Origin of the sequence: Streptosporangium canum, from assembly GCF_900113865.1 — a bacterium.
In the GTDB taxonomy this organism is placed as follows: Bacteria; Actinomycetota; Actinomycetes; order Streptosporangiales; family Streptosporangiaceae; genus Streptosporangium; species Streptosporangium canum.
Genome location: NZ_FOQY01000020.1, coordinates 57,672 through 115,342 on the forward strand (window position 1 = coordinate 57,672; position 57,671 = coordinate 115,342).

Consider the following 57,671-nt stretch of genomic DNA (forward strand, 5'->3'; position numbering starts at 1 on the left):
AGCGCTCCGGCCACCTCCTCCAGCGCCTGATCCAGGGTCGATCCGGGCGGGGGGCCGGCGGGGACGCCGTCGTGGCGGGTGGCGACCAGGGCCCGCAGCGGCGACGAGCCCGGATAGAACGCCAGGTCGGCGTCTATGGCGGTGCCGGTGACGAGCGAGGCGTCGAGCGCCTGGCCGGGCGGGGCGAAGGAGAGCACCAGCGCCGCCCGGCCCGTTTCCCTGCCGCGCAGCCAGACCCGGCGCGCGGTCAGCCGGTCCTGCTCCTCGTCGCGGCACCCGAGCACGTCCCATACGTCCCTGACCGTCTCCCCGGCGAGCACCTCCTCCCTGGTGACCGGGAACCCGACCCGCTCACGGACCCGTCGCAGGAGCCCGGCGGCCGGGGGGCGCGGCTGCGCGGCCTCCGGCCGGGCGTCCGCGCCGGCCTCGGCCGCCCGCACGACCTCGGGGAGGCGGCGGTGGGCCACCGCCAGCAGGTGCAGCAGGGCGTATTCGCCCAGAAGGCGGGCGGGCCAGTCGTCGGTCGCCAGGACGGCGTTCAGCCGGGAGACGCTGCCGGCGACGCCCGGTGCCTGCGCGTCGATCAGGCGCCTGGCGAGGTCGTCCCAGTGGTCGTGGCGCCGGGATCCGGCGACGCCCTGCCTGATCTGGTCGGCGAGCCAGCGCTCCAGCTCCGACAGGCCGGCGGCCACGCGCTGCTCACGCTGCTCGGCCCGGCGGGGGTCGCCGGGCGGGCCGGTCTCCGCCGCACCCGCCGGGCCGGCTGCGGCAGCCGTACGGGTGACCGCCCTGGCGGCGCGGTCGCGCCGCTGGTCGAGCCATTCGGCCACCCAGTCGGCGGGCTCGGCGGCGGCGGGGACGCCGTCGGCCGACCACAGCAGCAACAGGCCGAGCGCGTGTTTGCAGGGAAACTTCCGGCTGGGGCAACTGCACCGGTAGGCGGGCTCGGACAGGTCCACACACGCCCGATAGGGCGTGGAACCACTGCCCTTGCACTCACCCCACAGCGCATCCGCCGTGACTGCGGTCCCCGACCACTTGCCGGGTGAGGAGACCCCTTGGGCCGCTTTCCGGGACGAGGCGTCGGGCGCGAGCGCGAGCACCTGATCCCGGTTCCACCGTTCGATCACGGTCCGAACCGTAGCCAACCCCGCCGACAAAACCCGCCCCGCTGTCCGGCGACCGCCGCGCCACAGCCCGTACGGCGACCGCAGCCCGTACGGCGACCGTCACCCCACGGCCGCCGCAGCCCGTACGGCGACCGCCGCGAGGCCGCCGGCCGGGAGGCGGTCGCGCGGCGGGTGTGTCCGGTGGGCGACTCCGGCGGGCGACTCCCTAAGATCGGTTGGATGACGACTCCTTCCCGCCCCCCGCTCGCCGAGACCCTCGACCTGCTGCCGCACCCCGAGGGCGGGTGGTTCCGGGAGACCTGGAAGAGCGCCGTCACCCTCACCCCTCCGGGGTACGAGGGGCCCCGGGCCACCGCCACTGGGATCTACTTCCTGCTGGAGCCGGGAGAGGAGTCGCGCCCGCACGTGGTCCGCTCCGACGAGGTGTGGCTCTGGCACCGGGGCGGCCCGCTGACCCTGATCCTCGGCGGGCACGACGGCCAGCCGGTGAGCACCGTGACCCTCGGCCCGCTGGTCGAGGAGGGGCAGGTCCCGCAGGCCCTGGTGCCCGGCGGGATCTGGCAGGCCGCCCGGCCGGCCGGGGACGAGGGCGTGCTGGTGAGCTGCGTCGTCTCCCCGGGGTTCGACTTCGCCGACTTCCGCATGCTCTGACCGCTTGGCGTGACGACCTCCCCGTATGTGGAGAGAATGCGATTACAGGACATACGAGGAGGTCAACGGTGACCCACGAGATCGTCTCCGTCATCGGCGGAAAGCAAGCCCCCAACGGCACGGCCTACGACTCGATCAATCCGGCCCGCGTGGACGAGGTGGTCGCACAGGTCCGGCTGGCCGACGCGGAGACGTTCGCCTCCGCGTGCCGTACGGCGGCCGAGGCGCAGAGGGAGTGGGCCCGGGTGCCCGCGCCCGTCCGGGGCCGGGTGATCGCCTCGATCGGGCGGCTGGTCGAGGCCAACGCCGAGTCGCTGGCCCGCCTGGTCACCCGTGAGATCGGCAAGCCCTACGCCGAGGCCCTGGGGGAGGTCCGGGAGATCGTCGACACCTGCGACTTCTTCCTCGGCGAGGGCCGGCGGCTCTACGGGCAGACGGTGCCCTCGGAGATGCCGGACAAGAACCTGTTCACCTTCCGGGTCCCGGTCGGGGTGGCCGCGGTGATCACGGCGGGCAACTTCCCGGTCGCGGTGCCGTCCTGGTATCTCGTTCCGGCGCTGCTGTCGGGCAACGCGGTCGTCTGGAAGCCCGCGGAGTACGCCGCGGCCTCGGCGCACGCGCTCTACCGGCTGTTCGCGGCGGCGGGGCTGCCCGAGGGCGTGCTGAACCTCGTGCTCGCCGACGGCCCCGCGACGTCCGAAGGCCTGGAGACGGCGCTGGCCGAGGGAACGGTGCACAAGGTCGGGTTCACCGGTTCGACCGAGGTCGGCCGGCGGATCGGCGAGCTGTGCGGACGGCACCTGCAGTCGCCCTGCCTGGAGCTGGGCGGCAAGAACCCGATGGTGGTCATGCCGGACGCCGACCTGGACCTGGCGGTGGAGGGCGCGCTGTTCGCGGGCTTCGGCACGGCGGGGCAGCGCTGCACCTCGCTCGGTACGGTGATCGTGCACGAGAGCGTCCACGCCGAGTTCCTCAGCCGCTACACGCGCGCCGTGGCGGCCGCGACGATCGGCGACCCGGCGGGGGACGTGCTGTGCGGGCCGCTGCTCGACCACAGGTTCGCCTCCCGCTACGAGGAGTATCTGGGCTGGATCCAGCCGCACCACACCGTCGTCTCCGGCCCGGCCGGCCGGATCACCGGCGACAACCCCCGCGGGGACTTCTCCGGCGACGGGGGGCTCTACTACCACCCGGTGGTCGTCGACGGCGTGCGCCCCGGCGACCGGCTGTTCCTGGAGGAGACCTTCGGCCCGATCGTGGGCGTGACCACCTTCTCGACGCTGGAGGAGGCCGTCGAGCTGGCCAACCAGCCCGGTTACGGGCTCTCCTCCTCCATCTACACCACCGATCCCAAGTCGGCCTTCCGGTTCCGCGCGGGCATCGGCGCGGGCATGGTCAGCGTCAACAACTCCACCTCCGGCGCGGAGGCCCACCTGCCCTTCGGCGGGAACGGCAAGTCCGGCAACGGCAGCCGCCAGTCGGGGGTGTGGGTGCTCGACCAGTTCACCCGGTGGCAGGCGATGAACTGGGACTACTCCGGCAGGCTGCAGAAGGCCCAGATGGATGTCGCCGAGATCGTCCCGGATCTGGACTTCCGGCTCTGACTTTGCCATAGGGGGAGGTTCTCCCCATCACGATCGCGGCATGCCTCTCCGTGGAGAAGATCCCGTGACGGCCGAGGTGATCCTCGCGGACGGAGCGGCCGTCGCGGACGGGGCCGATCTTCTCGCGGCCGGGGCTTCCGGCCGTACGGGACCCCGGCCCCGTCACCCGTCCGCCGGCCCGCGCGCCGTACCCGGGCAGGACCCGTGGAGCCGCGCGAGGCCGCCACCCGCCCTGGAGGCCGCAAGGCCTGCCAGGAGACGTGAGGGGCCGCGTGCTGCGGCGCGGCCCCTCACGGACGAGGACCGCCCCCAGCGGGACAGCTGTACCGGCCCCGGTGCGAGCGCGGATCCGTGTGACGGCAGGCAGCCGTGGACTTTCTGTACCAAATATTGAGACGATTTCTCTTGATATGTGAGACTCCTGGTACGGTCGCCCCACCTGGACGAAGGAGCGATGCGCCATGGCGGCGAAGGATGCGGTATACACCCACGGACACCACGAGTCCGTGCTGCGGTCCCACCGGTGGCGCACCGCGGCGAACTCGGCCGCCTACCTCCTGCCGCACCTGCGGCCGGGCATGTCGCTGCTGGACGTCGGCTGCGGCCCCGGCACCATCACCGTCGAGCTGGCGGAGCGGATCGCCCCCGGGGTGGCCACCGCGGTCGAGGTCACCGCGGAGGCGCTCGCCCTGGCACGCGCGGAGGCGGAGCGGCGCGGCCGGTCCACCATCGAGTTCGCCGTCGCCGACGCGCACGCCCTGGACTTCCCCGACGACACCTTCGACGTCGTCCACGCCCACCAGGTGCTGCAGCACGTCGGCGACCCGGTCCAGGCGCTGCGGGAGATGCGGCGGGTCTGCAGGCCCGGTGGGATCGTCGCGGTCCGCGACAGCGACTACGCCGCGTTCGCCTGGTTCCCCGAGCTGCCTGAGCTGGACGAGTGGATGGACCTCTACCAGCGGGTGGCCAGGGCCAACGGCGGCGAGCCGGACGCCGGGCGGCGACTGCTGTCGTGGGCCCGTGAGGCCGGTTTCTCCGACATCACGGCCACCTCCTCGACCTGGTGTTTCGCGACGCCGGAGGATCGCGCCTGGTGGGGCGGCATGTGGGCCGAGCGGATCCTGAGGTCCGACATGGCCCGCCAGGCGCTGGCCTCGGGCGCGGCCACCGGCGACGACCTGCGCCGCGTCTCCGACGGCTGGCGGGCCTGGACCGCGGAGCGGGACGGCTGGCTGTCCCTGCTCCACGGCGAGCTGATCTGCCGGGCCTGAGCCCCGCGGCGAGCCGGTCCACCGGGCCCGCCCCCGGCGCTCCTCGGGCGGGAGCCCGAAGAGGACGCCCCGGCGCTCCGCGGGCGGGAGCCCGGAAGAGGGCCCTCCGCGGACGGGAGCCCGGGGGCGCTCCGGGAATGGACGGAGCGCCCCCGGAGCCGTCAGGGCTGTTGGGTGATCTTGACGTTGTCGACGCCGGCCTCGACGAGCGAGGCGCCGGAGGCGTCGGCGGCCTCGATGAGGATCCGGACGCTCTGCCCGGCGTAGGAGGAGATGTCGACGCTTGAGGCGGCCCAGGCGCCGTTGCGGTTGGCGGCCGCGCCGAGCTGCTGGAAGACCTGGGTGGTGGTGGAGCCGACGACCTTGACGCGCAGGTAGTCGGCGCTGGAGGCGTTGGAGCCGTGCGCGAGGTACCAGGAGAAGTTCAGCCTGAGCGTCCCGCCCGACGGCAGGGTGACGGCCGGTGACTGGATGGTGGTGGTGCCGCCGTCGATGTCGTGGTCTCCGGCGGCGGCGCCGGCCAGCCGTCCGGTGACCAGGTCGTTGCTGCCGCTGACGGTGGTGCCGAGCTGCTTGGCGCCGCTGGAGGTGGTGGCCTCGGGGTCGCCGCGCTCCCACTGGCCGAGGGTGGCGGTGTCGGTGCCGCCCGGGTTGGCGGTCCAGCCGTTCGCCGTCTCGAACTCGTCGGAGTAGACCGTCACCGGCGGGGTCCCGGTGCCGCAGTACTGCGACTCCTTGCCGGTGATCCGGTAGACGCAGTCGGAGTACTCCAGGAAACGGAGCACGGCCTCCCGGTTGCGGGTCGTCTGCGGGACGATCTGCTCGTCGGGGGGGTAGAAACCCGGGGACCCGGTCGGATACATCTCGAAGGTGTAGCTGAAGATCTTGTGGACGCCCCACATCCAGTCGTCGATCGAGCCGTCGGTGATGTAGAGGTCACTGGCCTGCTCGGGGGTGTAGTTGTTGGTGGAGGCCATGTTCCGGCCCAGGGCCTCGAACGCGTCGTGGTCGTCCTGGGTCAGGCCGGGGGCGGTGTCGTTGTTGGTGTAGCCGTAGGGCCACAGGATCAGCTCGCCGTAGGTGTGCCAGTCGATGTGCGACTTGATCTGCTGCACGCCGCCGACCACCCGGCCGCGCACCCAGTCGGCGACCGCCCTGACCTCGGGCGCCGACTCGCCGGCCGCGCCCCGGTAGGTGTCGCTGGAGGTGGAGCCGGAGGAGCCGCCGCAGCAGCCCCACTGGTAGGCCCAGTTGCGGTTGAGGTCGGTGCCCACGGAGGACGAGCCGGAGTTGGGCTGCCGGTTCTTGCGCCAGGAGCGGTAGGAGCCGGAGGCGATGTCGTACTCGCCGCCGTCGGGGTTGAGGTCCGGCATGATCCAGATCTCGCGCGAGTTCACCAGGCCGGTGATCCTGCCGTCGGTGCCGTAGCCGTCGGTGAGCAGGTTGAGGATGTAGAGCGCCATCTCGACCGTCAGGTGCTCCCGGGCGTGCTGGTGGTGGGTGAACAGCACCTCGGGCTCGTTCTCGTCCGTGCCGACGTTGTCGCTGATCTTGATGGCGATCAGGTCGCGGCCCTCGTAGGAGGTGCCGTAGCTGGTCTTGCGGGCGATCGCGGGGTGGTCGGCGACGATCTGGTTGATCGCGGCGGTCATCTCGGCGTAGTTGTGGTAGCCGGAGTCGGCCGGCGGGAAGTCGAAGGTCCGCAGGTCCGAGGGTGAGGGACGGGGGATCTTCGTGACGGTGTAGCCCAGCTTCTTGATCGCGGCGACCTCGGTCTCGCTCGCGGTGACCACGACCGAGGCGGGGTCCACCTGGTCGATGGCCGCGCCGGTGGCCGCGACCGCGCTGCGCTGCCGGGAGTCACTGGGGCCCTGCACCCTGTACTGGCTGTTCGGCGGCGGTTCGGCCGACGCCCCCGCCCCGGTGATGTCGAGGCATAACAGCGCCAGGACCGCGAATACCACGATCAGACGGCGTCTCACCTGCGCCCTCCTCAGACGCGTGATCTAGGGGGTTGTCGCGCGTCTGCACTGAGAGTCAGGCAAATATGTCGATCGGCAAAGACCCAAAATTTCGGGCTTGTACGGCTTTCGCGCACAGCGCGCCGAAAGTCGCACGGGTCAGAAGCGGACCTCGAACCAGACGGTCCTGGGCCCGCCGTCGTCGTCCCGGATCCCCCACCGGTCGGCGAGCAGGTCCACCAGGAACATCCCGCGCCCGCTCTCCGCGTCCGGCTCGTTGCGCACGTGCGGCGCCGACAGCCCCGACCCGGCGTCGGAGACCTCCACCAGCACGACGCCGGAGCTCACCGCCACGGTCATCGCCACCCTCCCGCCGTCGCCCGAGCACGAGTGGACCACCGAGTTCGTCACCACCTCGCTCACCAGCAGGACGACGTCGTCGGAGGCGGGATGCCCCTCCCCGAGGAGCTCCCTGACCCGGTGGCGGGCCGTCGACACCGACTCCGGCACCCCTCGCAGGGTGACGGTCGACCGGGGCGGGACGGTCCGCTGCTCGAGCGTCATGGCTGGCCTCACTCTCCGACATGCACATTCACATGCACATCGCGCTCCGAGATGGCACACTCACTCACGGTGAACTGTTCTATCAGGGACTTCAATAGCTCATATTGAAATTCCACAGTTTCCTTCCCCCGGATGGAGGTACGTGCATGGCTTCCCGGCGCAGTCCCACGGCCCGCCATCGCCGTCTGATGACGGAACTGAACCGCCTTCGGGAGGCCAGCGGGCTGACGCGGGCGGAGGTGGCCGAGCGGATCGGCTCCACCGACACCACCGTCTGGAGATACGAGACGGGGCTGACCCGTCCCAAACCCTCCGACGTGGCGGCCCTCACCGATGTGTACGGCGTGACCGGAGAGGCCCGGGACTCCCTGATCCAGATGGCCAGGGACGCCCGCAAGCGGGGCTGGTGGCACCGGCACCGGCAGGCCCTCAAACCCGGTTTCGACTCCTACATCGGGCTGGAGGCGGAGGCGTCGGTGGTGCGCTCGTACGAGCCGCTGGTCGTCCCCGGCCTGATGCAGACCGAGCCGTACGCGCGTGCCGTCATCGAGGCGACCGCCCTCACCCACGCCCCTTCAGCGGTCGATGAGAAGGTCGCCGTGCGCGTCTCGCGCCAGCAGTTGCTGCACGGCCCCGGTGACCCGATCCAACTCGTCGCCGTGCTCGACGAGGCAGTGCTCCGGCGTCAGGTCGGCGGCCCGGGGGTGATGCGCGAGCAGCTGGAACACCTGCTCGATCTCGGCAGGCTGCCCAATGTGGAGATCCGGGTGATCCCGTTCTCCGCTGGGGCGCACGCCGCGATGGACGGCAAGTTCTGCCTGCTCAGCTTCCCCGAGGCCGGCGATCCCGACCTCGTCTACCTGGAACAGGCGGCGAGCGGGCTCGTACCGGAGGACCCGGAGGAGGTGCGCCGCTACACCCTCATGTTCGGGAGCCTGTCGGCACTGGCTCTCGGCGCGGAGGCGTCGGCCACCTTCATCGCCCAGATGGCGAAGAGTTGTTCCAACCAACCACAGGAATGAGAGGAAGAGAGAGTGCGGGGGTCCACGATGGATCTGTCCAGCGTCATGTGGCGCAAGAGCAGCCGCAGCACCAACGGAGGTGACTGCGTCGAAGTGGCGATCGTGCCCGGCGACCCGGCCCTGGCCGGACACAAGGCCGACGCCGATGAGCTCTACCTCGTCCGCGACTCCAAGGATCCGGACGGCCCGGCGCTGGCGTTCACCCAACGTGAGTGGGACGCCTTCGTCGGCGGCGTGAAGGACGGCGAGTTCGGCTGAGACGTCCCCGGGGGGACCGGAGCACCGGTCCCCCCGGAGATATCGGCGGCGCCGGCACTCCGGCGCGGCTCCCCCGCGGTCGCGGCGAGGCACACAGTCCGCGCATGCCGTTCAGGGAGGCCGCGTCCACAGGCGTCATGGCTAGGTCAGGCTGTCGCAGCTCCTGGCGTCGGCGTCCTTGGCCGCCTTCGGCACCCACCGGACGTTGGCGAACGACGTGGAGAACGCGCCGTCGGTGTAGACGAGGAACGGCGTGTTGACCGCCTCCAGGTCGAGGCCCGCGGCCGCGAAGCAGGCGATCGGGATCTTGACCGTCGACTTGGTCCCGACCGGGAGCCCCTGGAACAGCGACGTCGCCGCCACCTCCGACATGCACGGATAGCCGCAGTGGACGCCGATCACGGTCCTCGACGCCGGAGCCTGGTGGACGATGGTGTCGAAGACCAGGGCCGCGTCGGCGTTGAGGTAGCCCCGCAGATCGGTCCCCTTGGCCGGGTCCTGCATGTAGAACTGCGCCGGTCCGCCGCCGTTCCAGGTCACCTTCAGGCCGTCCTGCTGCACGTTGACGTCGGAGCGCACCACGCCGATCGCGGCGTGGGCCGCCTCACCGTCGACGCCGATCTCGGTGCCGCCCCAGTTGTCGGCGGAGCCGATCAGGCCCTTGTACGGCGGGACGTCCGCCCGGTTGTAGATCTCCAGGTCCTCGCTCGCCTCCCCGCCGCCGCCCGGCTGGCCGCAGCCGAAGGGAGGGGCGGTCTCGTCGAGCGTCCCGACCGAGCCGCTCTGCCCGTCGCGCAGGCCGTAGCCCAGCGGGAAGAGCGGGTCGTAGCCCTCGTCGCCCGGGTTGAGCGGCGACTGGCAGGCGCTCTTCGGCCAGGAGTACGACAGCCTGCCGGTGTATCCGCCGCCCCGGTGCGAGCCCCGGACGAGCAGGTCCGCGACACCGCCGCCCTCGGTGCCCGGCAGCCAGGCCGCGACGAAGGCGTCGGAGCGGTTGAGCTCCTTGTTGACCCAGAGCGGGCGGCCGGTGACGTAGACGGTCACCACGGGAGTGCCCTTGCCGCTGACCTTGTCCAGCACGGCGAGGTCGCCGGGGTGGAGCTTGGCCGCCTCCAACGTGCGCCGTCCGAGGTCGCCGACCCCCTCGGCGTACGGCGTCTCGCCGATCACCGCGACGACCGCGTCGTACGCCGCGGGATCGGCGCCGTCGGCCGTCTCGCTGAAGGTGACGTTCGCCTCGCCCAGCGCCTGCCGAAGGCCGCCGAGGATCGTCGTGCCGCCCGGGAAGTCGGCGTTGGTGTTGCCGGTGCCCTGCCAGGTGAGGGTCCAGCCACCGGTCTGGTTCTGCATGCTGTCGGCGCTCTTGCCGACCACGAGCACCTTGGAGTTCCTGGCCAGCGGCAGGACCTTGCCGTTGTTCTTGAGCAGGACCTGCGACCTGCGGACGGCCTCGCGGGCGAGCTTCCCGGCCTCCAGGGCGCCGGCCGAGCCGGCCAGGGCCCGTTCGGACGGTTTCGGCGCGCTGAGCACTCCGGCGCGCAGCTTCACCCGCAGGATCCGCGTGACCGCGTCGTCGATGCGCGCCATCGGGATCTCACCGGCTTCGACCTGCGCGATCGTGTTGGCGATGAACGCCTTCCAGTCGTTGGGCACCATCACGACGTCCAGGCCGGCGTTGATGGCGCGCGCGCAGCTCGCGTTGGTGCACCCGGCGACCTGGCCGATGCCGTTCCAGTCGGAGACGACGACGCCGTCGAAGCCCATCTTCCGCTTGAGGATGTCGTCGAGGGCGCGCCTGCTGCCGTGCAGCTTGCCCTCGTCGATGCCGAGGTCGGCGTTCGTCCAGCTGTTGAAGGAGGCCATCACGGTCTGGGCTCCGGCCGCGAGCGCGCCGTAGTAGCCCTGACCGTGAATGTTGATCATCTCGGCCTCGGAGGAGGGGTTCACCCCCTGGTCGACCCCCTTGAGGGTGCCGCCGTCGCCGATGAAGTGCTTGGCGGTGGCGATGACGCCCCGGTCGCCGATGCCGCGCGGGTGCCTGCCCTGCAGGCCGTTGACGGCCTCGTAGCCGTAGGCCCGGGTGATCCGGGGGTCTTCGGAGAAGCCCTCGTAGGTGCGGCCCCACCGGTCGTCCCGGACGACGGCGAGCGTGGGCGCGAAGGCCCAGTCCTGGCCGGTCGCGCGGATCTGCTCGGCGGTGGCCGATCCGATGTCGCGGACGAGGCACGGGTCGTGCGCGGCGCCCAGTCCGATGTTGTGGGGGAAGACCGTCGCGCCGTAGACGTTGTTGTTGCCGTGGACGGCGTCGATGCCCCAGATGACCGGGATCTTCGTCCTGCTGCCGACGGACGCCTCCCAGTAGGCGTCGGCGAGGTCGAGCCAGGCCCGGGGCGAGGCGTGCTTGTCACGGCCGGGCCATGAGCCGCCGCCGTTGAGCACCGAGCCGATGGCGTACTGCCCGACCTCCGCAGGGGTGATCGCGGCGATCTCCGGCTGCGTCATCTGCCCGACCTTCTCAGCGAGGGTCATGCCGGCGAGGATCTTCGCCACCCGCTTCTCGTCGGCCGGGTTCCGCTTGATCCGGCTCTTGACCTTGGGCCAGCCGGAGAGCGTTTGCAGGCTGCTTTCGATGCGGGCGCAGCCGTCGGGGCCGATGGGCGGCCGGCCGATCCCGGGCTGCCGGGTGACCTTCGCCGACCCGGCGGCCTCCGCGGCGGCGGCTCCCCCTGCGGTCTCGGCTCCCGCTCCGGGGGCGCCGACGGTGCCTCCGACCAGGAGATTCATGCTCACCAGCGCCGCAAGCGCGCTCCGGCGGGCGCGTGGTCGCGCGAGGGGTCCAGTCATCGGCAGTCCGTTCTCGAAAACACGGCAACGGTCACGGCGGCCTCACGGGACCGCGTTGCGCAGATCTTGACCCTGCGGGGACGGCCGGGTCAATAGTTTCGAGAGAGCGCTCTCTCGTAAATTGGGATTTCCACCACCCTCACCTCCCGGACCTCGTCCCGCCACCGCCGCCGGCCGGGCCGCCGCCGGATTTGGGTCTAGCCAGGGGCCGACGGCTGAACTAGCTTCCGAAAAAGGTGTCCAGCCGGAGGAGCGTCGATGCCCGGGACCGCGGAGGCACTCACGCCCTCCCGGCGGCCCGCACCACGGCGGCGCTCTCCGGCGAGCCGAACCCACGGTGGAGCCGCGTGCCCGGATCGGGCGGCGCGTGCGCGAGCGGACCGCCGGGGCCCGACCGGCCTCGCGGTGAGCGCGAGAACCCGTTGAGCCACCGCCCCTGGAGGTCTCCCCATGCCCACAGTCCTCTCCCATCCCGACCGGCGGCCGGTCCTGGTGACCGGGGCCTCCTCGGGCGTCGGCTCGGCCGTGGCCGTCGGGCTGGCGGCGGCCGGGTACCCGGTCGCGCTGGGGGCCCGCCGTACCGCGATCTGCGAGGAGCTGGCGGAGAGGATCCGCGCCGACGGCGGGGAGGCGGTGGCGCTGGCGCTTGATGTCACATCGGACGAGTCGGTCTCTTTTTTTGTCGCCGAGGCTGAACAAGCGTTAGGTGCGGTAGAGGTGGTCGTGACGTGCGCGGGCGAGGTGACGCCGGAGAACGCCTACGAGACCGCCACCCCCGACTTCGAGGCGCAGCTCCAGCTCAACCTGGTCGGCACCCAGCGGTTCGTGGCCAGGGTGGCCCCCGCGATGGCCGCGCGGCGGCGCGGCGACATCGTGTTCGTCAGCTCCGACGTCGTACGGCTGCCGCGCCCCCGGATGGGCGCCTACGTCGCCGCCAAGAACGGCGTGGAGGGCCTGGCCAGGGCGATGCAGATGGAGCTGGAGGGCACCGGGGTCCGCGCGTCGATCCTGCGGCCGGGGCCGACGCTCTCGGGGGTGGGGTCCACCTGGCCGGTGGAGGTGCTGCAGGCCGTGCTGGACGACTGGGTCAGGTTCGGGCTGGCCCGGCACGACCGCTTCCTCCAGCCTCGCGACGTGGCGGCGGCCGTACTGGCCGTGATCTCCATGCCGCGCGGCGCGCACGTCACCCTGCTGGAGGTCGAGCCGGAGGCGCCCCTGCGGGAGGCCGGTCCGGAGCGCGGGACGGCGGCGCCCCGCGAGACGGGACGGGAGGGCGACCGGTGAGCACGGACCCGCCCGTGGCGGCCGGGGGCGATCAGGCCGGTGAGCGCGGACCCGCCTGTGACGTCCGGGGGCGTTCGGGGGCGGTCAGGTCACCGAAGGCGGCCGGACCTGTAACATCCACCCCTCCTTGACACGACATATTGGTATATGTCAGGACTCTTGGCGAGAGGGAGCTATCACTGGCGCTGGAACTGGCCAAGGATGAAGAGGACGGACGCCCTCTCCGCACTCGCCCCGGATCGGCCGGCTGACGGACTCGGAGTGCCCCATGAACGACCACGCGGACAACGACACTCCCGACCGCCGGGCCCGCGGATTGGAGATCATGAAGCGGGTCCACGGATGGGACCACCTCGGTGACGGTCCCGGCGATTTCTTTGGAATGACCGTCGAGCACCTGTTCGCCGAGGTGTGGTCCAGGGACGGGCTGAGCGTGCGGGACCGGCGGTTGCTGCTGCTCGGCCTCCTCGTCGGCCAGAGCATGGACGACGCGCTCGGGCTCCAGCTCGACGCGGCGCTGCGCACCGGGGAGCTCACCCCGGACGAGCTCCGCGAGATCGTCGTCTTCCTCACCCACTACGCGGGCTGGCCACGTGGCGCCAGGCTCAACACCCAGGTCGAGGAGCTGATCGACCGGGTCATGAAGCCGTAGCTCCGCGTCCCCGCCCCGCGCGCCGGCCCCGCCTCGCCTGCGGTCGGCGGCGGACGGGTGTCTGCGGCCTATCCGCCCGGAGACACCCGGTGTCCTCGCCCGGTGCCGGGTGCCGGACGGCCGGGGACTCCGGGCGCCGGACAGCCGGCTCAGAGGCACTCGACGTTGGGGCCCCGGCAGCGGTTGCGCGTGTCGAAGACGAAGGCGCCCATCTGCTCGACCAGCTCGTAGTCGAAGCAGTCGTGGTCGGTGAGGATCACGACCGCGTCGGCCAGGGCCAGCTCCCGGCCCGTGGGCCTGACGATCTCGATCCCCGGCGGCAGCAGGGAGTCGTCCACGTGCGGATCGGCGGCCCGCACGTCCGCGCCCAGCTTCCACAGGGCCCTGGCCACCTCGATGGCGGGCGACTCCCGGCAGTCGCCCGCGTTCTTCTTGTAGGCGAGTCCCAGCAGGAGCACCCGGCTCCCCCTGATCGACTTGGACCGCTGGTTCAGCCCGAGGATCAGCCGGTGCACGACGTGGTCGGGCATGTGGTCGTTGATGTCGTTGGCCAGTTCCACGAACCGGAAGTTGTGCCCCAGGCTGCGCTTGACCTTCCACGACAGGTAGGACGGGTCGATTGGCAGGCAGTGACCTCCGACCCCGGGTCCCGGAGTGAAGCGCATGTAGCCGAACGGCTTGGTGGAGGCGGCGTCGATCGCCTCCCAGACGTCGATCCCGAGCTGCTGCGCGAAGATCGACAGCTCGTTCACCAGGGCGATGTTGACATGCCTGAAGGTGTTCTCAAGGAGCTTGCACAGCTCGGCCACCTGCAGCGAGGAGACGGGTACGACCTCCTGCACGATCCGCGTGTAGAACGCCCCGATCTTCTCCAGGGAGACCGCGTCGATCCCGGACACGACCTTCGGCGTGTTCTCCAGCCGCCACTGGGAGTTGCCCGGGTCGATCCGCTCCGGGCTGTAGCCGAGGGAGAAGTCCCCGGGCGCCTGCAGCCCGGAGCCCTCCTCCAGCAGGGGCCGGAGATATTCCTCGGTGGTCCCGGGATAGGTGGTGGACTCCAGGACCACCGTCGCGCCCCGCCGCAGCAGCGGGGCGATCGACTCGCCGGCCGAGCCGATGTGGCGCAGGTCGGGAACGCCTTCACGGAGGGGCGTCGGCACCGTTATCACGCAGACGTCGAACCCCTCGGCGTCGGCGTAGTCGGTGCTGGCCAGGTAGCGACCGGAACGGTGGGCGGCGGCCAGCAGGTCGTCGCCGACGTCTTCGACGTAGGACTCGGCGGCGTTGAGCCGCTTGACCCGCCACTCGTCCACGTCGATCCCCACGACGTCGAACCCCGCGTCCACTGCTCGCATCGCCAGAGGCAGACCGACGTAACCCTGGCCGACAACGACCAGCTTCTCTCTCATGTCAGGACCCCCGTCACTTCGAGATGAGATATGACCCGACTGTACGAGTCGGGCGTTTCATAACGCCGATTCGGCAGTGGCACGGGCGTGTCGCCCTCCGGCCGGCTCCGGCGATATTGAAAAGCGGATCGGGACGGCCACCGGCAATGTGGCCGGCCCGTCCGACCGCACAACCTTATTAATGATGTTTTCTCACTAACTTTCCCGTCGTCCCGCCATGTTCAAAACAGGTGAAAACGGGAGGTGGGCCGAAAATCGCCGTGACGGCCGGGCAGATCCGCAGGCGGTAGCCGCTGGAAACCTGGCAGATCCGCAGGCGGTAGTCACCGGAGAGGGCCGCCCGGACCGGTCGCCGCCCGGCGCCGGCCAGGTCCGCGAACGGGAAACCTCACAGGTCCGACCTAGTTCCCGAAGAGCCGGATTTTTCGCTTCCCGAATTTTCTCAGATATTCCGGTGGCATTACTGACGGACCACGCGGCCGGACGGACCGGCTACGTATCGTGTCGGCCATGAGCATCCGCGCTGTCGTTCGCAACGCCGCACGCCCGTCCTATCTTCCGGTCATGACGCACAAAATATGGTTACGAATGGTCGTGGGGCACGAGCGGGAAAGGGCCGCCGCCACCAGATGGGCGTCCGAACGGGCGGAGAACGTCAATGAATGGGGAAGGAACATTGACGCGGCCCTCTGGAGGGAGGGCGAGGAGTTCGCGATGTCCCTGGCCGAATCGGCGCGGCCACAGGTGCAGAGGCTTGTCGCCGCCGGTGTGGACCTGGGGGGACCGGGCGGCATCGAGCTCCTGTATTTCCTCACCCGCCTTCTGCGCCCCACCATGGCGGTGGAGACGGGAGTGGCCGCCGGTTGGTCCACATCGGCGATTCTCGCGGCGATGCGGGCGAACGGGGTCGGCCACCTCCATTCAAGCGACTTTCCTTTCTTCCGCCTCCCGGACCCCGAGCGGTATATCGGATACCTCGTCCCCGGGGATCTCAGGGACTTGTGGACCCTCCGCATCAAAGGAGACCGCAGGAATCTCGAGGAGATTCTCCTGCCTGGGACGGAGGTGAGCCTCCTGCACTACGACTCGGACAAGACGAGAAATGGGCGGGAGTTCTTTCTTCGACGGTCGAGGCCTCACCTGACCGAGAACCACGTCATCGTCATGGACGACATCCAGGACAATCTGGTCTTCCGGGAGTACGCGGAGGCACAACCCCTCTTCCGCGTCTTCGAATACATGGGGAAGTACATCGGCATGACAGGACCGGGACTGGCGGCCGTGGAGCGGGGGGCGTCCACGGGATAACAGCGCCTTCCACCCGCTTCCCCGCGGGTCCGGCGCCGCCGCTCCCGGAGGTACACGGAGTTCAATATACAAATATATCCATATATTTCTCTACTTACGACACGACCGCCACCCCCCTGAAGAGGCACTCACCTGCGAAAACAGGGAACCCTTCTGGAGCTCCAAGGTAAGCAGTAAACAACAGTCATCATGGATAAAATGCATTCCAATGGCGCATCAAAGGAGGTTCTCCTTGATCGCATATGAGCCCATATGAGCCCATATCCTCCACCACCCCATACCCCCACTGTCGATTTTTGATGATTACCGGCCGCCGACAGGCCGGATGTCCGATACAACATGAGATCAGCAAGGAGTAGGTCAATGTCCAGCCCCCAGAACAACACGTCCGGCCAAACAGCCGGCAGAGCAGCACCGGCGGAGTCACGACGGGAAACGGCCGCCGGGCGGATTCCACCGGATCAGGAAAGAGCGCTTACCCATCGCGCGAAGCGCCCTCGGGAGGTCACCCCCGCGGCCGGCGCCGTCTCCCGTCGCGCCGTCCGGCGGAACGCCGGCCGCTTCCTGCTGGGAGGGGCCATCGCCACCGTCCTGGTGATGGGCGTGGTCGCCACCGCGATCCCAAGCAGGGCCAGCGCGAAACCGAACAAGGGCGGCGCGAAACCGAGCAGCGCCGGCGCGTCACCGATAAACCTCAACAGCGCCGCGCCCTTCGGGGTCCTCGCCCAGACCGCGGTCAGCAACACCAACCTCACCTCGGTCACCGGGGATCTCGGAGTGAGCCCGGGTTCCTCGATCGTCGGCTTCCCCCCCGGCACCGTGTCGGGAACCATCCACAACAATGACGCCGTCGCGGCGCAGGCCATGTCCGACGCGACGGCCGCCTACAACAACGCCGCCGGGCAGACACCTGACGCCACGCTGGCCCCGCAACTGGGCGGGACGACACAGGCCCCCGGGGTCTACAACTCCTCCACCGGAAACTTCTCGATAACCGGCACGCTCAACCTCGACGCCCAGGGCAACCCCGACGCCGTCTTCATCTTCCAGGCGTCCACCCTCAGCACGGCGAACGTCAGCAACATCAATCTCCTGCACGGCGCGCAGGCGAACAACGTCTTCTGGCAGATCAGCAACAGCGCGACCCTGGGAACGTACTGCACGTTCCGGGGGAACGTGCTGGCGCAGAACTCGGTCACGGTGAGCACGGGCGCCGCCGCCTTCGGCCGCGTCTTCGCCGTCAACGGCACGATCGGCACCCAGGGCACCGGCGGCATACCCGCCACCCGCGTCACCGTGCCGAACGACCCGCCCACCACCACGACCCTCGCCTCGTCGCTCAATCCCTCCTGGCAGGGCAGTCCGGTGACCTTCACCGCCACGGTGCAGGCGAACTCCGGCTCCGTCATCCCGGCCGGGGAACTGGTCTTCAAGGACGGCTCCACCATCGTCCGCTGGACCTCGGTCAGCCCTTCGGGCACCGCCACGTACACGACCTCAGGCCTCAGCCCTGGACAGCACTCGATCACCGCTGTCTATCTGGGCGGGGACACCTTCGACAACGAGGCCGTGATCCACTTCGCGCCGAGCACGTCGCCGGCGGTGTCCCAGACCGTGTCGGACAGCCTGTGGAACGCCGCGGCGACCCCTGCCACCGCGTCGCACCCCGACAACCAGGCCGTCACGCTCGGCGTGAAGTTCAGGGCCTCGACGGCCGGAAGCGTCACCGGCATCCGCTTCTACAAGGGCGCTCTGAACACCGGCACCCACACCGGAAGCCTCTGGACCAGCGGCGGCCAGCTCCTCAGCAGCGCGACCTTCTCCAATGAGACCGCCTCCGGATGGCAGCAGGTGACCTTCAACACGCCTGTCGCGCTCATCGCCAACACCACCTACATCGTCTCCTGCCACACGACCTCGGGCTTCTACTCGACGACGCGACCGTACTTCACCTCGCAGTACACCAACGGCTTCCTCACCGCCCTGGCCAACGGCGCGGAAGGCGGAAACGGCGTCTACGCCTACGGCGCCACCAACACCTTCCCCACGAACACCTACCAGGCCACGAACTACTGGATCGATCTGATGTTCAACGTCTAGCGTTCCAGTAGTCGTCGCGGCCCCCGGCACAGCCGGGGGCCGCAGCTCGTGGCGGCCGCCAGCAGCCCCTCCCGCACGTCGAGCCCGTCACCGCAGAGGGGAACCTTCTCCCCGCCGACGAGGTCGGTGACGGACGGGGAGTACGTCGGCCGCATCCACGGGAGCGGGATGGGCCGGCCGACCTACGTGGTGCGTGAGTGGGCGGGATCGTCCGCCCCCGACGCTCCCCGGCCGCCCGCCGGTTCTAGCGTTCCCACGCGTGCGGGGGCCGGTTCCGCGTCAGATGAACGGTGACGACGGCCTGCACGGGTTCGAATCCGTATCTGGCCCACGCCCTCTGCACCCGCGTGTTGTGCCCCTGGGTGGAGATGACGACCTCGGTCGCGCCACGGGCCAGCGCGCGATCCTCGACCGCCTTGAGCAGGTGGGCGTAGAGACCGCGCCCCTGAGCACCGGGGGCGATCCCGGCGAGCAGGATCTCCGTCCGGGAGGCGTCCTCCTCCAGCGTGGCCAGGCCGAGGACGTCGTCCGGGCCGGGCCCTCGCAGCACCAGGCATCGCCCCTCGGCGGCGGACCGCAGCGCCCATTCCCGGTAGCCCGCCAGCGCGTCGGCGACGTCGAACAGGGGGTTGGCCAGGTAGTGATTTCCGTACGCGGCGAAGATGGCGGAGACCGACGCCCGCACCTCGGCGGGGCCGGTCGGCTCCGCCGTCCGCAGTTCCGGCGACGGCTCGGGCGCGCGGCCCTCTCCCGCGGGCAGGCGCCAGTGCGTCAGGCAGTCGGCGAACACGGCGGTCCGGCCGAGCGTGGTCAGTGCCGCGAACCAGCCGACGTTCTCCGCCGGATAGCGCAGCACGATGACGTCGGCGGCCGACTCCAGAACGGCCTCGCGGACCTCGGAGAAGGAGGATCGCGCCCCCAGCGGGACGGTGAGGCGCTCGACGGAGCAGCCGAACCGGGCGGACTCCAGCGGGGACTGCCGCATCTGTACGGCTTCCGCCTCCATCAGGTCATGCCAGCCCATCAGCGCACCCGGTAGGTCAGGACGGCGTCGATCACACGTGCCAGGTCGGCCTCGTCCAGGTCGGGGAAGAGCGGTAGCCGTACCAGCTGGTCGGCGACCCTCTCCGTGACCGGGCACCCGCCCGGGGCCGGGCGCCCGTATCGCAGGCCCGCGGGTGCGGCGTGCAGCGGCTGGTAGTGGAACACCGCCTGCACTCCCCGGCCGGCCAGGTGGGCGATGAACGCCTGGCGGTTGTCCAGATCCGGGAGCAGCAGATAGTACAGGTGCGCCGGGTGCGCGCAGCCCTCCGGAACCATCGGCTGGGAGACCCCGTTCTCCGCGGCCCAGTCCACCAACTCCTCGTGGTACCCGCGCCACACGGCGTGCCGCCGGGACTGGATCGCGCCGAACGATTCGAGCTGGGCGGTCAGCTGCGCGGCGAGAACGTCGGAGAGCAGGTAGCTGGAGCCGATGTCGACCCAGCGGTACTTGTCGACCTGGCCGCGGTAGAACCGGCCGCGGTCGGTGCCCTTCTCCCTGATGATCTCGGCGCGGGCGGCCAGGGCGGCGTCGTTCAGCAGCAGCGCGCCCCCCTCCCCGCACTGCGCGTTCTTGGTCGCGTGGAAGCTCTGGGCGGCCATGCGGCCGAACGATCCCAGAGGTCTGCCCCGATACGCCCCGCCCAGGCCATGGGCGTTGTCCTCGATGAGCGTGAGGCCGTGCCGTTCGCAGAGCTCCCCGATCGCCTCCATCTCGCAGGCGACACCCGCGTAGTGGACGACCACGACGGCCCGTGTCCGGTCGGTGACCGCCGCTTCGAGCCGCCGTTCGTCCACGTTGAGGGTGTCGGGCCTGCAGTCGGCGAACACGGGAGTCGCCCCGCGCAGAGCGTAGGCGTTGGCCGTCGAGACGAAGGTGAACGACGGCATGATGACCTCGTCGCCCGGCCGCAGGTCGAGCAGCAGTGCCGACATCTCCAGCGCGTGCGTGCAGGAGGTGGTCAGCAGCGCCTCAGCCGCCCCTGTCATCTCCTTCAGCAGTCCGGTGGCCCGCCGGGTGAAAGGCCCGTCGCCGCAGGTGAAACCCTGTCGCACCGCTTCGGTGAGGTAGTCCAGCTCGTTGCCGGAGACATGTGTCCGGGTGAATGGGATGCTTTTCAGAACGGTTGCGCTCACGGCCGCAGTGAACAACGGGCGGACCAGCCGACACGCGTCATGGTTTCCTTCCATGGCGAACCGTTACGCAAGCCTTACGACGCCGGGCGGCCCGACGAGGATCATGATCGCCTGTGACAGCGGCCATCCGCCGCCACAGGGCCTCGAGAACCGAACACTCTTCCACCAAAAATGATCTTCTGACGCAAGAACGGCTTTGACGTCCGTCCTGCAGGGGTATCGCCGCCCCTCTAAGTGATACTGGCCAGAAATCGGATCTTGTCGCCTTTCCCCTGTTCCCGGCATTCACCCGTCCGGCGTGCCTGCCAGTGCGGCGATCAGAGGTCACACCACATGGCGAGAGAAAGATGAGTGCGATGCGACGGCAGAGGCTTCCGATAGCGGTGTCTGCCTTCGGCGTCTGCGTCACGCTTCTGATGAGCCCGCCGCAGGCTGCCTGGGGGCTGGCACCCGCCCCGCGTGCCGAGCTGGGCGGCGTGAAGGACGTGCAGGCCTTCGTCGAGCACCGGACGGCCGCTCCCGGCTCACCGGAGAACCCTCCCGGCCCGAAGGACGTCTCTTCCCCTCCGGTCGTTCTCCCGGCGGAGGACGCCGCCGGCGCCGGCACCGCATCGCCGGACGCCCACGCCTCGCCAAGTGCCTCCGAAAGCGCCTCCGCCTCGCCGGACTCCCCCGCGCCCGTGGGCGCCGCCTCGGCCTCGCCGGACGGTGACGCCCCCGAGAACGCCCCCACCCCGCCCAGGCCGGCCGGCGCCTCCGGTCCGGAGAGCGCCCGCCCCCTGGAAGCCGATCCGACACCGTCGGAGGGCACACCGGAGGGCCCGTCGAAGGGCACGTCGGGGGAGACATTGGAGGACATGTTGGGGGACGTGGCGCGGGCGCCGGCTCAGCCATCTCCTTCCACCGCCGAAGCGGCAGGCTCCGGGAAGGACGCGGGCCACGCGGCGGTGGGCACCGGCGACGGCGACAAGAGGAGGGCCTCGTCCGCCCGGACCCGTGCCCTCCGCGCCGCCTGTCCGCCCACCTCCGTCATCTGCCTGGAGAACAGCCTGCCCGGCAACCCGCCCAGCGAATGGGACGTGCCGGGAGCGGGCGACAGCAACATCCAGGGATACGGGACCAGCATGAGCGTCAACCACGGGGAGGTCATCCAGTTCAAGGTTGCCACCGACTCGACCGACTACCGGGTGGACATCTACCGCATCGGCTACTACGGCGGGATGGGCGCGCGGTTCATCGCGACGGTCAACCCCTCCGCCTCCCTGCCCCAGACGCAGCCGGACTGCCTGACCGACCTGGTGACCCAGCTGGTCGACTGCGGGAACTGGGCGGTGTCCGCCTCCTGGACGGTGCCGGCCAGTGCCGTCTCCGGTGTGTACGTCGCCAACCTGATCCGCCAGGACGGGACGGCCGGCGTCAGCCAGATGATCTTCGTGGTCCGTGACGACGACCGCGGCTCGGATCTCCTCGTCCAGACCTCCGACGCCACCTGGCAGGCCTACAACACCTACGGCGGAACCAGCCTGTACCGCGGCCTCGGCGCAGCGGGCCGCGCCTTCAAAGTGAGCTACAACCGCCCGTTCACCACCCGTGTCAGCACGTGTTGCACCGGCTCGGTGGAGAGCTGGTTCTTCAACTCCGAGTATCCGATGGTCAGATGGATCGAGGCCAACGGATACGACGTGAGCTACACCACGAACATCGACACCGTCGCACGGCCCGCGGAACTGCTCGAACACAAGATGTTCATGTCCTCCGGCCATGACGAGTACTGGTCGGACGAGATGCGGACGAACGTCCAGAACGCGCTGAGCGGTGGCGTCAACCTCACCTTCTTCTCCGGGAACCAGCTGTTCTGGAAGACCAGGTGGGAGAGCAGCACCGACGGGTCGCTCACTCCTCTGCGGACACTTGTCTGCTACAAGGAGACGCTGGCCAACGCCAAGATCGATCCGAGTCCGCAGTGGACCGGCTCGTGGCGCGACCCGCGTTTCTCCCCGCCGTCGAACGGCGGCAGGCCCGAGAACGCCGTGAGCGGACCGTGGTTCAGGGTCAACGGCGTCGCCAACAACGCGATAACCGTCCCCGCCGAGTTCGGCAACCTGCGGCTGTGGCGCAACACGTCCATCGCCACCCTTCAACCCGGTCAGATCGCGACGTTCCCCACGGGAACACTCGGATACGAGTGGGACGAGGCACCCGACAACGCTTTCACGCCCGCGGGAATGGTGAACTTGTCCAGGACGATCCAGAGCGTTCCGGCTTACCTGCTCGACTTCGGCAGCACATACGGACCCAGGATCGCGACGCACAACCTGACCCTCTACAGAGCCCCGAGCGGCGCCCTCGTCTTCGGCGCGGGGACCACGCAGTGGGCATGGGGACTCGACGCCGTCCATGATCGGCCGGGAACGCCCACGGATATCCGGATGCAGCAGGCGACGGTCAACCTCTTCGCCGACATGCAGGCCCAGCCGGCCAGCCTCCAGGCGGGTCTGGTTCCGGCGACCATGTCGACGGACACCGCCCCTCCGACGTCGACGATCTCCAATCCGCCGGACGGCTCGTCCCTGTCGGCAAGAGTGTCCGTCACGCTTCAAGGAACGGCGGCCGACACCGGCGGCGGCGTCGTCGCGGGCGTCGAGGTCTCGGTCGACAACGGCACCAACTGGCACGCGGCGGTGGGGCTCACCGACTGGCAGTACCGCTGGACGCCCAGCGCGGCCGGAACCGCGACGATCCTGGTCCGGGCGGTCGACGACATCGGTAACATCCAGCCGACGCCGATGGCCGTCACCGTCACCGTCAACGCGTGCCCCTGCACCATGTGGCCGGCGACCACCCTGCCCGCCGTCGCCTCGCACAACGATCCCAACTCGGTCGAGGCCGGGGTGAAATTCCGGTCCGCGAGTCCGGGCTTCATCACGGGGGTCAGGTTCTACAAGGGACCGCAGAACACCGGGACGCACGTCGGCAATCTCTGGACCTCCGGCGGGCAGCTCCTGGCGAGAGCGACGTTCACCAACGAAACGGATAGCGGCTGGCAGCAGGTGAACTTCTCCGCTCCCGTCGCGATCAACTCCAACACCACTTATGTCGCCTCGTACTACACGACCACGGGCTTCTACTCGATAACGAGGCCGTACTTCACGACACCGCACACGGGCCCTCCGCTCACCGCGCTCGCCGACGGCGCCGACGGCGGCAACGGCGTCTACGCCTACGGCGCCACCAGCACCTTCCCCACCAGCACCTACCAGGCCACCAACTACTGGGTCGACATCGTGTTCGAGCCGTCGAACACCCTGTGGGACGACTCGACGCTTCCCGCCGTCGCCTCCACCAACGACGCCAAGGCGATCACAGTGGGCGTGAAGTTCACGGCGTCCACGACCGGCACCGTCAACGGCATCCGGTTCTACAAGGGAGCGCAGAACACCGGAACCCACACCGGGAGCCTGTGGACGAGCAGCGGACAGCTCCTGGCGACGGCGACCTTCACCAACGAGAGCAGCACCGGCTGGCAGCGGGTCGACTTCTCCGTGCCCGTCCCGGTCGACGCCAACACCACCTACATCGCCTCCTACCACACGACCTCGGGCTTCTACTCGACGACGAAGCAGTACTTCACGAGCGGCTACACGAACGGCCCGCTCACCGCACTCGCCGACCTCGAACAGGGCGGCAACGGCGTCTACATCTACGGCGCCACCAGCACCTTCCCCACCAGCACCTACCAGAGCACCAACTACTGGGTCGACGTCGTGTTCACTCCGTCGAACAGTCTGTGGGACGACACGGCGCTCCCGGCCAACCCGTCGCATCAGGACCCACAGGCGGTCACGCTGGGCGTGAAGTTCACCTCGAGCTCGGCCGGCACCATCAGAGGCATCCGGTTCTACAAGGGAGCGCAGAACACCGGAACCCACACCGGGAGCCTGTGGACGAGCAGCGGACAGCTCCTGGCGACGGCGACCTTCACCAACGAGACCGCTTCCGGCTGGCAGGAGGTGACCTTCCCCACACCCGTCCCGATCAGCGCCAACACCACCTATGTCGCCTCCTACCACACGACCTCGGGCTTCTACTCGACAACGAGACCGTACTTCCTGTCCCCGTACACGAGCATCCCGCTCACCGCGCTCGCCAACGGCGACCAGGGCGGAAACGGCGTCTACACCTACGGCGCCACCAGCACCTTCCCCACCAGCACCTACCAGGCCACCAACTACTGGGTCGACGTGCTGCTCGACTTCCTTTGACACGAGTTCCCTCAACACGGGGGGCGCCGCGTGACGCGAGGTCGTGGCGCCCGCACTCGCAAAAACCTCGATGTGACGTCATGGTCGAAAGTCACGTCAGGCCGCATCAACGACTTTTGGAGGCCAGATGTGCGGGATAGCCGGAATGGCGTCGACGCTCTCCCCCGACCCTCGGCTCGTCCGCCGCATGTGCGACGTGATCGTGCACCGGGGCCCCGACGGTGACGGCTTCCACAGCGACGAGCACGCGGCGCTCGGCATGCGCCGGCTGGCGATCATCGATCTCGCCGGGGGCGACCAGCCCGTCTACAGCGAGGACGGCCGGGTCGTTGCCGTCTTCAACGGCGAGATCTACAACTTTCCCGAGCTGCGGCGGGACCTGGTCCGGCGAGGACACCGGCTGCGCTCCACCGGGGACTCCGAGTGCCTCGTCCATCTCTACGAGGAACACGGCGCCGACATGGTCCGGCGGCTCCGCGGGATGTTCGCCTTCGCCGTCTGGGACCGCGACCGGGAACGCCTGGTCCTGGCCCGGGACAGGGTGGGGAAGAAGCCGCTCTACTGGCGGGCCGACCAGACCTCGATCTGGTTCGGGTCGGAGCTGAAGTCCCTGGAGCAGGACCCCGGGATGAGCCGCGAGATCGACCCGGTCGCCCTGCACCATTACCTGACCTACCAGTACGTTCCCGCCCCCTGGTCGATCTACCAGGGGGTGCACAAGCTCCCTCCCGGACACATGCTCATCTGGGAGCGAGGGCAGATCACCGTGCGCCGCTACTGGGAGCTGGACCGCACCCCGCGGCCGGTGACGGACGTCCGGCTGGAGGAGGCGCGGCTGCGTGAACTGCTGCTGGAGGCGACCCGGATCCGCATGGTGAGCGAGCGGCCCCTCGGGGCGTTCCTGTCCGGGGGGATCGACTCCTCCGCGGTCGTGGCGGCCATGGCCATGCAGAGCGGCGAACGGGTGCGGACATTCTGCGTCGGCTTCGAGGACAGCCGCTACGACGAGCGTCACAAGGCGCGGATGGTGGCCGACCGGTACGGCACCGACCACCACGAGCTGGTGGTGACGGCCGACCTGCTCGACGTCCTGCCGCGTCTCGCGTGGCACTTCGACGAGCCGTTCGCCGACTCCTCGGCCATTCCCAGCTTCTACGTGGCCCAGCTGAGCCGGCGGCATGTCACCGTCGCGCTCAACGGCGACGGCGGAGACGAGTGTTTCGGAGGCTACCGGCGCTACGCCCTGATGGACCAGGCCCGGAGGATACCGGCCCTGCCGGCGGCCCTCGCGGCGGTGTCCGCCCGTATCGGCGCCGTTCTCACCGAGCGGAGCGAGGCCGGATCCCTGCCCCGGCACCTCGGCCGGCTGATGCGATTCGCCGCCGAGCGTCCGTCACGGCGCTACCCCAGCCTGGTGTCCTGTTTCACGCACGAACAGAAGGCCGGCGTCTACAGCGACGCGCTCCGCCACCGGCTCGCGGAGGTGGACAGCTACGGGCTGCTCGAGACCCTCTTCGAGGGGTCACGGGCCGGCACCGACCTCGGCCGCGTCCTGGATGTCGACACCCTCACCTACCTCCCCGGTGACCTGCTGGTGAAGGTCGACACCACCACGATGGCCAACTCGCTGGAAGCGCGCTCCCCGTTCCTGGACCACCATCTGATGGAGTGGGCGGCGGGCCTCCCCGGCGGATTGAACATCCGCGGCAACCAGACCAAGCTGCTGCTGAAACGGGCGGTCGCGCCCTGGCTGCCGGAGGAGCTGCTGCGCTACCGCAAGCAGGGTTTCGGCGTGCCGCTGGCGTCATGGCTCCGCGGCGAGCTGCGGGAGCTGGCCTTCGACGTGCTGACCGACGACACCGCCCGCGACAGGGGCCTGTTCAGGCCCCCGGCGATCCGCTCCCTGCTCCAGCGGCACATGGACGGCGCCGATCACGGCGGCCGGATCTGGGCGCTGCTGCAGTTGGAGCTCTGGTACCGGGCTCGCGCGTCCGCGAGCGGCGCCGTCGTGACGGAGGCCGGCTGTCCCGCGTCCCTGGCGTGAGGTCCCCGGCGTGAAACCGTCCCGCGGCCCCGGCGGGCGCGGGACGGCCTCAAGGGCCCCGGCCCGAGGCCCGGCCGCCACTACGGCCGGGCCTCCGGCGGCTTGCGGGCCTCGACCACGAACCCGCTGGCCGCCACTGCGGCGCTGGGGTGCCGCGCGAGCAGGACGTCCAGGAACTTGACCGGCGACAGCAGCCACATCAGGGGGATCAACCCCCGGTACAACCGCCTGCTGCCGAAGGAGAGCAGCAGGGCCAGCCATTCCTGGAGCGTCCAGAGCATGGCCGAGGTGGGCCCCGCGCCCACCCGCACGCTCAGCACGTCGAAACGGCCGAAGAGGGTCTTCATCCCCGCCTGGGTGTATCGCTGGTAGTCGTACGGCGAGGCGTGGAAGGGCTGCATGAAGGGCACGTAGCACAGCACCCGGCCGCCCGGCCTGAGCACCCGCCACATCTCCTCGACGTGGGCCTGCGGGTCCGGCACGTGTTCGAGCACGGCGACGCTGACGATGCCGGCCAGGGCCCCGTCGCCGATCGGCAGCGTCCGCAGGTCGCCCACGATGTCGACGTTGGCGTAGGTCCCCCCGTCCACGCAGAGCACCCGCGGGTCGTAACGGTTGGTGCCCGACCCGAGATCGGCGACGAGGTCGCGGTCGAGGTCGAAGCTCGCCAGGAAGGGGCGGATGAAGCGCCTCAGCAGGACCGGCGAGACCAGCTGGATCGCCAGCGGATACACCGGCCCGAAGCTGCGCTTGACGCGCTCCTTGATCCGGTTGAGCGGATCGTCGCGCAGCTCGGCGTCCGCGAAGCCGGCGAAACGCAGCTGGCCGCCCACCCGGTGCCCTCGGGTGCCGCAGAGCGCGCACGTGTAGGACCCGTCGAGCGAGACGCGGCAGGAGGGGCAGACCAGTACAGCCGCCGCCCGGTCGACCGGGCGGCCCGTCGCCTCCGCCGTCGTCATCGCGTGTTCTCCTTCAGCTTCTCCTTCAGCGGCCGCCACCATGCCTGGTTGTCCCGATACCAGCGCACGACCTGGGCGAGTCCCTCGTCGAAGTCCACCTGTGGCCGGTATCCGATCGAGCGGATCTTGCCGCTGTCGACGGCGTAGCGCCGATCGTGACCGAGTCTGTCCTCCGCGTGCGCGACCATCTCCCAGCCCACGCCGGAGGCGGCCAGCAGCCGTCCGGTCAGCTCCCGGTTGGTCAGCTCGACGCCGCCGCCGATGTTGTAGACCTCGCCGGCCGTCCCCTTGTCCAGCACGAGCTGGATGCCCCGGCAGTGGTCGTCGACGTGCAGCCACTCGCGCACGTTCTCACCGTCGCCGTACAGGGGCACGGGGAGCCCGTCGATCAGGTTGGTGACGAACAGCGGGACGACCTTCTCGGGATACTGGTACGGCCCGTAGTTGTTGGAGCAGCGGGTCACCCGCACGTCGAGCCCGTAGGTCCGGTGGTAGGCCCTGCACAGCAGGTCGGCCCCCGCCTTGGCCGCCGAGTACGGGGAGTTGGGAAGCAACGGCTCCTCCTCGGTCCAGGAGCCCTCGGCGATGGACCCGTACACCTCGTCCGTGGAGACCTGGACGACGGTGCGCACGTCGGCTTCGAGCGCCGCCTGCAGCAGCCGCTGCGTGCCGTACACGTTGGTGACGACGAAGTCCCCCGCGCCGGTTATCGACCGGTCGACGTGCGTCTCCGCCGCGAAGTTCACGATGGCGTCGTGGCCCGGCACCACCTCGGCGAGCAGCCGGGCGTCCGTGACGTCCCCCCGGACGAAGGTGTAGCGGGGGTGCCCGGCGACCGGGCGCAGATTCTCCGGGTTGCCGGCGTAGGTGAGCTTGTCCAGCACGGTCACGCGGGCGTCCTCGTAGCCTGGGTGACCGCCGGACAGCAGCGACCGCACGTAGTGCGAGCCGATGAACCCGGCACCGCCGGGGATCAGGATCCTCATGCCCTTACCTGGATCTTGCTGTGGTCTCCGACCATGAGCTGGTTCATGTTGGGCACCCCCACCGCGCGCGTGACCTCGACGTTCCGGCCGATCAGAGAGTATGTGAGCCCGGAGACCCCGGTGATGGCCGAATCTCCCAGAATGATGCTGTACTCCACCTCGGCGTTCTCCAGGAGGCAGCCCTCGCCGATCGAGGTGTAGGGGCCGACATACGAGCCGTTGATCTTGGTGTCGGCGCCGATGACCGCCGGGCCCCGGATCACCGAGTTCTCGACAACGGCCCCCGGCTCGACGACGACCCGGCCCGTTATCTCGGAGAACCCGTCCACGCTCCCCCGGACGGAGCGTTCGATCCCCTCCAGGACGATGCGGTTGCACTCCAGCATGTCCTGCAGGCGCCCGGTGTCCTTCCAGTAGCCGCCGACGAAGTGCGAGTGGACGCGGCGGCCGTTGTCGATGAGCCACGTGATCGCATCCGTGATCTCCAGTTCGCCGCGCGCGGAGGGCCTGATCGACCGGACCGCCTCGTGGATGGCCGGGGAGAAGGTGTACACACCCACGATCGCGAGATCACTGCGGGGATGCTCCGGCTTCTCCTCCAGCCCGACGATCTCGCCGTCCGGCCCGAGTTCGGCGACCCCGTAGAACTGCGGTTCGGCGACCTTGGTGAGCAGGATCTGGGCGTCGTAGTCGGCTTCGCGGAAGGCGTCCACCAGGTCGGTGATGCCGTCCACCAGGAAGTTGTCCCCCAGGTACATCACGAACGGCTCGTCGGCGAGGAACTGCCGGGCGATCAGGACGCAATGCGCCAGACCGAGGGGTTCCTCCTGAAGGATGTAGGTCACCTCCAGGCCGAATCTCGATCCGTCGCCCACCGCCTCCCGGATCTCGCGGGCCGTGTCGCCGACGATGATCCCCACGCTGGTGATGCCCGCGTCCCGGATCGCGTCGAGCCCGTAGTAGAGCACCGGCTTGTTGGCGATGGGGACCAGTTGCTTCGCCGATGTGTGAGTCAGCGGGCGCAACCTCGTCCCCTTGCCGCCCGCCAGAACGAGTGCCTTCACCGCTCTTTGAGCCTTTCCGCGAAGAACTCATGGCCGTAGCGGCCATCTGTCCGCCTGAATTTATGCGGAACCCGGATTAGTGGCCCTATGCCGTCTCCCGCTTTTACCGAAGAACGGGCGACAAGTTGCCGGGACTATAGCCTTCCACCATGGCGGAAGGTCCATGTCCGATGGACCAGGTAACTGAGCGGCGGACTCAGGACTATCATCACGCCCTGCGCCACCATAATCGGAAGACCCGCGAATTCCACTAAAATCGGGATCCCCGCGGCGGACGTCCCCAGGAAGCTCAGCCCGACCGCGTAGAACCGCGTGTAGCCCCTCAGCCACGAGTCTCCGGAGACCCGGAAGACCACCAGCCGGTACCAGGGGTAGACGATGGCCACGGTGACGCAATGGCTGACCACGACCAGGAAAAGGTAGGGCACCGAATCCCCGGCCGCCAGCAATCCCAGCCCTAGGAGAGCGCAATGGACCGCAGCCGTCATGGCGCTTCCCATCAGATATGTGATGCGATGACTCCCGAAAGCCGAGAGCAGGGCTCTCCACCCGAAATGTGAATTATCGCCACCGGCGCTTCGGCTCTCCACTTCAACCATGCGGCGGTGACTCCGGATCGTGGTCGTTGAAAATTCGGCCGGCAATACCGGGATCCTAGTCCGCCGCACGAAGAAATCGGGGGATCAATGTCAGTGTCGGTGGTTATTCCGTGTTATCGCTCGGCGGGGACCCTCCCCCCGCTGGTGGCCAGGCTCATCCCGGTCCTACGGGACCTCTCCGTACCGCACGAGGTGATCCTCGTCGTCGACGGGAGCCCCGATGACACCTGGGAGGTGGCCTCCGGCCTGGCCCGCGAGTTCGAGGCCGTCCGCGCGATCCGCCTGTCCCGCAACTACGGCCAGCACAACGCGCTGGTCGCCGGCATCAGGGACGCCAGGCTCGACGTGGTCGTCACGATGGACGACGACCTGCAGCACCCGCCCGAGCAGATCCCGCTGCTGCTGGCCACCCTGGAGGGTGACCGCCTCGACCTGGTGTACGGCATCGCGCACGACGAGGAGCACGGGGCCATCCGCAGCCTCGCCTCGCGATCGGTGAAGGCATGCATGGCCGGCGCCCTGGGAGTCCGCGGCGCCCGGACGCTCAGTGCCTTCCGCGCCTTCCGGACCCGCCTGCGGGACGGCTTCGAGGGGCTGTCCGGGCCGCACTTCTCCGTCGACGTGGCCCTTTCCTGGGCCACCACGCAAGTGGGTTCGGTCCGTGTGCACATGAACCAACGCCGCCACGGACGGTCCAACTACACCCCGCGCCTGCTGGTCCGGCACACGGCCAACATGTTCCTCGGCTACAGCACGGCCCCCCTCAGGGCGGCGAGTTACCTGGGTTTCCTCGCCGGGGTCTTCGGGCTGCTGCTGGGCGCGTCCGTCCTGTGGCGGTTCACCACGGGCGACACCACGGTGGCCGGCTTCACCACGATCGCCTCGATGGTGGCGCTCTTCTCGTCCGCGCAGCTGATCGCCGTCGGGGTGCTCGGGGAGTACATCGGCCGCATTCACGGCAGCGGGATGGGGCGGCCGGCCTACGTGGTCAGGGAGCGCGCCGGATCGTCCGGCGCCCCCGGTGCCGCCCGTACGGCGACCACCACCGTGCGCGCCGGCTCCGGACCGGATGACCGGTGAGCCGGCCGGCGGCAGGTAGCCGGCCGGTCACGCCACGTCCTCCGGCAGCTCGTAGACGGCGTAGTCGCCGGCGCGGAACCGCAGGCCCGCGAACTCCCCGATCCGGGAGGCCGGGCTGACATACCGCTCGTCGGCGAACAGCCAGCGCACGCCGTAGCGCGCGCGCAGCAGCCGGACAGCGGCCGCCGAGGACGCCTCGAAGACCTCGTCGTTCGCCCGGATCCGCTCCTCATCCCAGAACGGGAGGGTCTCCGCCTGCTCGCCGGGGTGCCAGCGGCTCATGTTGGTGGCGGTGTAGGCCCATCCCTCGACCAGCACGCGCCGCTCCGTCAGGGCCGCCGCCCAGAATCCGCGGCTGTCGCATGGACTGTCGGTTCCCCCCAGGCAGCGGACGTTCGTGGCGACCAGGTCGTCGGCGTCCGAGTGGTCGCGCAGCCACCGCCCGGCGGCCAGCGCGCCGTCGGAGACCACCGGGGCCGCCGCGGCGGGTTCCACCTCGGTGGCGCCGCCCGCCGGGGCATGAAGGGCGGCCGACAGCATGCGCGTGCACCAGGCGGCGGGGAAGCCGGCCGCCGCGACCATGGAGATCGCCAGGGCGCCGACGACGACGCGCCGCCGGTGGACGGCGGCGAGCACGCCCGCCGCCAGGAGCACGGAGACCGCCAGGACGATGTAGGGCCGGTACAGGACGGCGTCGGACTGGCCCGCTCCCAGCGGGACCTCGACACCGCAGAGCTCGCGGATCAGGCAGGCGACCGCCACCCCGGCGGCGCTCGCGTACGCGAGCGCGCGCGGCGGCAGCTGGGCCCGCCGTACGGCGACGGCGAGCCCGTAGGCCGCGACGATCACCAGGTAGGGGTAGGACGCGTCGAAGAAGTAGATCTGGCCCATGTGCGGATGCCCGAGGAAGAGGACCGCGCCGACGCCCACCGTGCCCATGCCGAGCATCAGGACCACCGCGGGCCGCATCAGCAGCCGGGGCCGGCTGAGCAGCCCGATGATCCCGCACCACTCTATGGCCCAGCTCAGCACGTAGAGCAGCGCGATGCCCAGCACCGAGACGAGCGACGGCTCGACGCGCTCCCCCAGTCCGGTCAGTCCTCCCCAGATTTTCCGGAAAAGAGAGAAGTCATCGATGACCATCCCCTGGTTCGCCTGCCGGAACAGCACGGTCTGCGCGCAGAGGAAGCAGGCCGCGGTGAGTCCCAGCGCGGCGAGCGCGGACCAGGGCGGCCGGCGGTGCCTGGCCAGCTCGACCGCGACGACCGTCCCCAGCCCGGCGAGCAGCAGGGGCAGGTAGGTGGCCTTGGCACCCGTCACCGCCACGAGGAAGATCCCCAGCAGGAGCCACCGTCCGGCGGGCGACCGGCGGCGCTCAAGCAGGTCGATCAGGAGCAGGACGGCCGGCGCGGCCAGGAGAGTCCCGAAGGTCTGGGTGGGGCTCAGCCACGAGATGGCGGCCCGCCAGGTGAAGATCCCGACGTTGATGCCCTGGTAGAGATTGGGGGCGGCGATGAAGACGGTCCCCAGGAGGGCCAGCAGGGCCACCACCCAGGAACCCGCCACCCGCCGGGCGATCGTCGCGAGAATGACGGCCAGGGCCGCCAGCATGGGGAGCATGCCCAGCCGGAACAGCAGCACGAGCGGCTCCACGCCGGTGACCCAGCTCGCCGCGGCCAGGTGGGCGTAGACGAACCAGTGGTAGAGCAGCGGCTCGCCGGCCACCATCGGTACGGTGGGCGGCATGTGGTGCTTCAGCTCGCCGATCAGCGCCAGGTGGAACGGCATGTCGACGTAGGAGGTGCCGAGGGCCGGCCAGGTGAGCAGGTTCTTCCGGAAGAAGTTGACAGCACTCCAGGCGATCAGGTAGCCGACGATCAGGGCCAGGGACCACGACCACCACCGGGGCGCGGCGGGCCGGGCCCCGCCTTGCCAGTGCCTGCGCAGCCGGGGAACCGCGGCGAAGACCGCATACGTGGCCACCGGCCAGACCAGCACCAGCAGCGGCAGCCCCGCCGCCCGCGCGGCGATGTAGGTCAGCACCTCCAGCGCGTACCCCAGCGCCAGCCCCAGCGCCAGCTCCTCGGCCAGGGTCCGCCTGCGGCGATACAGCACACGGACCAGCAACACACCCGGAAACGCCAGCCCCACCGCCACATAGATCCCGAAGAAGGCCATGTCCGACGGCGAGACACCGTAGAAACCCAGCACCGCCACGGCGAAGACCGCCACCGAGACCGCCGGCAGCCACCGCCACATCAGCAGGCGGCCCAGCCCCCGGCGCCACCCCGGACGCCCTCCCCCACCCGGGAGACCACCGGCCCGCGCCTGCCTCCCCCTCTCAGGGGGACCCTCCTGGAGGGAACCCGGCGAAGAACCTTGAAACTGCGGAGTCCTGGCCATATGCGCAAGTCTGCCGACACAACGATCTTCAGCCCGGCCGGACACCCGCGTTTTCCGATGTCCTTGCCGACCCTTCAGAAAGATCATGGGAGGGCCGTGCCCGGTCGTGCGGGAGCGCCGGCACCGGGACGCCGGTCGGGTCGGCGGGCCCCGCCGCGCGCAGCCGCGCGTGGCAGAGCGCGGCCGCGACCACCAGTCCGAGGATGCCCCAGCCGGGCCCCGGGAAAGCACCGGTGGTGTTGAACCACACCGCGACGCTGACGAGGATGGCGCGGGTGAGCGGATCGGCCGCGCGCATGATGAACCACAGCAACAGGACGAACAGTGCGATCCCCACGACGCCGAGGTAGGCCGTGATGTCCAGATAGACGTCGTGGAGGCCCTCGTAGGGTGTGAAGGCGAAGGCGCCCCGGTCGACGGTGCCCCACCCCGAGCCCACCAGCGGGTCGATCTTGGCGAACAGCTGCCCGAAGACCCCCGCCTGGGCCGCGTGGATGCTCATGGTGGTCGCCAGGTCCGGACGGACGACCGGGACAAACGTGACGGCGAGTATGCCGGCCAGGACGATCACGAGCGGGTTCACCCGCCTCATGCGCGTTCTCGCAAGCCAGCCGGACCGCGACACCCGGGTGAGCATGACAAGTCCGGCGATCAGGGCGACCGTCGCGGCGATCCCCTTGCTGCCGACGAGCCCTGCCAGCCCGGCCCCGATCAGGAGCAGCTTGACGGGCCTGTTCCGCTCCACGGCTCCGAGCATCACCACGACGGCCGAGACGAGCCCGATCTCGTTGGGGCCGCCGGGGAGCCCCGCCCACCGGCCGCCGAAGTCGCTGACCAGGGGGACCGTCGCGATCATCAGCACGCAGATCCAGCGCGCGTCCCGCCAGAGGTCCGCGCCGGGCCGCAGGTACAGGCCCACCGCGACCCCCGCGATCAGCGGCTCGACTACGCGGAGGAAGGCCACCGCTCCGGAGAACTCGCTCCGCGCCACGCCGAAGACGACGAGGACGGCGAGGACGGGGACGATGGGGATGAGCACGTGCCGCGTACCGGCCTTCGCCCGGATGAGGGCCGCCGCAGCGGTGAGGAGTAGGACGGCGTCTCCGGCGTTGACGTCCGCGCCTCCCACGGAGGTCAGCCTGGGCCACACCGCGGTCACGGTCAGGACGCAGAAGGCCATGACCCACACGATGAGCCGGGCCGGTGCGGCGAAGACGAACAGCGGGACGCCGACGAACAGCGCAGCCCAGGCGAGGACCTCCGTCTGGTCCCGCGCGACCATGGCGCCGAGCACGGCGGCCGATCCGGATGTCGCCGCGGCGAAGCAGAGGTTCCGCCAGCTCGTCGGGACCGTCCATCGGTGCGCGGTCACCGCCGCACCACCGGCCCGCGGATCACCGCGACCGCCTCGGCGGCCGTCAGCCGCGCCGAGATCACCTGGACCGGCCGTGAACGGCTCCCATCGAGCGCTGTCACGAGTCCCCCCTCCTCGGCTCCTGCTGCTTGATCAGCACTTCAGCGACTGTACATAGAGCAATGGCCATGTACTCTCTGTTTCCTTCGCGTGTCGCTACGGAAGAGACACTCAGGGCACGCCGGACAGGGGCATCACATACATGAATCCGGAATAATCGCCTTGAGCAATGGACCGGATATATGCCTCGACATCACCTATCACCTGACACCGGCCCATGCCGCCGGACCAGGCTCGCGCCGGCCGGATCAATGTCAGCGTAATGATCGCGCAATATCCCTGACAGCCGGAGTGCCGCGCCACTATGAGCATTTCTGATTGCGATGATGACGTCCGTGATCACGACAGATGCCGTGCACTCCCGCACTCGGCCGAAAATCGTCTACGCCATTCCCCACCTCTCGGCGGACGCGACGGAGCACTTCGCGCACCTTCCCGCCTTTCTTGAGGTTCTCGGGGAACGGACCGACCTGGTCGCGCTGGTCGAGCGGGGCACGCCTCCCGGGAAACTGCCGGGCGTGCGCATGGTCGTCTCCGCGGTGGGCCGCACCCGGCTCACCCGGCTGCTCAACTGCGTCCGCGCGATACGCGCGTGCCACCGGGCCGGCTACCGGACCTACTTCCTCCGCTACTCGCGCCTGCTGCTCATCGTGCTCGTGCTGACCTACCCGCTCTTCCGGCCCCGCATATTCCTCTGGCGGAGCGGCACGGCCGACCTGATCGAGCCGGGGCACAGCAAGACCGTCCGGCAACGGCTGGACGACGGGCTCAACTACGTCCTCGCGCGGTGTGTCCACGCCTTCGTCACGGGCCCGGAGACGATGGTCCCGATCATGCGCGGGCGGTGGCGGCTGCCCCCCGGCAGGATGCGCCTGCTGTACAACGACATCGACAGTGATCGCTTCACTCCCCCGGACCCCGTGCGGCGCTCCGAGGTCCGCCGCCGGCACGGGTGGAATGACGGTGACTTCGTCATCCTCTTCGTCCACCGGCTCTCCTTCCGGCGCGGGACACGGCTGCTGGCCCGGTTCCTCGACTCCGTCGACGCCGCGCTGCCGTGCCGGGTACGGCTGGTCGTGGTGGGAGACGGCCCCGACCGCCACTACCTCGACCGGATGGCCGCCGGACGCCCGAACATGCACGTCCTCGGCGCCGTCCCCAACGTCGACCTGCCCGATCTGTACGGCGCCGCGGACTGCTTCCTCATGCCGAGCTACGAGGAGGGCTTCCCCCGCGTGCTGCTGGAGGCGATGAGCTCGGCGCTGCCGATCGTGACGACCAGAGCGGGTGGCTCGGTGGACGTGGTGGGCCGGGACTACCCCTTCGTCTGTGCCGTCGGAGACCTCTCCGGCCTGGTCGCGGGGGTGGTCGAGCTCGCCGGCCTGCCCCGGGCCGAGCGCGACGCCCTCGGCGACCGGCTCCGGGACAGAGCCCGGGACAGGTTCTCCCCGCAGCGAGTCGCCCGGATGCTGGAGGACCTCCTGTGAAACCCGTCTCCGTCACCCTGGTCGGATCCAGCCCCTGGGGCCATGACCTGCACGCCGACGACATCAACCTCCGCCCGGCGCTGGCGCTGGCCGAGCGTCTCGGCGCCCCGTACAACGTGATCGTCCCCGCCGGGGCGGCCGCTCCCGGCTTCGTCGACCTCGATCCCGTACGCCTGTACCGCGTCCCGGACGGCTCGCGGCCGGCCTTCCTCCGGGAAGCGCGCCATATGATCGACCACGGCCTGCGCGCCCGCGGTGACGTCCTGATGTCGAGTGACCCGCTCGCCGCCGTCGCGGCGGAGCTGTCGCGCACCAGGCGGACCACCCCGCACATCGTGCAGATCCAGGGAGATGTGCTGGATCCGGGGCACGAGTACGGCGGGCCGCTCAAACGCGCGGCGCTCGCCGTGGTCTCGCGGACGGCCGTGCGCCGCGCCTCCGCCGTACGCGTGGTCCGTCAGGGCCTGCGGGAGCGGGCGCAGCGGCTGACGCGGCGCCCGGTCGTCCACGTGGCCAGCCGCGTGGACACCCGGATGTTCGCCCCCGCCCCGGCACCCTGCCTGAAGCCGGTCCACACCGTCATGGTCGGCAGCCTGCTCCCCCTCAAGAACCACGTGACCGTGCTGCGGGCCTGGCCCCACGTCCTGGAGGCCGTTCCCGACGCGCGGCTGGTCGTCCTCGGTGAGGGACCGGCCCGCTCCCGGCTGCTCGGACTGATACGCGCCCTCGGCGTCGAGCGCCATGTCGAGCTCCGCGGCACCGTACCGCAGGCAGAGGTCGTCTCGGTGCTCCAGCGCGCGCGGGTCTTCGCCCACCCTTCCTGGTCGGAAGGCCAGCCCCGGGCGGTGCTGGAGGCGATGGCCTGCGGCCTGCCGGTGCTCTGCTCCGACATACCGGCGCACCGGGAGATCGTCCGCCCCGAGGCCGGCCGGCTGCTGGCTCCGGCGCAGGCCCGTGACTGGGCGGAGGCGGTCACCACGCTGCTGACGGACACCGAGCGCGCCCGGCAGCTGGGGAACGGCGCGCGCCGCTATGTCAGCGAGCATCACGACTTCGAGCTCATGATCGACCGCTTCGCCGACTTCATCCAGGGCGTCGCCGCCGAAGATTCCCGCAGGAGGAGATGACATGAGGATCCTCCGTGTCGGATACCGGCTACCGCCCGAGCCCGGCGGCAAGGAACGCCACATCGAGCGCCTGACGCGGGAGCAGGTCCGCAGCGGACACCAGGTGGTCGTGGCCCACCGGCGGGGCGAGATGCCGCCGGGGGCCGAACGGCTCCCGCTGACCCCGTGCCTGCTCGGCCGGCTGGCCTCCGGGAGGTCCGACATGGTGGCCTTCGCCGCCGAGTGCGCGCGTGCGCTCCGGCGCGCGCGGCCGGTCGACCTCGTCCACCTGCACGGCGACCACCGCGAGGCGCTCGCCCTCGGGGCCGCCGTACGACGGCTCGGGATCCCCTTCGTGGTCACCGTCCACGGCGCCCTCACCGCGCGCCACCGGCGGGTCATGCCCTGGGCCTTCCGCCACGTCGACGGGTTCATCGCCCTGGGCGCCCGCCCGAGGGACGACCTGCTCGCCGCCGGGATACCGGCCCCGCGGATCCGCACGATGTCCAGCGGCCTGGACCTCTCCCACCTGGAGGAGTTCCGGGGACGGCACCCCGTCGAACCGGGGCTGGTCGTGAGCGTCGGCTCCCTGGTGAAGGTGAAGAACCACGCGCTCCTGATCGAGGCGTTCCACGCGCTGCGCGCGGTCCTGCCGGACGCCCGCCTCGTCATCGCGGGAGACGGGGCCGAACACGTCCGGCTCCGGTGGCTCGCGGGGACCGGCTCCGGGGTCGAGTTCGCCGGGCCTCTCTCCGCCGACCAGACCTACTCGCTGGTGAGCCGCGCCCAGGCTTTCGTGCTGGCCTCTCACCGGCTGCCTACCGTCGGGGAGGGGATACCCACCGCGGCCCTGGAGGCACTGGCCCTGGGCACCCCTGTCATCGTGTCGTCCGACGCCTCGCTGGGACCGGTCGTCGCCGACGACGCCTATCTCACCTTCCCCAGCGGATCCGCGCCGGAACTGGTGACGCTTCTACGCTCGGTCCTCCATGACGAGAGACTCCGGCTTCAGATGATCGAACGCGGCAGGCGGGCGGCGGCGGCACTCGACTGGCCGTTGGTGGTGGCGCGCGTCGAAGAATGGTACGGGGAGCTCATGAACGGTCGGAGACCACGACGTGCCGAGGCGGCGTCGTGAAGGGCCCGCACATCTGCGAAGTGATCAAAACCCTGGACGTGGGCGGCGCCGAGGTCCTGCTCGTCGAACGGCTGCTCGCCACGGCGCCGACGGGCAAGCGCTACACCGTCGTGTGCCAGCGGGCGTCCACCCACGAACTGGCGGAGCGACTGCGGTCGGCCGGCGTGAACGTGATCGACCTCGGAAAGGACCCACGCCCCTCCCGGCTCGTCCCGGTGATCAGGCGGCTGGCGCCCGACGTGCTCAACCTCCACTCCCCCCTTCCGGCGGCGCTGCTGCGGACCGCGTCCCGGTTCTGGAGACCCCGGCCCGTCCTGATCTCAACCGTGCACAACGTGCGTTACGGCACACCGACGATGCTGCTCGACCGGGCGACGGGGTGGCTGGACACCCGGACCGTCGCCGTCTCCCCCCAGGTCGCCCGCGCCTTCACGAGCTGGGGCGCTCGCACCCTGCACACCCGGATCCACGGGGTCAGCGTCGCGAGGCAGCGCCGCTGGGCCACCGAGGCGGCGCGGATCAGGCAGGAATGGGGTGTTCCCGAGCACGCCTTCCTCATCGCGCACGTCGCCAACTTCCGCCCGGAGAAGAATCACGGCCTGCTCGTCGCGGCCGCGGCCAAGGTGATCGCCAGGGACCCGCGTGCCCTGTTCCTGCTGTCCGGGTCGGGCCCGCTGCACGGCCAGGTGGCCAAGCGCGTCGCCGACCTGGGGCTGGACGGCCTGCGTTTCCTCGGGCACGTGCCGGACGCCGGGCGTCTGATCGCCGCCTCCGACCTTCTCGTGCTCAGCTCCTTCCACGAAGGACTGCCGGTCGTCGTCATGGAGGCCCTCGCCGCGGGCGTGCCGGTCGTGTCCACCGACGTCGGCGGGGTGTCCGATCTGGTCACCACCGGCCGGAACGGCCTTCTCACCGTGCCCGGGGACGCCGACGCCCTCGCCGAGGGCATCCTGCGGGCGATGCGCCCCGAGACCCACGCCTCCCTCCGGCGAGGAGCGGCCGGCAGCGCCGACCTCGTCGACGTCAAGCGGACCGCGGAGTGGTTCGACAGGCTGTACGACGAAGTCTGTCCCCGGTCATGACGGCTCTGCTCGAACGCGTGATCCACCACATGCGCTCGCCCGGCACACGGCATCTGCGGACGTTCACCTCGCTCACCGCCACCGGCCAGGGCGAGGCGGTCCTGTCCATGGTCAGCCTGGCCGTCCTGATCCGGCTGGCGGGGACCGAGCAGTCCGGTCAGGTCATCTTCGCCCAGGCCCTGTCGGGCGTCTGGTTCCTGCTGCTGGACCCCCGCCTGGAGGACGCCGCGCAACGGTTCGTCCCCATCGAGCAGCAGCGGAGCGGGCAGGGCTCGGCGCTGTTCACCCGGCTGCTGCGATGGGATGTGGCGATCGGCGCGGCGGCGGGCTGCCTCGGCCTGCTGGCGGTGCTGGCGGCGTGGCTGCTGGGCCTGGCCGGCAGCGGTCTCGCGCTCATGCTCGCCCTGGCGGCCGTCTCCGGCGGGGCCGCGGCGTCGACCGGCGCGGCGGGGGCGGCCTTCGCCCTGGCGGACCGCCTGCGCGACCTCGGGATCGTGCGCCTGCGGTGCGCGGTCCTGTCGTCGGCGCTGTCGCTGGGCGGCCTGTTCGCCGGCGGCCCGGCGGCCTACCTGGCCGGCCAGGCCGTGGGCGCCGTCGTGACGGCCGTGGTGCTCGGCAGGCTGTCCCTGCGGGCGGTCCTCACCCATGTCGGGCCGGCCGTGACCGGGGTCCGGCTGCCGGCCGGCCTCGTCGCCTTCACCGCGAAGGCGTCGGCGGGGACATCGGTGGCGGCGGCCTCCGAGTCGGGTGTCCTCGCGCTGGCGGGCGTGCTCGGAGATCCCGCCCTCGTGACCATTCTCAAGATCGCATCGGCGCCCAGCCGCCTCTACACGACCCTGATCAGCCCGGTCGCCTCGATGCTCTACCCCCGGCTGGCCCAGGCCGCCGCGACGGGGGACAGGGGGCTCATAAGGCGGGACGTGGTGCGCGCGACACTGCTGCTCGCCGCGGTGGGAACGGTCGCGCTCACCGTCGCGGCCCCGATCACCGATGACGTGCTCGGCCTGGTCTACGGCGCCCAGTACACCGGGGCCGGCGGTACGGCGGTGCTGCTGCTGGGCGTGGCGTGCGTGAAGGGCAGCATGTCGTGGTCGAAGGTGCTGCCCCTGGCGTTGGGGCGGCCGGGCTGGCGGCTCACCTACCTCGCCGCTGAGGGCGCCCTCCTGCTCGGCCTGCTGTCGGCCGCCTGCTGGACGGCCACGGGCGCCGTCCAGATCTCGCTCGCCTTCGGGTGGGGGTCGCTGGCCCTCGCCGTCGCCGGCTCGGGCTGCTGGGTCGTCCTGCTGCGGAGGCTGGCGGCCGCCGAAGAGTGAGCCCGCCGGCGCGCCGCCGCCCCTCCCCTCGCCCCGCGCCGCACACCGGCGGGTACGGCGCGCTGCGGACCGGGGGTTTCCGGGTACGGCGTCGCGCACTCCGGCCGTGACGTCATCGCACCCTTCCGTCCCGGATCGGAAAGACGTCATCCAGGAGCCGCACATATGTGTCCCCCAGGACGTCCCAGTCGACCTGGCCCGCCGCCGCCCGGGCTCTGGCCGACAGGCTCGCCCGCAGCGGCCCGTCGTCGAGCAGGCGCACCAGCGCCGCCGTGAAGTCGTCGGCCGAGTCCACCGTCAGCCCGCACTCCAACCGGCTGATCAGCTCGGTCGGGACCCCGCGGTATCCGACGACGGGCACGCCGCAGCCGACGGACTGGGCCACCTTGACCGACGAACGCTCGTGCGCGATCCGGCGGGGGTATATCCCGACGTCGAAGGTGGCCATGCAGGCGGGCACCTGCTCGGCCGGCACGTGCCCGACGAGCTCGACGTCCTGCCTGTGCTCAAGCTTGCGTCCGAGGGCTCTGCCGACGCCGCCGACGAGCCAGAGCCGTGCCCGCGGGCAGGCGGCCACCACCGCGGGCCACAGCTCGTCGATGAGGTGGTCCACGTTGTAGAGGGCGTCGGAGCCCCGGTCGGTCCCGGCCAGATGCCAGGCGGCGACGTAGCCCACCGTCAGCTCGCCCGGCCGCTTCCGCTCACGCATCTTCCGGGCGACGGCGGGATCGATCTCGAACGGGCGCAGCCCGTGGCCGACGACATGGATCGGGCAGGTGAGCCCGAGCTCCCGGTAGCGGGCGGCCGCCGCCTCGTTGGTGACCACCAGGGCGGCGACGTGCCTGCACGAGCGGAGCGCCGAGACCTCCCGCTCGGTGAAGAACGGATCGTCCATGTCGACCACGACCGGGAAACCGACGTAGGGAAGGTGCCTGGCGTTGGTGATGAACCCATACCGATAGGCCCGGGCGGCCATGCCGAACAGGGCGCGGCCGTGGAGGCCGATCGTGGAGTTCAGCGCGCGGAACTGGAGGCCGCGCAGGATGCGCCTGTCGGAACAGACCAGCAGCAGGTTGTCCACGCGGCCGAGATAGGGCAGCAAACTCTCATAGCGGGCATTGTTCACACTCTTGAACCAGATATTCGTATGGAATATCCGACTCTGCCCGACCTTTCCGTTTATCACGTCGGTCACACGGACCTGGTTGAAATTCACAGGCGACACGGTCCACCAACCGGCATGTCCTATCAAGGACGACACGCTGAATCGCCAAGACGACCCGTGGCTTACCAAGTGCCCCAAATAAGCTGACTCGATCATGAGCGGGTACGGAATATGGAAACATTTCGCCGCCACCGTGACGGCAGCGGTGAAGCGGGGCGAATCCCGCGCTAGCTTCTCCGACGTACCTGGCCCGGTGTCGAGGAGCCCACATGAAGCCAGACGGCCGTATTCGCATCATGGAGATCATCGCCCGGATGAATGTGGGCGGCCCCGCCACCCAGGTGATGGGACTGTCCGAGCGGCTGAACCCGGAAGAGTTCGATCACCGCCTCTACACAGGCCACGTCGACGCCGCAGAAGGCGACCACCTCGACCTGAAGGGGGCGGCGGTCCGCGTTCACCTGATCCCTGGCCTGGGCCGGTCGATCAGGCCTTCCAGCGACTACCTCGCCCTCGTCCGGCTGATGAGCGCGATGCGCGAGTTCCGGCCGCACATCGTCCACACCCGGACGGCGAAGGCCGGCGCGCTCGGACGCGTGGCGGCCCGCCTGTCCGGCGTCGGCTCGGCCCGCGTCCACGTCTTCCACGGGCATCTCCTCAACGGATACTTCTCGCGGCCCAAGCGCGCGCTCTACGTCCAGTCCGAGCGGGTCCTCGCCTCCATGGCCGACCGGCTGGTGACCGTCGGCTCCCAGGTCCGCGACGAGCTTCTCGGAGCAGGCATCGGCCGGCCCGAGCAGTACGTCGTGATCGCCCCCGGCGTGCGGCTCGGCCCGGTCCCCGACCGCGGGGCCGCCCGGGCCGCGCTGGGTCTGCCCCCCGACGCGCCCGTCGTGGCGTACGTGGGCCGGCTGACCCAGGTGAAGCGGCCCGACCGGTTCATCGCCACGGCCCGCGCCGTGCTGCGGCGGGTGCCCGACTGCCGCTTCGTCGTCTGCGGCGGGGGCGAGCTGCGCGAGCAGGTCGAGCGGGACGTCGGGCCGTTCCGGCACGCCTTCCACCTGCTCGGCTGGAGGAAGGACGTGGAGACGGTGTACTCCGCCGCCGACGTGATCCTGCTGACCTCCGACAACGAGGGCACGCCTCTCACGCTTATCGAGGCGGGGATGGCCGGCACCCCGGCCGTCTCCACGCGGGTCGGGAGTGTCGCCGAGATCGTCCGGGACGGGCAGACCGGCCTGCTAGCCGGCACCACCGCCGCCGAACTGGCCGAGCACGTCGTGAGGCTGCTGTCCGATCCCGCGCTCGCCCACCGGATGGGCGAGGAGGCCCGCCGGTGGACCAGTGCCTCGTTCACCGTGGAACGCCTCGTCGCGGACACCGAGGCCCTTTACCGATCACTGGGCACGGGGCACCGCGACCGCCTCGGCATGACAGGAATCATGGGAGGGATGAACAGGTGAGAGTCCTGGTGACCGGTGGAGCGGGGTTCATCGGCGCGAATCTGTGCCGCGCGCTCGCGGCCCGGCCCGAGGTCGAGAACATCACGGTGCTGGACGACCTGAGCAGCGGAGACCTCGCCAACCTCACAGAGGTCGGGGTGGACTTCGTGATGGGCAGCATCCTGGAGCGGGAGCTGCTGGCGGAGGTCGTGGCCGGCGCCACCCACGTCGTCCATCTTGCCGCGCGGCCCTCCGTGCCCCGGTCCCTGCACGACCCGCTGGCCTCGCACTCCGTCAACGCCACGGGCACCCTCCATCTTCTGGAGGCCTGCCGCGCGAACCGGCCGCATGTGATCCTCGCGTCGTCGTCCTCGGTGTACGGCGACTGCCGGGAGCAGCACAAGCACGAGGATCTCGCCACCCGGCCGCTCAGCCCGTACGGCGCCAGCAAGCTCGCGACCGAGGCCTACGGCCTGGCCTACGCGGAGAGCTTCGGCCTGCCGGTGCTGCCCTTCCGGTTCTTCAACGTCTACGGCCCCATGCAGGCCGCCGACCACGCCTACGCGGCCGTCATCCCGACGTTCGTGTCCGCGGCCCTGCAGGACAGGCCGGTGCCGATCCACGGCGACGGGAGCCAGGCACGTGATTTCACCTACGTGGGATCGGTGGTCGACGTCCTGACCGACGCGGCCGTCCGCCAGGTGACGAGCCGGAGCCCGGTGAACCTCGCGTTCGGGACCTGCGTCTCCCTGCTGACCTTGAAGGACGCCCTCGCCTCAGTTCTCGGCCGGCCAGTCGAGGCGACCTTCCTGCCGCCCCGGACGGGTGACATCCGCCAGTCACAGGCCTCTCCCCGCCTGCTCGCCGGCCTGTTCCCCGGCGTGCGCCCGGTGTCGCTGGACGACGGGCTCAGCATGACCGTCACCTGGTTCGAGAAGGCCGTGAGTCAAGACCCCGGCCACTGTGAGGGCTCAGCGCGGGTGCCTGACGCCACGCCCTCGTCATCCACAAGCACGTGCCACACATGAGATCGGAAGAGCCGATGAGCAACTCAGCAGGGAGTACCTACCTGATAACCGGGGGGAGCGGTTTCGTCGGGTCCCATCTGACCGACGCGTTGCTCGCCCGCGGCGACTCCGTCGTGATCCTGGACAACCTGTCGACCGGCCGGTCCGCCAACCTCGCCCATCTGGCCGGGGACCCCCGGCTGCGCGTCGTCCACGGCTCGGTCCTCGACGAGCTCATGGTCGACGAGCTGGTCCACCGGTGTGACGTGGTGGTTCATCTCGCGGCCGCCGTCGGGGTCAAGCTGATCGTCGAGCAGCCGCTGCGCTCCCTGACGACCAACATCCGCGGCTCGGAGATCGTCATCGAGGCCGCGCACCGCTACCGGCGGAAGATCCTCCTCACCAGCACGAGCGAGATCTACGGCAAGAACTCCGGCGGGCCGCTCACCGAGACCTCCGACCGCATCCTGGGCAGCCCGGCGGTGGTGCGATGGGCCTACAGCACGGCCAAGGCCGTCGACGAGATCCTGGCCAACGCCTACCACAAGGAGCGCGACCTGCCGACGATCGTCGTCAGGCTGTTCAACACGGTGGGGCCGCGCCAGAGCCCGGCCTACGGCATGGTCATCCCGCGTCTGGTCCGCCAGGCGGTCAGCGGTCTGCCGCTCACCGTCTTCGGCGACGGCACACAGACCCGGTGCTTCGCCCACGTCAAGGACGTGATCGAGGCGCTGCTGCGGCTGCTCGACCATGACGGCGCGGTCGGCCAGACCTTCAACGTCGGTTCGAGCGAGGAGGTGAGCATCCTGGAACTCGCCAAATTGATCGCCGAGCTCACCGGGACCACCTCCGGGGTCGACCTGATCCCCTACGCCGAGGCCTACGAGGAGGGGTTCGAGGACATGGCCCGCCGGGTCCCCGACACCAGGAAGCTCCGCGAGCTCACCGGATGGGTGCCGAGGCGATCGCTCGACGACGTCCTCACCGAGACCATCGCAGAGGCCCGCGCCGATCTGGCGGCTTCACAGCGGTGAACGGCGCCACTGTCGTCATCGTGAGCGCGGCCGGCGGCCTGCTGGCCGCCGGAGCCACCCCGGTGCTGGGGCGTCTCGCACTGCACTGGGACTTCACCGATCGGCCGGGCGGCTACAAGGCGCACGAGCGGCCCATCCCCTATCTGGGCGGCGTCGCTGTCATGCTGGGAACGGTCATCCCGACAGCCGTCGCCCTGGGCTTGGCCGATCTCCGGACCACCGCGATCATGATCGCCGCTGTGGCGGTGGCCCTGCTCGGGCTGATCGACGATCTCTCGTCGCTGTCCCCGTTCACCCGGCTGGTGGTCGAGACAGTGGCGGCCGGTGGGGTCGTGCTGGGCGGGGTCCAGGCGCCGCTGACCGGAAGCTGGCTGGATATTCCGTTCACCGTCCTGTGGATCGTCGTGATCACCAACTCCTTCAACCTGCTCGACAACATGGACGGCGCGCTGGGTTCCATCACGACGGTCAGCGCCGCCTTCCTCGCGGGGACGGCCTTCGTGCACACCCACCCGGCGATCGGGCTGGTCCTGCTGACCCTGTCCCTGGCCAGCCTGGGCTTCCTGCTGCACAACTGGGCACCCGCGAAGGTGTTCATGGGGGACACCGGGTCGCTGTTCATCGGGTTCGTCCTCGCCTGCTCGGCGGCACTCCTGATGACCGGGCAGAGCTCGGGCACGGTGGTCGCGGGGCTGCTCCTGCCCACCTTCATCGCGACCGTCGACACCGGTGTCGTGTTCCTGTCGCGGAGGAGGGCGGGCCGCCCGCTGCTCCACGGCGGCAACGACCACCTCTCCCACCGCCTGCGCCGGCTCGGCCTCAGCACGCGGCTGACGGCGGTCGCACTCGCCGCCGTGGCGGCCGTCACCGGCGCGCTCGGCCTGATGATGGCCCTGAGCTGGGTCTCTCCGATCATCGCGACGATCGCCGCGATCGGGACGGCCCTCATGCTGATCGGTCTCACGCAGAAAGTGCACGTCTATCCGTCAGGCCGATCCCAGGCCCATGCGACAAACATCCGCGAAGGGCGGCGATGATCCAGTGGATCTGCTCTATTACATAAGGCTCGCGCGCAGGAACTGGCTACTCATCGTCTTCTCTCTGTTCCTGGCGGCGGCCACGGCGACCGTCGTGACCGCCGGCACGCCTCCCAAATACGTCGCGACGATCACCATGCTGGTCTCCGGCCACGACAGGGAGGGCAGCCTCACCACCGCCTACCAGGCGGGGATGCTCTCCCAGCAGCGGGTGCAGTCCTACTCCGAACTGCTGACCAGCCGCCGCATGATCAGCCAGATCGCCGCGGGCGACGACGTCCAGCGTCTCCAGGAGAACATCACCGCGGAGCCCATCCCCGACACCGTGCTCATCCGGGTCGCGGTCGTCGACACCGACCCCGCGCGCGCGGCGCGGCTGGCCAATGCCCTGGGTGCCGAGTTCCCCAAGCTGATCGACCAGATCGAGCGGCCCACTCCGACCGGCCGCGCCACCGTCAAGGTCACCATGGTGGACAGGGCGGACGTCCCCGGGGCGCCGGTCAGTCCCAGGCCACTGGTCAACTTCGGGCTCGCCATGGTGATCGCGCTGTCGGTCGCCGTCGGCTCGCTGATCCTCCGCGACCGCCTGGACACGACCATCAAGACGGACGAGGCGTTGCGGCAGGCCTCGAAAAGCGCGATTCTCGGGACCATCGGCTACGAGCGGAACGCGCGGCGCCTTCCCCTGATCGTCCGCGACCAGGGCCGGTCGTCCAGAGCCGAGGCGTTCCGCTCCCTACGGACCAACCTCCAGTTCATCGGCGTCGACCGGCAACCGAAGTCGCTCGTGGTCACCAGCTGCCTGCCTAACGAGGGGAAGACATCGACCGCCGCGAACCTCGCGATCACGCTCGCGCAGGCGGGATGGCGGGTGATCCTGGTGGACGGCGATCTCCGCCGCCCGCGCATCCCCCGCTATCTCGGGATCGAGGGCACAGCGGGCCTGACGGACGTGCTGATCGACAGAGCACGGTTGCAGGAGGTCATCCAGACCTGGGGGGAGGCGAAGTTGTCGGTTCTGCCGAGCGGCCAGATCCCGCCGAACCCCAGCGAGCTTCTCGGCTCGCACGGGATGCGTAACGTGCTCGCCGAGCTCACCGAGACCTACGACATGGTGATCGTCGACGCGCCGCCGCTGCTGCCCGTCACCGACGCCGCGACGCTCGCGGCGATCTGCGACGGCACGCTGCTCATCGCGCGGTACGGCAAGATCCGGCGGGAGCAGGTCGCCCGTGCGACGGAGATGCTGTCGGCGATCAACGCCCGCGTGGTCGGCGCCGTCCTGAACTTCGCCCCGGCCACGAGCAGTCAGCACTACGGATACGGATACGGATACGAGCCCGAGGTCAAGGGCAAGCGCAAGGACAAGACGCCGGTGAACGCGTGAGCAGCCGGAGCGGGACGGCGAGTGACCTGGCGATCCTCCGGCCCGCCGCCCGGTGGGCGAGCCAGGAGCGGCCGTAGGGGTCGGGGATGTCGGGCCGGTCCACCTGGACCAGCCCGCGCAGCGCGCGCACCTCGGCGACCAGCGCACGGGCCCGCCGTACGGGGTCCTCGTGGCGGCCGACCGCGCCGGCCGGCACGGCCCGGGCCAGCGCGCCGAACTCGGCGATGGTGAAGGCCCGGGTGACCGCCGGGAGATGTCCGGCCACCGACTCGGCACGGTGCTCGGTGGTGGCCGTCAGCACGAGGTCGGCGGCGGCCAGCAGGTCGGGGGTCAACCGGCGGGAGACGAACCCGCCGGGATCGCCGCCGAGCCGGACCAGCACGCGCCGCGTCCGCTCGGCCATCTGCCTGCCCGGCTCGGCCCGGGTGCCGGCGCTGATCACCTGAAGCGCCGGGCACGGCCCCAGGACCGACCGGGTCAGCCGTTCCGCCAGCGGAGAGCGGCAGAGATTGCCCGTGCAGACGTACAGGATGCGGAACCGGGGCTCCTCCCCCGGTCCGTCCCCCGGACTACCCGGACTACCGGCCCCGTCCAGTCCGTTCCCGGAACCACGCAGCCCGTCCCTTGGACCGTCCGGCGCCTTCCCCGGAGCACCCGGATCACCGGTCCCGTTTCCCGGATCATCCGGCGCGGGGAGTGTCCGCGCCTCCCTCCAGCACCGGTGGCCGCAGTTCTCGTGCCCGGCCGGCGTGGGATCGATGGACGGACCGGTCTCAGCGGTCCGCGGTGCGCCTTCCATGGGCGTGACGGTAGATCGCCTCCGGCGGCGATCCGCTCGCGGCGCGCCGCTGTTTACCCTTTGCTGCCGGTGACGGCGGCGCGGCCGGCGGCGGATCGCCCCGCCGCCGGTCGCGCCCCCCTCCGTCAGGGAGCGCAGCCCACCGTGTTCTCGATGATCCGGGTCTGCTGGGGGCGGACCAGCGGCTGCACCGGCACCAGCGGCGACTCGCTGGAAGAGGGTTCGGTCAGGTCGAACTCCAGCGTCCGCGACTGCCTGGGGGCGAACTCCAGCAGGGTGGAGTAGACGGGGTGGGACCGTTCTTCCTCCCTGATGACCGACGCCTCCTGTCCGTCGAGCCGCGCCGCGCTCATCCTCGTTCCGACCCCGGCGTACAGCGACACCCACAGCAGGTTGGAGCCTGGCCTGTGGCTGCGGTGCGGGGAGTCGAGCCGGTCGGTGACGTAGGTGGGCAGGCTTCCCCTCGGCACGTCGTTGGTGAGCCGGATGCGCACCGTCGCGGAGCGCGTCCTGCCCATGCACGGGCCCAGCTCGTAGTCGAGGGAGCGCTCCAGGTAGTAGTCGAGTTTGCCGCCGGCCGAGTTGTTGACCACCAGTCCCGCGAACGGTCCCGGCCGCTCCGGCAGCACGCCGCCGACGACGGTCGCCGACAGGCGTGACTGCTCGGCCCGCCGGCGGCTCCAGATCTGGATTCTGCGCTCCTCCACCATGCGGAACAGGACGGGAAGCAGCCGGGAGGGCTCCGTGAAAGACGAGGGCAGCGCCTCGCTGACAGCACCGGCGATCTTGATGAGGAACCGCTTGCGTGCCACAGGGTCGTCGTATCGGGCATAGGCGGCGCGCTCGGTGAGGTCGACGACGTTCTCGGCGGTCACCGTCTCCCCGTCGGGGAGGGCGACCGGACCGATCACCTGCAGCAGGTAGGACAGGCCCACCGGGTCGGTCGCCAGGGCGCCGTCCAGTCGCCGGTGGGTCTGCCGTTCCCACAGCCCGGTCCAGGTGGCCGCGGCGTACGGGAAATGCGGGGAGAGGTTGGAGATCGAGAGCAGCTTGGCCGCGCTCGGCCCGTAGCGCGCGCGAAAGTCCGGGCCGTGATCGGTCACCGGGGTCGGGCTCGCCTCGAGACCTCCGTTGGAGGACAGCCGCCTGATGCCGATCTTGCCGTGGTCGGCCTCCAGGATGCCGAACGCGCCGACCAGGCCTCCGGTCCCCCGCGACTCGGCGTTGGTCTGGAACGCCAGGAAGTAGCGGCGGGGGCCGTCACTGCCCAGCATCGGAGGGAGCAGGGCGGCAGCGGTCGCGGCGTCGCCGAGCCAGCCCCGGAGCTGATCGACCTCCTGCAGCGCCGTGCCCCGCGCCTGGTCCAGCAGGTCGACGCCGGTGTCGGCCGGCGTGGCCGCCAGCCGGGAGCTCACCCGCGTGAGCCGGCCGGCCGCGTCCCGCAGGACCGGCGCGGCCGCGTCGAGATCCGCCAGCAGCCGTGGCACGTTGCCCAGGGAGTGCGTCTGCGCCGTGACGAACACCGCGGCGGTCCGCTGGACGGCGGCCAGCACATCGGTCAGTTCCGCTGCGCTCTCGGCCAGTCCGCGCACGGTCGTCGCGCCGTCCCCCACCAGCGGAACGTGCGTCATCATCGACCAGCAGGGGTCCTCGGTGAGCCGCCGCGCCTCGGCCGCGTGCCACCGGGCGTCCGCGATCGCCCGGCCCATCAGGGCGGGGTCGCGCGTGCTCGTCACCGCGCGTAGCCGCAGCAGCGCGCTCTTGGCCGCCTCCAGGTGCTCGCGCACGCCCAGGCCGAGATGGGCCGACCAGCCCCCGGCCAGTACCACCACGGCGACGGGGGCCAGCAGGCCGGTTACGACGGCTCTGCGACGTCTTCTAGATGCCACTGGTGGATCGGCGGCGCCGTACGGCGATCAGGCTGGCGGCGGTTCCGGCGGCCAGCAGGCCGCCGCCCAGCGTGGCGACCGTCGCCACCGGTGCTCCCGTGAACGGCAGCTCCTTGACCGCATGGCAGCCGCCGCCGCAGCAGCTCTCCTCGCTGCAGCAGCTGTTGTTGTCGTCGTCGCAGTCGAAACCGTGGTCGAACGGGTCGGGACCGTTGTTGTTGTTATTGTTGTTGACCGGCCCCGGCGGATAGGGCGCCGAAACGACGGCGATCGCCGGCAGGCTGGTTTCGGCGGTGGCCATCGTGGCGGTCGCGAGCGCGAATCCACCTCCGATCGCCGCCGCTAGAAAAATAGATACCATCCGTTTTCTGGCCATTTCAGACTCCCCCGTGGCGATGATTCAGGCCATGGCAAAATACCGCTCGGAATACGAGCGACATGTCCACGGAACCCGTTATATCCCCCTCGGCATGAGGCGCCCTGTTCAGCTCACGGCCCTTACCGAACGATCACCCGCTGTTCTCCGACTTTTGACGCTGAACGTCCGGGCACGGCGGTCCCGTTCTCCGCACGTGGCAGGTCTTCACCGGAGGCCGCTCGCCGTCAACCGGCACGGCTCCGCCGGACGAGGCCGCACGTGCGGAGAACGGGGCTAGCGGGTGTCGGCCTCAAGCCTGTAGACGGGCCCGGCCAGGCTGAGCGCGTACAGCTCGCCGTCGTGATCCTCGCCGAAGGAGGAGAGCTGCTCGACCCTGCCCACCTCCCGCGCCTCGCGGGGCCGGTCGGCGGGGGCCGCCTTCACCCAGCCGGCGCAGAAGTCGCCGTAGAGGAACCGGCCGCGCAGGTCCGGGATCCGCGTGCCCCGGTAGACGTGGCCGGCGACGACCGAGCAGGTCCCGTCACGCCCCAGGGCGTATTCGGCGACGGGGTCGACCGCCCCGTCCGGCGGGGCCGCTCCCCGGAAGGGGTGGCCGCCCTCCCTGAGGTTCCAGCCGTAGTTGAGGCCGCCCTTCCCCCGGGGCTGGAAGTCGATCTCCTCCCAGGAGTTCTGCCCGACGTCGCCGATCCACATGTCCCCGGTCTTCCTGTCGAAGGAGAACCGCCAGGGGTTGCGCAGGCCGTAGGCCCAGATCTCGGGCCTGGCGCCCTTCCTGCCGGCGAACGGGTTGCCGGCGGGGACCTTGTACGGCGTGCCGCGCGGGTCGATCCTGAGGATCTTCCCCAGCCAGGTGCCCAGGTTCTGGCCGTTGCCCTGCGGGTCGCCCCCGCTGCCGCCGTCGCCCAGCGCGATGTAGAGGTGGCCGTCGGGTCCGAAGGCGAGCTGGCCGCCGTTGTGGTTGGGGTACGGCTGCCGCTGGACCAGCACGTCCCGGCGCGCGGTGGCCTTGCCACCGCCGAAGGCCCACTCCGTGACGTGGGTGTGCCCGTCGCGGTCGGTCCAGTCGAGGTAGAGGAAGTCGCCGCCGGGATGGAACGCCACCCCGAGCAGCCCCTGCTCGTTGCCCCGGCTGACCTCCCCGGAAAGGTCGACAACGGGATCCCCCGCGACCTCGCCGTCGGCTATCGCGCGCAGCCGCCCCGTCTGCTCGGCGACGTACAGGGTGGGATCGCCCTCGCGCAGGGCCATCGCCACCGGCATGTCCAGCTGGGCGATCTCGGTGAACCGGACCCGCGGGAGGGCGGCCCCCGTCTCCGGGGCGGGCTCCGCCCGCGAGGCCGTGGGGGCGGGGGCGGACGGCGCGGCGGAGGCGGCGGGGTCGCCCGTGGAGCAGGCCACCAGCGCCGCGCCGAGCACGGCCAGCCCCATTCCGGCCCGGCAGGAGATCGGCACGGTCCTCATCCTCCAGTGATCGGCGACGTATCCATGATGTCCTGTACCGGGGTCCCGCGTTGAAGGTTCCCGGGCCGTGTCGGACGATCGGCCCCGCACCCTCGGGAAGCCCCGGGGAGCCGGGGGCCCGGAGAATCAGGGAGGCCCGGAGAGCCGGGGAGGCCCGGAGAGCCGGGGAGGCCCGGAGCCGCGCCGGGGAGTTGCCGGATCCGGCGGCGCTGTCTCTAGACTGCACGCATGCCCACCGCACTGATCACGGGCGCGACCGCCGGCATCGGCGCCGCGTTCGCCCGCCGCCTGGCCGCCGACGGTTTCTCCCTCGTACTCGTCGCCCGCGACGAGAAGCGCCTGGCCGGCTCCGCCGAGGCGTTGCGCCTGCGCTACGGGGTGAGGGTCGAGGTGCTCCCCGCCGACCTGGCCGCCGAGGAAGGCTTGACGGCGGTCGAGGCGCGGCTGCGCGAGGGGGGCGACCTGCTGGTCAACAACGCGGGCTTCGGCCATCCGGGCGGCTTCCTCGACGTCCCGGTCGCCGACGAGCTGCGGATGCTGAAGGTGCACTGCGAGGCGGTGCTGCGGCTGACGCTGGCCGCGCTGCCGGGGATGCGGAAGCGTGACCGGGGAGCGGTGGTCAACGTGGCGTCGGTGGCGGCGTTCTTCACCCGGGGCACCTACAGCGCGTCCAAGGCGTGGGTCGTCAACTTCAGCGAGTCCGTCGCGTCGGAGCTGACCGGCACCCGCGTGCGGGTGATGGCCCTGTGTCCGGGGTTCGTCCGGACCGAGTTCCACGACCGCGCCTCGATGGACACCTCCGGCATCCCCGGCTTCCTGTGGCTCTCGGCGGACAACGTGGTGGACGAGGCCATGCGCGACCTGGCCCGCGGCAGGCGGGTGAGCATCCCCGACATCCGCTACAAGGCCATCGTCGGAGTGGGCAGGCTGATCCCCCGCGGCCTCGCCGGCGAGGTCTCCCGCCGCCTCGGCCGCCGGTAGGGCCGACGCGGGACGACCCGCGCCACGGCTCGGAGACGCGGAAAGGCCCGCGCCACGGGAGGGGGTCGTGGCGCGGGCCGGTCCGGTCAACGGGGTTGGTCAGACGCGGGCGTTGGCGTGGTGGCCGATCGCCAGACCCGAGACCGGGTCGAAGAAGTGCAGGTTGTGGGTGTCCACGACCAGCTCGATGTTCTGGCCGGGGCGGACGTGGCTGCGGGAGTTGACGCGGGCGGTCCACAGCGACTTGTCGCCGACCAGCGGGAGGGCCGCCTCCTCGTCGTCACCGGCGTCGGCCGCGGCGACGGTGTCCTGGTGCTGGACCGGCGGGGCGTCGATCAGGAACAGGACGTTGATCTCGGAGCCGAGCTCCTCGGTGACCTCCGCGCGGACCTGCAGGCGGGTCCAGCCGCCGGCGGAGCCGTTGGCCGCGGCCGAGTCGTCGAAGTCGGACGGGCGGATGCCCAGGATGATCTTCTTGCCGATCCAGTCGTCGAGGCCCGGCTTCTCGGTGAAGGTCTCGCTCGGCACCGGCAGCTTGAAGCCGGCGAAGGCGACGGCGGCGCCGCCGTCACCGCGCACCAGCTCGGCGTTGACGAAGTTCATCGACGGGGAGCCCATGAAGCCCGCGACGAACAGGTTGACCGGCTTGTCGAAGAGGTTCTGCGGGGTGTCGACCTGCTGGAGCAGACCGTCGCGCAGGACGCAGACGCGGTCACCGAGGGTCATGGCCTCGACCTGGTCGTGGGTGACGTAGACGGTGGTCACGCCGAGACGCTCGTGCAGGGTGTTGAGGGAGGCGCGCATGGAGACGCGGAGCTTGGCGTCCAGGTTGGACAGCGGCTCGTCCATGAGGAAGGCCTGCGGCTCGCGCACGATGGCGCGGCCCATCGCGACACGCTGGCGCTGACCGCCGGAGAGGGCGGCCGGCTTGCGCTTGAGGTACTGCTCCAGGCCGAGCATCTTGGCGGCCTCGTTGACCCGCTTGGAGATCTCGGCCTTGGGCATCTTGCGGAGCTTCAGACCGAAGGCGAGGTTCTCCTCGACGGTCATGTGCGGGTAGAGCGCGTAGTTCTGGAAGACCATGGCGATGTCGCGGTCCTTCGGAGGCAGGTGGTTGACCACCCGGTCACCGATGGCGATCTCGCCGCCGCTGATGTCCTCAAGTCCGGCGATCATGCGCAGGGCGGTGGACTTGCCACAGCCGGACGGGCCGACCAGGACCATGAACTCGCCGTCCCGGATCTCAAGGTCGAGACCGTCCACGGCTTTTACACCGCCTGCGTAGATCTTGTCGACTTTGCTGAGAACGATGGATGCCATGGAGAGTCCTTAGCGCCTCGGGCCAACCCCGTGTTCACCCGATGTGGATACGTTTTCATGCATCTCACCGGAAACGGACATGCGTGTCAAGAGCAGATCTGGTTCTTCCTCGTCAGCGGGGCCGCTGTTATCTCTTCGCGCTGGATCGGCTACAGAAAATATGATGGAATCGTTTCCATGAACATGCGTCGTACGACCATCAAGGACGTCGCCGAGGCAGCGGGGGTCGGGGTCGCCACGGTGTCACGGGTTCTGTCCGGCGGCTCGGCGAGCCCCGAGACCAGGGAGCGGGTGCTGACCGTCGCGGCCCAGCTCGACTACCGGCCCAGCGCGCTCGGCCGCAACCTGCGCCAGCAGCGCTCGGGCGGGATCGGGCTGCTGCTGCCCGACATCACCGACACCTTCTACGGCCGCCTGGCCGACGGCGTGCTCGCCTGCGCGCGCTCGGCGGGCGAGCCGGTGATCCTGGGCGCCACCGGCGACGACCCGGAGCGCGAGGCCGAGCTGATCGGCATGCTGCTGGAGCAGGGCGTGGACCGGGTGATCGCGGTCCCCTCCGGGGACGGGGAGACGTGGGCGCCCACCCTGCGTGCCGGGCTCACCACGGTGTTCGCGCACCGCCTGGCGGCCGGGCGCGACGACGTGCCCGCGGTCCTGGCCGACGACCGCGCGGGCGTGCGCACCGCCGTCGACTATCTGACCGGGCTGGGCCACCGCCGGATCGCCTATCTCGGCGGTCCGGGGCAGGAGCAGCGCCTGTCCGTCTTCCGGCAGGCCCTGGGCGCCCTGGTGGACGAGGATCTCATCGTCTCCGCGCGCGGCAGCCGGGACTCCGCCTACGCGGTCGCCGCCGGACTCTTCCAGCGCCGGCCCGACCTGACCGCTGTGCTGGCCGGGGGCAACCTGCTGGGCGAGGCGGCCGTGCTCGCCGCCAGGGAGCTGGATCTGCGGGTGCCCAGGGACCTGTCACTGATCATGTTCGATGACGTGCCCTGGGCCGAGCTGTGCTCCCCGCCGCTGACCGTGATCGCCCAGCCCGCGCAGGACATCGGCTACCGCGCGGCCGAGCTGGTGCTGCGTGCCGGACCACGGCGTCCGCGCAGCGTGCTGCTGCCCACCGAGCTGATGGTCAGGGGCAGTTGCGCCCCTAGAGGGATTTCTCGATCGCCGCGGTGAGGGCGGGGTCCCCGGGCTCGACGGCCGGGCGGAAGCGGGCCAGCACCTCCCCCTCACGCGAGACCAGGAACTTCTCGAAGTTCCACTGGACGTCGCCGGCCTGCCCGTCGGGGTCGGGCGCCTGGGTGAGCGAGGCGTAGAGGGGGTGCCGGCCCTCGCCGTTGACGTCCGTCTTGGCGAGCAGCGGGAAGTCCACCCCGTAGGTGGTGGAGCAGAACTCCTGGATCTCCTCCGCACTGCCCGGCTCCTGGCCCATGAACTGGTTGCAGGGCACGCCGACGACGGCGAGGCCCCTGTCGGCGTAGGCGCGGTGGAGCTCGGCGAGGCCGGCGTACTGCGGGGTGAGGCCGCATCGGGAAGCCACGTTCACGATCAGGACCGCCCTGTCGCCCGCCAGCTCGGCCAGCGTGGTGGGGGCGTCGGAAAGAGTTCGCACTGGGATATCACGGATGCTCATGATCTGCACCCTAATCGTCTTGTCACGTTTGGGAGTTATGACGCCCAGAGAATGAAATGTGATGGATGCCATAGGTGAGACGCCGAGCCCCTCACCAGGCACTTGATCTTTTTCTAACCGATCTTTGACAGAGACCTCGACAAGCGCTGTCGACTGGTCTGCCCGGAGCCGCTGGGGCATCGTGTCGGCCGTCCCTCGATCCCAGCGAAAGGCGATCCCCTATGCCGACGCTACGCCGTACCAGCGTGCTGCTGGTCACCTCGGCGCTCGCCGTCAGCACCACCGCCACGGTCGCTCAGGCCTCCTCCTCCGCACGGCAGGGCAACAAGGCCATCGCCGCGCCCATGGTGTCCGCACGAGGCTGGACCAAGAGCCAGTTCGGCTGCCTCAGCCGGCTATGGACCCGGGAGAGCAACTGGAACCACCGAGCACACAACCGCCACTCCGGCGCCTACGGCATCCCCCAGGCGCTGCCCGGCGGGAAGATGGCCAGCGCCGGCCGGGACTGGCGCACCAACCCCAGAACCCAGATCAAATGGGGTCTGACCTACATCAAAAAGCGCTACGGTTCGCCGTGTGGAGCGTGGGCGCATTTCCATTCACGCGGCTGGTACTAGTTTCAAACCCCATGCCGGGGTGATTTTCGCCTCCTCCCCCCGCATAGACGTCCGGCCCGTGGTAATTCGGCACCCGTCGAACCACCCGTAGACCACGAAGATCGGGCAAACACCTTTCCGCGGCATGTCGCAACCGCCCTTGGGCGCTTGCCCCGCGTACTAGAAAGCGCCTAGAGAAAACGTCGCGGTGTCTCATGCCGGAAACGGGCCGGCGAGACCGCGCGGGCATCTCCGCGTCCGAGCCACGGGCGCGGGACGACCGGGCATGTGAGCGGGCCATGGCCCGC

Annotated in this window: 46 protein-coding genes (1 of these 46 only partly in view); 25 read left to right on the top strand and 21 right to left on the bottom strand. The window is 70.3% G+C overall.

What is annotated here, in order from left to right; genetic code table 11:
• A protein-coding gene (locus BM085_RS26310) for an SWIM zinc finger family protein (RefSeq protein ID WP_093889595.1) crosses the window boundary here: on the bottom strand, window positions 1–1,130 show its 5' portion. The gene continues 244 nt to the left of window position 1, outside the view; 1,130 of the gene's 1,374 nt are visible here — the first part of the coding sequence; it begins with the start codon at window positions 1,128–1,130; its stop codon lies off the left edge, out of view.
• Between the two features lie 219 nt (window positions 1,131–1,349).
• On the opposite strand from BM085_RS26310, the gene BM085_RS26315 reads away from it, so the two are divergent.
• The 3 genes from BM085_RS26315 to BM085_RS26325 all read left to right on the top strand — a co-directional run bounded on the left by BM085_RS26315 (window position 1,350) and on the right by BM085_RS26325 (window position 4,656).
• Window positions 1,350–1,781, top strand: coding sequence for a cupin domain-containing protein (locus tag BM085_RS26315; protein ID WP_093889596.1), 432 nt, complete (start codon window positions 1,350–1,352; stop codon window positions 1,779–1,781).
• A gap of 68 nt (window positions 1,782–1,849) precedes the next feature.
• A complete protein-coding gene (locus BM085_RS26320; RefSeq protein ID WP_093889597.1) occupies window positions 1,850–3,385 on the top strand; it encodes an aldehyde dehydrogenase family protein in 1,536 nt (511 codons plus the stop codon).
• A 461-nt stretch (window positions 3,386–3,846) separates the two neighbouring features.
• Window positions 3,847–4,656 carry a class I SAM-dependent methyltransferase gene (locus BM085_RS26325; protein WP_093889598.1) on the top strand — a complete coding sequence of 270 codons (810 nt, stop codon included), beginning with the start codon at window positions 3,847–3,849 and terminating at the stop codon, window positions 4,654–4,656.
• A gap of 161 nt (window positions 4,657–4,817) precedes the next feature.
• On the opposite strand, the gene BM085_RS46900 is transcribed toward BM085_RS26325, so the two are convergent.
• Window positions 4,818–6,638: a M14 family metallopeptidase gene (locus BM085_RS46900; protein ID WP_093889599.1), complete on the bottom strand. Its 1,821-nt coding sequence runs from the start codon at window positions 6,636–6,638 to the stop codon at window positions 4,818–4,820.
• Between the two features lie 138 nt (window positions 6,639–6,776).
• Window positions 6,777–7,181 carry an ATP-binding protein gene (locus BM085_RS26335; RefSeq protein ID WP_093889600.1) on the bottom strand — a complete coding sequence of 135 codons (405 nt, stop codon included), beginning with the start codon at window positions 7,179–7,181 and terminating at the stop codon, window positions 6,777–6,779.
• Between the two features lie 188 nt (window positions 7,182–7,369).
• Here BM085_RS26335 and BM085_RS26340 point away from each other — a divergent pair, with 188 nt between their 5' ends.
• Window positions 7,370–8,203, top strand: a complete 834-nt coding sequence (locus BM085_RS26340) for a helix-turn-helix domain-containing protein (protein ID WP_242675824.1) — start codon at window positions 7,370–7,372, stop codon at window positions 8,201–8,203.
• A 27-nt stretch (window positions 8,204–8,230) separates the two neighbouring features.
• Window positions 8,231–8,461 carry a DUF397 domain-containing protein gene (locus BM085_RS26345; protein ID WP_012892930.1) on the top strand — a complete coding sequence of 77 codons (231 nt, stop codon included), beginning with the start codon at window positions 8,231–8,233 and terminating at the stop codon, window positions 8,459–8,461.
• A 141-nt stretch (window positions 8,462–8,602) separates the two neighbouring features.
• Here the strand turns inward: BM085_RS26345 and BM085_RS26350 are convergent, their stop codons facing one another.
• Window positions 8,603–11,305, bottom strand: a complete 2,703-nt coding sequence (locus BM085_RS26350) for a glycoside hydrolase family 3 protein (protein ID WP_093889601.1) — start codon at window positions 11,303–11,305, stop codon at window positions 8,603–8,605.
• A 450-nt stretch (window positions 11,306–11,755) separates the two neighbouring features.
• Between BM085_RS26350 and BM085_RS26355 the strand changes: the two genes are divergently transcribed.
• Window positions 11,756–12,589 (top strand): SDR family oxidoreductase, encoded by an 834-nt coding sequence (locus BM085_RS26355; RefSeq protein WP_093889602.1) that lies wholly within the window; start codon window positions 11,756–11,758, stop codon window positions 12,587–12,589.
• A 268-nt stretch (window positions 12,590–12,857) separates the two neighbouring features.
• A complete protein-coding gene (locus BM085_RS26360; protein WP_093889603.1) occupies window positions 12,858–13,241 on the top strand; it encodes a carboxymuconolactone decarboxylase family protein in 384 nt (127 codons plus the stop codon).
• Window positions 13,242–13,390: 149 nt separating this feature from the next.
• Here the strand turns inward: BM085_RS26360 and BM085_RS26365 are convergent, their stop codons facing one another.
• On the bottom strand, window positions 13,391–14,650 hold the full coding sequence (locus BM085_RS26365; RefSeq protein WP_093889604.1) for a nucleotide sugar dehydrogenase: 1,260 nt from the start codon (window positions 14,648–14,650) through the stop codon (window positions 13,391–13,393).
• A gap of 564 nt (window positions 14,651–15,214) precedes the next feature.
• Between BM085_RS26365 and BM085_RS26370 the strand changes: the two genes are divergently transcribed.
• Complete coding sequence (locus tag BM085_RS26370) at window positions 15,215–15,958, top strand: class I SAM-dependent methyltransferase (RefSeq protein WP_177245276.1); 744 nt, start codon at window positions 15,215–15,217, stop codon at window positions 15,956–15,958.
• A gap of 597 nt (window positions 15,959–16,555) precedes the next feature.
• Entirely contained in the window at window positions 16,556–18,058 is a 1,503-nt protein-coding gene (locus BM085_RS26375) for a DUF4082 domain-containing protein (protein ID WP_177245277.1), read from the top strand.
• On the opposite strand, the gene BM085_RS44645 is transcribed toward BM085_RS26375, so the two are convergent.
• The 3 genes from BM085_RS44645 to rffA all read right to left on the bottom strand — a co-directional run bounded on the left by BM085_RS44645 (window position 18,055) and on the right by rffA (window position 20,236).
• Window positions 18,055–18,213, bottom strand: coding sequence for a hypothetical protein (locus tag BM085_RS44645; RefSeq protein WP_177245278.1), 159 nt, complete (start codon window positions 18,211–18,213; stop codon window positions 18,055–18,057). The genes BM085_RS26375 and BM085_RS44645 overlap by 4 nt on opposite strands.
• 89 nt (window positions 18,214–18,302) lie before the next feature.
• Window positions 18,303–19,082 (bottom strand): GNAT family N-acetyltransferase, encoded by a 780-nt coding sequence (locus BM085_RS26380; RefSeq protein ID WP_093889607.1) that lies wholly within the window; start codon window positions 19,080–19,082, stop codon window positions 18,303–18,305.
• Window positions 19,082–20,236, bottom strand: coding sequence for a dTDP-4-amino-4,6-dideoxygalactose transaminase (rffA, locus tag BM085_RS26385; protein ID WP_245789707.1), 1,155 nt, complete (start codon window positions 20,234–20,236; stop codon window positions 19,082–19,084). Before rffA ends, BM085_RS26380 begins: the two co-directional genes overlap by 1 nt.
• Window positions 20,237–20,592: 356 nt before the next feature.
• Between rffA and BM085_RS26390 the strand changes: the two genes are divergently transcribed.
• Both BM085_RS26390 and asnB read left to right on the top strand, forming a co-directional pair.
• Window positions 20,593–24,498 carry a DUF4082 domain-containing protein gene (locus tag BM085_RS26390; protein ID WP_177245279.1) on the top strand — a complete coding sequence of 1,302 codons (3,906 nt, stop codon included), beginning with the start codon at window positions 20,593–20,595 and terminating at the stop codon, window positions 24,496–24,498.
• A gap of 127 nt (window positions 24,499–24,625) precedes the next feature.
• A complete protein-coding gene (gene asnB / locus BM085_RS26395; protein ID WP_093889609.1) occupies window positions 24,626–26,542 on the top strand; it encodes an asparagine synthase (glutamine-hydrolyzing) in 1,917 nt (638 codons plus the stop codon).
• A gap of 80 nt (window positions 26,543–26,622) precedes the next feature.
• On the opposite strand, the gene BM085_RS26400 is transcribed toward asnB, so the two are convergent.
• From BM085_RS26400 to BM085_RS26415, 4 genes are all read right to left on the bottom strand, one after another.
• Window positions 26,623–27,501, bottom strand: coding sequence for a methyltransferase domain-containing protein (locus BM085_RS26400; RefSeq protein ID WP_177245281.1), 879 nt, complete (start codon window positions 27,499–27,501; stop codon window positions 26,623–26,625).
• Entirely contained in the window at window positions 27,498–28,487 is a 990-nt protein-coding gene (rfbB, locus tag BM085_RS26405; protein WP_093889611.1) for a dTDP-glucose 4,6-dehydratase, read from the bottom strand. The genes BM085_RS26400 and rfbB overlap by 4 nt, the downstream gene beginning before the upstream one ends.
• Window positions 28,484–29,551 carry a glucose-1-phosphate thymidylyltransferase gene (locus BM085_RS26410; protein WP_093889612.1) on the bottom strand — a complete coding sequence of 356 codons (1,068 nt, stop codon included), beginning with the start codon at window positions 29,549–29,551 and terminating at the stop codon, window positions 28,484–28,486. The genes rfbB and BM085_RS26410 overlap by 4 nt, the downstream gene beginning before the upstream one ends.
• A gap of 134 nt (window positions 29,552–29,685) precedes the next feature.
• Window positions 29,686–30,150, bottom strand: a complete 465-nt coding sequence (locus BM085_RS26415) for a GtrA family protein (RefSeq protein ID WP_093889613.1) — start codon at window positions 30,148–30,150, stop codon at window positions 29,686–29,688.
• Window positions 30,151–30,237: 87 nt separating this feature from the next.
• Between BM085_RS26415 and BM085_RS26420 the strand changes: the two genes are divergently transcribed.
• Complete coding sequence (locus tag BM085_RS26420) at window positions 30,238–31,230, top strand: glycosyltransferase family 2 protein (protein ID WP_093889614.1); 993 nt, start codon at window positions 30,238–30,240, stop codon at window positions 31,228–31,230.
• Window positions 31,231–31,257: 27 nt separating this feature from the next.
• Here BM085_RS26420 and BM085_RS26425 read toward each other — a convergent pair whose 3' ends face one another.
• Window positions 31,258–33,489: a hypothetical protein gene (locus BM085_RS26425; RefSeq protein WP_093889615.1), complete on the bottom strand. Its 2,232-nt coding sequence runs from the start codon at window positions 33,487–33,489 to the stop codon at window positions 31,258–31,260.
• Window positions 33,490–33,661: 172 nt separating this feature from the next.
• Entirely contained in the window at window positions 33,662–35,005 is a 1,344-nt protein-coding gene (locus BM085_RS26430; RefSeq protein WP_093889616.1) for an O-antigen ligase family protein, read from the bottom strand.
• Between the two features lie 437 nt (window positions 35,006–35,442).
• Here BM085_RS26430 and BM085_RS46905 point away from each other — a divergent pair, with 437 nt between their 5' ends.
• From BM085_RS46905 to BM085_RS26460, 5 genes are read left to right on the top strand one after another with little or no spacing between them, the layout of a single operon-like run.
• A complete protein-coding gene (locus BM085_RS46905) occupies window positions 35,443–36,594 on the top strand; it encodes a glycosyltransferase family 4 protein (RefSeq protein WP_177245283.1) in 1,152 nt (383 codons plus the stop codon).
• A complete protein-coding gene (locus BM085_RS43415; RefSeq protein WP_177245284.1) occupies window positions 36,591–37,721 on the top strand; it encodes a glycosyltransferase family 4 protein in 1,131 nt (376 codons plus the stop codon). The genes BM085_RS46905 and BM085_RS43415 overlap by 4 nt, the downstream gene beginning before the upstream one ends.
• 1 nt (window position 37,722) lies before the next feature.
• Window positions 37,723–38,838, top strand: a complete 1,116-nt coding sequence (locus BM085_RS26450; RefSeq protein ID WP_093889618.1) for a glycosyltransferase family 4 protein — start codon at window positions 37,723–37,725, stop codon at window positions 38,836–38,838.
• Window positions 38,839–38,858: 20 nt separating this feature from the next.
• Window positions 38,859–39,920, top strand: coding sequence for a glycosyltransferase (locus BM085_RS26455; protein WP_177245285.1), 1,062 nt, complete (start codon window positions 38,859–38,861; stop codon window positions 39,918–39,920).
• Entirely contained in the window at window positions 39,917–41,233 is a 1,317-nt protein-coding gene (locus BM085_RS26460; RefSeq protein WP_093889620.1) for a lipopolysaccharide biosynthesis protein, read from the top strand. The genes BM085_RS26455 and BM085_RS26460 overlap by 4 nt, the downstream gene beginning before the upstream one ends.
• 112 nt (window positions 41,234–41,345) lie before the next feature.
• Here the strand turns inward: BM085_RS26460 and BM085_RS26465 are convergent, their stop codons facing one another.
• Window positions 41,346–42,359: a glycosyltransferase gene (locus BM085_RS26465; protein WP_143121078.1), complete on the bottom strand. Its 1,014-nt coding sequence runs from the start codon at window positions 42,357–42,359 to the stop codon at window positions 41,346–41,348.
• 308 nt (window positions 42,360–42,667) lie between these two features.
• Between BM085_RS26465 and BM085_RS26470 the strand changes: the two genes are divergently transcribed.
• Genes BM085_RS26470 through BM085_RS26490 form a run of 5 tightly spaced genes read left to right on the top strand, consistent with a single transcriptional unit; the run spans window position 42,668 to window position 48,305 of the window.
• Window positions 42,668–43,861: a glycosyltransferase gene (locus BM085_RS26470; RefSeq protein ID WP_093889622.1), complete on the top strand. Its 1,194-nt coding sequence runs from the start codon at window positions 42,668–42,670 to the stop codon at window positions 43,859–43,861.
• Window positions 43,858–44,868 (top strand): NAD-dependent epimerase/dehydratase family protein, encoded by a 1,011-nt coding sequence (locus BM085_RS26475; RefSeq protein WP_093889623.1) that lies wholly within the window; start codon window positions 43,858–43,860, stop codon window positions 44,866–44,868. The genes BM085_RS26470 and BM085_RS26475 overlap by 4 nt, the downstream gene beginning before the upstream one ends.
• A 14-nt stretch (window positions 44,869–44,882) precedes the next feature.
• Window positions 44,883–45,881, top strand: a complete 999-nt coding sequence (locus BM085_RS26480) for an NAD-dependent epimerase/dehydratase family protein (RefSeq protein WP_093889624.1) — start codon at window positions 44,883–44,885, stop codon at window positions 45,879–45,881.
• A complete protein-coding gene (locus BM085_RS26485) occupies window positions 45,878–46,918 on the top strand; it encodes an MraY family glycosyltransferase (protein ID WP_177245286.1) in 1,041 nt (346 codons plus the stop codon). The genes BM085_RS26480 and BM085_RS26485 overlap by 4 nt, the downstream gene beginning before the upstream one ends.
• Before the next feature lie 4 nt (window positions 46,919–46,922).
• Window positions 46,923–48,305, top strand: a complete 1,383-nt coding sequence (locus BM085_RS26490; RefSeq protein WP_177245287.1) for a tyrosine-protein kinase domain-containing protein — start codon at window positions 46,923–46,925, stop codon at window positions 48,303–48,305.
• Here BM085_RS26490 and BM085_RS26495 read toward each other — a convergent pair.
• The 4 genes from BM085_RS26495 to BM085_RS26510 form a co-directional block, all read right to left on the bottom strand.
• Complete coding sequence (locus BM085_RS26495; protein ID WP_093889627.1) at window positions 48,265–49,104, bottom strand: arsenate reductase/protein-tyrosine-phosphatase family protein; 840 nt, start codon at window positions 49,102–49,104, stop codon at window positions 48,265–48,267. The genes BM085_RS26490 and BM085_RS26495 overlap by 41 nt on opposite strands.
• Before the next feature lie 125 nt (window positions 49,105–49,229).
• A complete protein-coding gene (locus tag BM085_RS26500) occupies window positions 49,230–50,993 on the bottom strand; it encodes a DUF4012 domain-containing protein (protein ID WP_143121079.1) in 1,764 nt (587 codons plus the stop codon).
• Window positions 50,983–51,369: a hypothetical protein gene (locus tag BM085_RS26505; RefSeq protein ID WP_143121080.1), complete on the bottom strand. Its 387-nt coding sequence runs from the start codon at window positions 51,367–51,369 to the stop codon at window positions 50,983–50,985. Before BM085_RS26505 ends, BM085_RS26500 begins: the two co-directional genes overlap by 11 nt.
• Window positions 51,370–51,645: 276 nt before the next feature.
• Window positions 51,646–52,824 carry a PQQ-dependent sugar dehydrogenase gene (locus BM085_RS26510; RefSeq protein WP_218158834.1) on the bottom strand — a complete coding sequence of 393 codons (1,179 nt, stop codon included), beginning with the start codon at window positions 52,822–52,824 and terminating at the stop codon, window positions 51,646–51,648.
• A gap of 237 nt (window positions 52,825–53,061) precedes the next feature.
• Between BM085_RS26510 and BM085_RS26515 the strand changes: the two genes are divergently transcribed.
• Window positions 53,062–53,814 (top strand): SDR family NAD(P)-dependent oxidoreductase, encoded by a 753-nt coding sequence (locus tag BM085_RS26515; protein WP_093889631.1) that lies wholly within the window; start codon window positions 53,062–53,064, stop codon window positions 53,812–53,814.
• A 99-nt stretch (window positions 53,815–53,913) separates the two neighbouring features.
• Here the strand turns inward: BM085_RS26515 and BM085_RS26520 are convergent, their stop codons facing one another.
• Complete coding sequence (locus BM085_RS26520) at window positions 53,914–55,134, bottom strand: ABC transporter ATP-binding protein (RefSeq protein WP_093889632.1); 1,221 nt, start codon at window positions 55,132–55,134, stop codon at window positions 53,914–53,916.
• 177 nt (window positions 55,135–55,311) lie between these two features.
• Here BM085_RS26520 and BM085_RS26525 point away from each other — a divergent pair, with 177 nt between their 5' ends.
• On the top strand, window positions 55,312–56,310 hold the full coding sequence (locus BM085_RS26525; protein ID WP_031167275.1) for a LacI family DNA-binding transcriptional regulator: 999 nt from the start codon (window positions 55,312–55,314) through the stop codon (window positions 56,308–56,310).
• On the opposite strand, the gene BM085_RS26530 is transcribed toward BM085_RS26525, so the two are convergent.
• On the bottom strand, window positions 56,282–56,767 hold the full coding sequence (locus BM085_RS26530; RefSeq protein WP_093889658.1) for a glutathione peroxidase: 486 nt from the start codon (window positions 56,765–56,767) through the stop codon (window positions 56,282–56,284). The genes BM085_RS26525 and BM085_RS26530 overlap by 29 nt on opposite strands.
• Window positions 56,768–56,988: 221 nt before the next feature.
• Here BM085_RS26530 and BM085_RS26535 point away from each other — a divergent pair, with 221 nt between their 5' ends.
• A complete protein-coding gene (locus BM085_RS26535) occupies window positions 56,989–57,384 on the top strand; it encodes an aggregation-promoting factor C-terminal-like domain-containing protein (protein ID WP_031167278.1) in 396 nt (131 codons plus the stop codon).
• Window positions 57,385–57,671: the final 287 nt, after the last annotated feature.

Excerpts from the sequence above, each read along its gene's own strand:
- BM085_RS26315 (WP_093889596.1), top strand. The coding sequence starts at position 1,350 with ATGACGACTCCTTCCCGCCCCCCGCTCGCCGAGACCCTCGACCTGCTG.
- BM085_RS26325 (WP_093889598.1), top strand. The coding sequence starts at position 3,847 with ATGGCGGCGAAGGATGCGGTATACACCCACGGACACCACGAGTCCGTG.
- BM085_RS26335 (WP_093889600.1), bottom strand. The coding sequence starts at position 7,181 with ATGACGCTCGAGCAGCGGACCGTCCCGCCCCGGTCGACCGTCACCCTG.
- BM085_RS26340 (WP_242675824.1), top strand. The coding sequence starts at position 7,370 with ATGACGGAACTGAACCGCCTTCGGGAGGCCAGCGGGCTGACGCGGGCG.
- BM085_RS26345 (WP_012892930.1), top strand. The coding sequence starts at position 8,231 with ATGGATCTGTCCAGCGTCATGTGGCGCAAGAGCAGCCGCAGCACCAAC.
- BM085_RS26350 (WP_093889601.1), bottom strand. The coding sequence starts at position 11,305 with ATGACTGGACCCCTCGCGCGACCACGCGCCCGCCGGAGCGCGCTTGCG.
- BM085_RS26355 (WP_093889602.1), top strand. The coding sequence starts at position 11,756 with ATGCCCACAGTCCTCTCCCATCCCGACCGGCGGCCGGTCCTGGTGACC.
- BM085_RS26360 (WP_093889603.1), top strand. The coding sequence starts at position 12,858 with ATGAACGACCACGCGGACAACGACACTCCCGACCGCCGGGCCCGCGGA.
- BM085_RS26365 (WP_093889604.1), bottom strand. The coding sequence starts at position 14,650 with ATGAGAGAGAAGCTGGTCGTTGTCGGCCAGGGTTACGTCGGTCTGCCT.
- BM085_RS26370 (WP_177245276.1), top strand. The coding sequence starts at position 15,215 with ATGACGCACAAAATATGGTTACGAATGGTCGTGGGGCACGAGCGGGAA.
- BM085_RS26375 (WP_177245277.1), top strand. The coding sequence starts at position 16,556 with ATGGGCGTGGTCGCCACCGCGATCCCAAGCAGGGCCAGCGCGAAACCG.
- BM085_RS44645 (WP_177245278.1), bottom strand. The coding sequence starts at position 18,213 with ATGCGGCCGACGTACTCCCCGTCCGTCACCGACCTCGTCGGCGGGGAG.
- BM085_RS26380 (WP_093889607.1), bottom strand. The coding sequence starts at position 19,082 with ATGGGCTGGCATGACCTGATGGAGGCGGAAGCCGTACAGATGCGGCAG.
- BM085_RS26390 (WP_177245279.1), top strand. The coding sequence starts at position 20,593 with ATGCGACGGCAGAGGCTTCCGATAGCGGTGTCTGCCTTCGGCGTCTGC.
- asnB (WP_093889609.1), top strand. The coding sequence starts at position 24,626 with ATGTGCGGGATAGCCGGAATGGCGTCGACGCTCTCCCCCGACCCTCGG.
- BM085_RS26400 (WP_177245281.1), bottom strand. The coding sequence starts at position 27,501 with ATGACGACGGCGGAGGCGACGGGCCGCCCGGTCGACCGGGCGGCGGCT.
- rfbB (WP_093889611.1), bottom strand. The coding sequence starts at position 28,487 with ATGAGGATCCTGATCCCCGGCGGTGCCGGGTTCATCGGCTCGCACTAC.
- BM085_RS26415 (WP_093889613.1), bottom strand. The coding sequence starts at position 30,150 with ATGGTTGAAGTGGAGAGCCGAAGCGCCGGTGGCGATAATTCACATTTC.
- BM085_RS26420 (WP_093889614.1), top strand. The coding sequence starts at position 30,238 with ATGTCAGTGTCGGTGGTTATTCCGTGTTATCGCTCGGCGGGGACCCTC.
- BM085_RS26425 (WP_093889615.1), bottom strand. The coding sequence starts at position 33,489 with ATGTGGCGGTGGCTGCCGGCGGTCTCGGTGGCGGTCTTCGCCGTGGCG.
- BM085_RS26450 (WP_093889618.1), top strand. The coding sequence starts at position 37,723 with ATGAGGATCCTCCGTGTCGGATACCGGCTACCGCCCGAGCCCGGCGGC.
- BM085_RS26460 (WP_093889620.1), top strand. The coding sequence starts at position 39,917 with ATGACGGCTCTGCTCGAACGCGTGATCCACCACATGCGCTCGCCCGGC.
- BM085_RS26470 (WP_093889622.1), top strand. The coding sequence starts at position 42,668 with ATGAAGCCAGACGGCCGTATTCGCATCATGGAGATCATCGCCCGGATG.
- BM085_RS26480 (WP_093889624.1), top strand. The coding sequence starts at position 44,883 with ATGAGCAACTCAGCAGGGAGTACCTACCTGATAACCGGGGGGAGCGGT.
- BM085_RS26495 (WP_093889627.1), bottom strand. The coding sequence starts at position 49,104 with ATGGAAGGCGCACCGCGGACCGCTGAGACCGGTCCGTCCATCGATCCC.
- BM085_RS26505 (WP_143121080.1), bottom strand. The coding sequence starts at position 51,369 with ATGGCCAGAAAACGGATGGTATCTATTTTTCTAGCGGCGGCGATCGGA.
- BM085_RS26515 (WP_093889631.1), top strand. The coding sequence starts at position 53,062 with ATGCCCACCGCACTGATCACGGGCGCGACCGCCGGCATCGGCGCCGCG.
- BM085_RS26520 (WP_093889632.1), bottom strand. The coding sequence starts at position 55,134 with ATGGCATCCATCGTTCTCAGCAAAGTCGACAAGATCTACGCAGGCGGT.
- BM085_RS26525 (WP_031167275.1), top strand. The coding sequence starts at position 55,312 with ATGAACATGCGTCGTACGACCATCAAGGACGTCGCCGAGGCAGCGGGG.
- BM085_RS26530 (WP_093889658.1), bottom strand. The coding sequence starts at position 56,767 with ATGAGCATCCGTGATATCCCAGTGCGAACTCTTTCCGACGCCCCCACC.
- BM085_RS26535 (WP_031167278.1), top strand. The coding sequence starts at position 56,989 with ATGCCGACGCTACGCCGTACCAGCGTGCTGCTGGTCACCTCGGCGCTC.